The following is a 55,062-nucleotide window of genomic DNA, read 5'->3' on the forward strand; positions in this document are numbered from 1 at the left end:
AAGCGGATGTCTGTGATGCTGGGTGTCTTGGACGGAGTGAATGACTGCTCGAAGCTAAAGTCGGATTCATGAAAGACCGACCCGTTCTCGTCGTGGCCTTGATCGGGGGCTTCATCGGCGCAATGCTGTCGAGTCCGTTCGCCGTGTACTTCGGCTTCGGCACTCCTGCGCTCGCTACCGCCATTGTCGGGGTGGGAATCTTGCTGGCTGGAGGCATCATGTTCGGCGGCCTCTGCGCTGCACTGGCATGGGCCGTCAGGTCTGATCGGCGCAACGGTGGTTACCGCTGTCGCGGTGAGCGCCGGGCATAACTTTCGAAGCTACGGTGCGGCCAGCAGCCGTAGAGGACGCGGCAATCGGCAGTAGCGGACGTTCTGCACCACACCAGGTTCCGGCCGCCGGGCTCCGCGCTGACCGGCTCGGTCAGCGCGGTATGCGGCTGAATTGAATGCTCGATGTTTCGTTGTCGCGGTCGATGAGGAAGCGGTCGAGTAGCTCGAACAGGACCTCGAGGACGCACGTTTCTTGTTCGGGCGTCAGGTCGGTGAGGAAGTCACGGTCCGGGAGGGCGATCTGCTCGATTTGAGCCCACCACGCGAGGTTCGCCCCGACAGCGTGGTTGCTCATCAGCCATTCGCTGAAGCCGCTCAGGCCTGCTCCGCCGTATCTGCTGGCAGCGTAGTGATAGCCGTCGAGGAAGCTGGTTACGCCGCGCAGCGAAGTCTTGCCGATGTACATTGCGGGGCGCTGGGCGAACAGCCAAAGATATTGGCGCTCAGTGAGTTCGCCGGTGTCAGTGACAAGTTCCCCGTTCACGGTCAACTGAAGTTCGGCCGGGTAGTCGACGGGGCCGACGTTGTTCTTCGCCACGCGCTCAACTCCATCACAGCTAATTCACTTCTGCCGCCCCGGCCGCTGTTGCCACCGGGTTTGGGGTCTACGCGAGACGTAGGCATTTAGTTACTTTTCGAGCCCAATAAGACGGAAGGAGGCGTGGGCTGTGGGTCTCGTCGCGAGTTCATACACCCGGAGGTTCCCCATGCGTCGCACCGCCCGACTTGCAATGATCGGAGCGGTCGCCGCCGCGGCCCTCACCGCCGGCGCCACTCCCGCAACTGCCCAGACAGGTTTCGTCGGTTCCGGATCAGCGGAGTCGGGATCCGGCGGCGTGAATGCGGGAGGGGCGCTCCACGACCTACTGTCGTGGATCCTCTTGGTGACCGGCTCCCAGCAGGCGACGCCGTGCATGGGGCCGATCGGGATATGCGGTTGATGAACCGACGCCCACCGGCACCTATCCCTTACGACGGCGCAGGTGCGGGCGCTGGGGGCGGCAGTTCGGGGTTGGGCGCAGGCGGTGGGACAGGCGCGTGTCGCTCGACATCATCTGGCTCGCGGGCGATCTGGATGAACCTGGCCAGTTGCCATTCATAGCTTTGCGAAGAACCGCGGATGGCGAGGCCGCTGTCTTTGCGTACGACCTCGTAGTACTTGCGGCGGGCTTGGCTGGTCCGCTCGACGGCTTCTGGCCATAGCGGGACCTCATCGGCAGAAGCCGACGCTTCTGGCCCGCAGCCCGGCTCGCCGCCCACCGCGCCGCACTTTGGGGCACCCAGTGTGTTGATAGGCTGGGCGCGCCAAAAGCGTTCGGCCGGAGAGGTTGTTATGGGTGTCTGGGGTCCGGGTAACTTCGACAGCGACACCGCTGCGGACGGGCTCGGGGAACTGACCGACCACATCATCGGCAACATCGCCGAGCAATTCCAGGACACCTCGGACGACACGGCATTGGAACCCGATGAGTGGGGTGGGGACATGGTTCCCGCCTGGCTGGAGATTCTGATCCAGATTGTCGAACCCGCCCGAGTCGGTGCGAGCTTTCCCTCGGTGGCGGTGCTCGGCGAGTGGCGCGAACGGTATCTGCGGGTGTGGGACGAGAATATCGATGAACTCGGGCCCGACGACGAGTTCAAAACCCAGCGGCGTGCAACGCTCACCGAGACATTCGACCGAGCGATAGCGTTGGCCACGACTCGTGAGCAAGACCAACACATCTAGGGCAGGCTCGGGCAGCTGCCGACCGGAGAGCTCTGAATCCCACATGACTCCGAAAGAACTCTTCACGCAACTGGGGGCTGATCGCCGACGGCAGGTTCATCTGTCGCTGTGCGAGGATGCCCTGCCGACCTGGATCGGTTACGTCCGTGGGAAACCCGCCTCGCTTCGCTACCGGGACTCGGTTGTCGGGATGCGGCACCAGGTGGATATCGAGCTTCCGGGGGAAGCCCTGCGCTCCGCTCGGGCCGGTGCGGACCTCGCGGATGCCGGCGGGCGATACCTCGAACCCATTGCAGCGCTGCAAGACGACGATCTCGCCTTTCCCGACCCGGTCGAGTTCGCCTACTACGCGATCTACAACTGTTTTCGGAAGTACTCGCTCGGCGACGATATCCCGGATTGGCTGATCGTCAACCAGGCCTTGTCCGTTCACGACGACAGTGAAGCGGCGCAACGTCTGACGCGCGCGATCGACGCCCCGAATTAGGCGTTCCGAGGGTGGCGAAAGCCTCAGGGAGACTTCGCTCGCGCCGGGCTGCGGCCCTTGACGGCCGCGCCGAATAGGCTGCAGCTCACGCATTCTCGCGCTGCGCCTGCGCGAGAGCGGCTAGCTCCTTGAACTTCACGATGTTGCCGGCGGCTCCCCAGGTGCCTTCCGGCTGTTCGCGGATCAGGACCCACACTCGCCAGGAATCACCTTCGGCGAGACCGGCAGTCGCGAGTATTTGCTCGGTGACTTCGGCGACGAGGCCGGCCTTGCGGCGGTCCGACAGCCCGCCCTCGGGAACGGTCACATCCACCCGGAATCTCGGGAGGTCGTCTTCCAGCGCGGCGAATCCGCCGTCGGTGACCTCCTCGACGCGGCCCCACGCCTGCGCTCGGAAGAAGGCGGTGTCGGGTGCGCATTCCCACTTCAGCAGGGACTTCGGCAGCGACTTCAGCAGCTCGGCGCGGGCCTGTCCGGTCAGGACTCCGGCGGGCACGGTCAGGTGAATCATCGGCATCGGGATGCTCCTTCAGATCGCGGAAGACCGAGTTATAACGCTCGTTATAATCAACGGACGCTACTATATGACGACTGTTATAGACAAGGAGGTAATGGTGGCGGAATCGCAGGACTCGCGCCAGAAGCTGGTGAGCGGCGCGGCCGACATGATCCGGCGACGCGGCCTCAACGCCACCAGCGTTCGGGAGCTGGCCAAGCATGCTCACGCGCCATTGGGGTCGACGTACCACTACTTCCCCGGCGGTAAGACGCAGCTGGCGACCGAGGCCGTCACGTTCGCGGGTGACCTCACCGCGGCGGTGTTGGTTCGCGAACTCGAGAACGGCCCGATCGAGGCGTTGCACGCATTCCTCGGCATGTGGCGAAAGATAGTGGTGGACACCGACTTCCAGGCCGGGTGCCCGGTCCTGGCCGTCTCGGTCGAAGACCTTCCCGAGGCAGAGCGAGCACCCCACGCGGCAGCAGCCGCCGCCTTCACCCAATGGACCGACCTGCTGTCGGCGGCGCTGCGCGAGCATGGAGCCGATCCGGACGATGCCGAGCACACCGCCACGCTGATCATCGCCGCCATCGAAGGAAGCGTCGCCATGTGCCGCGCCGAGCGCAGCACGAGGGCGCTCGACCGCATCGGCGCCAAGCTCGAGATAATCGTCAATGCCGCGATCACGCCAACAGGCACCCAGGACTGAGCCGACGCGGCAACCGCATCTACCGGCTCCACAACCCTTCTAATACTGTTACTCTCAGTTACATACACCGAGCGGTATACACATATCGAAGGAGTGGCCATGTCCTGCAACGTCGCAGACCAATCGTGGCGTCGACCCACCCTGATCGCCACGCTCATCGCCGCGTTCATCACGCAGAACTCGATCGCCCTGCCCTACGTGCGGCGCAACGGACCGAAGTCGGCGCTCGACTTCTTCGTCGGCGACATCTACAAGACCGTCCCCGGCCGATTCGCGATGATCGACCTCATCTTCGTCGTCCTGGGCTTCCACCTCTGGGCCTTCGCCGAGGCTCGGCGACTCGGCATCACGCGGTGGTGGGCCGCCTCGTTCGTGCTGACCTTCACGGTCGGAATCGCCACAGCCATACCGTTTTTCCTGCTGGTACGTGACTTCACCGTGGAGAAGGCTGCGGCTGACACGTAGCGCAATCGGTCACGTATCGAGCTGTACTCCGGGCCTGATTCGTTCGCCTGGAACTGGCAAGCACTACCGGAGTGCTTTAGACCTGCGCCAAGGTGAAGCGCTCGTTCGCGTCGCGGCCGGCAGACGCTAGTTCGGTCGAAAGGCGAACTGCTTCACGTTTCGAGGCGGCGACGATACGCTTCTCGCCCTCGAGGCGAGCTCGGATTGCGGCAACCGAGTGGGGGTTCGAAAGGCGCCGGCGAGAGAGGCTACTGCCGATCGAGCGGGCGACGTAGCCGGTGAAGAAGATGAATACGACTGCGGTGGTCGCGATTTCGATGAGCACGGGTCCTCCCGAGTTCAGGACGGGTAGGTGCGGGGAGTTTCGCGGAGGGCGATTCGGAGGGCTCGGAGGACTGTGGCGAGGGGCTGGAGGGTCTCCCATTGGGGGTATCTGAACCAGGTCGATGAGGGGTGGCCGGGACCGCGTGGGGCGGGGAGGGTGAGGTGCCTGCCTGGCGGGAGGAATTCGCAGTGGGCGCGGGTGCGGAAATCGTTGGTGGGGAGGGTGATGTCGAGTTGGGTGGGGGCGGCCAGGAGGATCAGGGGGCCGGTGGCGGGGTGCTCGTCGAGGATGGGGGTGGTCTGTTTGGTCCAGAACAGTTCGTCGTCGATCGCGGCGGCTAGGGCGGGTGGGGCGCTGATCGCGGTGACGTCGGTGGTGGACAGGGTGATTCGGGAGCCGGAGATTCGGCAGGGGAGGCCGTAGAGTTCCCGGTACAGCCAGAGCTGACGGTCGAGTGGGGTCTCGCCTGTCACGTGCGCGGGCATTGGGCCTGGCCTCCTTCGAGATAGCTGCGGGCGCTTTCCGCGCGCGGGCATGGCGGGTCGCAGGTGGCGTGGATTGTCAGAATCCCTTCGGCGCGTTGGCGGGTGATCGGCCAGATGCGAGGGTCGGCGCAGCTGTCGTGGACCCAGAGTTCGGTGGGGTGGGTGGCCATCTGACGTCCTCTCGGCTGCTGGTCGTGGTCCACCCAGTTCACGCGCGTTCCGGTGGGGTGAAAACTGAAAACTGAAAAACCAGATCGAGTTTCCCGTTTCCCCAGCGCCGTTCCCGAAGTCGGTGGGACGATTTTCCCGATCCTGAAATCGAGGCCCGTGAACTCTGGAAACTGCGACGGCATCAGAACGGGAAAACCCATGGCCGAGAACACGAGTACCCTCACGCGCCGCCAGTTGGGGCGGTACCTGCGCGAAGCGCGGGACGCGGCGAAGCTGACGCTGAGTCAGGCTGCGAAGGTGATGGAGTGGGGCACCAGCACGCTCCAGCGGATCGAGGTCGGGGAGACAGCCAAGATCCGGATTCACGATCTGGACAAGCTGATCAGTCTGTACGAGGTCGATGACCAGTGGGCGATCACCCTGCGGGCCATGGCTCAGCAGGCGGCCGTCAAGAGCTGGTACCACGAGTTCGGTTCGGTTATCCCCGAAGACTTTCGGCTGTACGTCGACATGGAGTACAACGCCCGGATCCTGACGTCGTTCCAGCCGGATCTGGTACCGGGCCTGCTCCAGACGCGCCCCTACGCGCGGGTCCTGACCAGCGACGCCTACCCCGACGACGATGAGGACAAGCTCGCGGGCAGACTCGAGTTGAAGGCCCGGCGGCAACGCGCGATCACCCGCGACGTCAACCCGGTTCAGTTCACCGTCATCCTCGGCGAAACTGTGTTGCGCAGAGTCATCGGAGGGCCGAAAGTTATGGCCAACCAGCTCGAGTACCTCGCCACAGCCGGCACCCGGCCGAATGTTTCGCTCCGGGTCCTCCCGTTCTCAGCCGGAATGCCGACTGGGCGTCAGACCGGCCCATTCGTGATCCTCGAGGCGCAGCTCGACAACCGCGGCGACCCGGCCGAGCCGCCGACGGTGTACGGAGAGGGGTTCTCGACCGACATGTACACGGAGAAGTCGGACATCGTCGACAGCTACGCATTCGCCTTCAAGACTCTCCAGCGGGTAGCGCTGGACGAAACGAGCAGCAGGCAACTGGTGCGCGAAGCAGCAAGGGAGTTTCAGTGAACGACGAACTACGCGAAGCACTCTGGTTCAAGAGCAGCAAGAGTGGCGGCGGCAAGGAGTGCGTCGAGGCCGCGTTCCTGGCTGGCGGCCGGATCGGGGTTCGTGATTCCAAGGATCCTGGTGGGGCGGCGCATGTTTTCACTGCGGGGCAGTGGGATGCGTTTATCGGGGCCGTTGCGGCGGGGAGGTTCGATATTCACGGTTGCTCGTAGGGGAATCGGGGGGCGAAGGCGGGGGTGAGGTCGTCGAGCCAGCGGGCCGTGGCGCTGTGGTTCGCGAAGAACGGTGTGCCAACGAGCGATTCGTCGCGGGCTTGGAGGAGGCGTAGGGCGAAGACTTGGCGGTCGGCGATCGTGGTGATGCCGTCGATGACGACTTTGCCTGGGGTGGCCGACATGACTGGGCCGCGGACTGTGCGGGCCAGGCCGGGGACTGCGCGGTAGGCGGCGGTGAAGATGGCGGTTGCGGCGGACAGGGGGACCGCGAAGTGGTCGCGGGGGCCGGTGTCGCGTTCTACGAACATGTAGTACGGGATCATGCCCAGTCGGACCTCGTTGCGCCACAGGGTGATCCAGTCGTCGGCGGTGTCGTTGACGGTGCGGACGATCGGGGATTGGCAGCGGATCACGGCGCCGGTGGCCTGTAATCGGCGGATCGCGTGGCGGACCACGTCGGTGTCCAGTTCGCGGGAGTGCGAGACGTGGGCCATGATCGCCAGGTGGCGTCCGGACTCGGTGATTCGGGTCAGGAGCTTCAGGAGTTGATCGGCGTCGGGGTCGGTGACGAAGCGGTGTGGCCAGAAGGCCAGGGCTTTGGTGCCGATGCGGATCGAGGTGATCTGTTCCAGGCGCGGGTCCAGCAGCGGCTCGAGGTGCCGGGATAGTACGTCCGCGCTCATGATCATCGGGTCGCCGCCGGTGACCAGGACATCGCTGACCTCGGGATGGCGGTCCAGGTAGCGGATCAGCACCTCGGGACCCGCGGCGGCCATGCGCAGGTCCGGCTCGCCGACGAACTGCGCCCAGCGGAAGCAGTACGCGCAGTAGGCGTGACAGGTTTGACCGTTGCGCGGGAAGTACAGCACCGTGTTGCGGTATTTGTGCTGCAACCCATCGAAGGACTCCCCCTCTGCTGCGGGTCGATTGAGGGTGCGCTGGCCCTCCGGATGCGGGTTCATGGCCTTACGGATGCGGGCGGCGGTGTGGCGGAGGTCGGCGGCGGAGGCGTCGTGCGCGAGCAGGGTCGCGATCTCCGCTCGGTCGTCATCGGCGAGCATCCCCGGATGCGGCATGGTCAGCCGGAAGATCGGGTCGTCGGGCGCGCGTGTCCAGTCGATGAGTTCGTCCAGGACATAGCGGTTCGTCCGGAACGGCAGCACCTCGGCCACCGCGGCCAGCTCCCGCGCCTGCTCGGCGTCGAGCCCGGCGCGGGCCGCAATCATCGGCAACTCCCGAGCGCCGATCGCGCGAAACCCATACCCCGTGGTGCCCAGCGACATCCGATGCCTCCAGCACGGCCCGACGGACGTCGAGCGACCGAGCAACGATCCTAGCGATCCTCGGCCGCCTCGTCGGCGCGGGGAGGTTGCCCGGGCAATGCCGCCGGCCGCATACAGAGGAAATCGCCATCGGACGAGTCGCGGAAGATCCGGCCCGCCACCGCGGTGAGCCGAGCGATCAGCGCCGCGTCCACCACCCGGAACAGCTCATGATCGGTGCCGTCGTCGAGCCGCGCCCGGATCGGATCGGTCCCCACCCGGCTCAGGAAACTGTCCGTGCGAGCACCCTGCAGATACCGAATATCGTCCACCACAATCGATTTCACCAGCGACCTGCGCCGGTCACCGGTGCCGTCGGACAGGGTCACGTCGATCAGGTACTCCAGCGGAACGGACCGGCTCCAGACCGCGTGGAATCGATCGTTGACGAATTTGCCGAGCGGCGAATGCACCGACACCTCGAGCTGGCGCGAATCACCGGAGAGGCCGTCGATCGTATAGAACGAGATGAGGCACCTGTCGTCGGAGCGATACATGGTGACGTCGGGACCCGACGAGTAGAGCCGGACCTGGAAATCCGCGCCGGGACCGTGGCCCGGGTGCGCGCGTTCGAGCTCGCCGATATCGCGTTGCAGGGCCCGCAGGGAAATCAGATTCAGCGCCAGCTGCCGCTGCAGGTCCTCGGCCGCACCGAGTTCCCGGTCGCGCTGCTCGGCCGCGAGCGTGGATGGGTTGATCAGCAGCACCCGCACCGACACTCCCCGGGCCAACGCATCCCGGGTGATCTGCCCGAATCGATCGGAATGCGGCTCGACCAGCATGTTCGAGAAGGTGTCGACGATCCGGATGGCATTCACACTGCGGTGGGCGCGGTCCAGGAAGCGCCGATAGTCGAGCTCGCGATGCTCACGCACCCGGGATTCGCCGACCCGCTGAATGATCGGGGTGAGCAGGAAGATGGTGAACACCGCGCCGATCAGGTCGGCCGCGGTGTTCAACTCGAAATTGCGCCAGTAGTCCGGCATTCCGCGGGCCAGCACCGCCAGCAGCAGGACGGTCGCGACACCGACGCCCAACCCGGCGATCCAACGCGGTTCCGGCCTGCGCCACCGCCGATTCCAGCTCCGGCGCCATGAAACTCCCCCGCGTGCCACAGGATTCAGATTAGGGGCACCGCGGAGGAGCTTCAATATGGAGCGGACCGCTCAAAACTACTCGGGCTCAGCGCCATCCGTGGGCGGTTCGTCGCCGCCGCCTCGAATCGACCAGAGCAGGCCGTCGAGTTCGTCCGGCTTGATGAGGACGTCACGAGCCTTGGAGCCTTCCGACGGGCCGACCACTCCCCTGGTTTCCATCAGGTCCATGAGGCGGCCCGCCTTGGCGAAGCCGACGCGGAGCTTGCGCTGGAGCATGGAGGTCGAGCCGAACTGGGAGGTGACCACCAGTTCGATGGCTTGCAGGAGGAGGTCGAGGTCGTCGCCGATATCGGGGTCGACGTCCTTCTTCTCGCCCGCCTTGGCTGCGGTGACGCCCTCCTGGTAGTCGGGCTCTGCCTGGGTCTTGGCGAAATCGACGACGCCGGCGATCTCCTCGTCGGAGATGAAAGCGCCCTGGAGACGGGTCGGTTTGCTCGCGCCCATGGGCAGGAACAGGCCGTCACCCATACCGATCAGCTTCTCCGCGCCGGGCTGATCGAGGATGACCCGGGAGTCGGTCAGCGAGGACGTGGCGAAGGCAAGGCGGGAGGGGACGTTCGTCTTGATCAGACCGGTCACCACGTCCACCGACGGCCGCTGGGTCGCCAGCACCAGGTGAATGCCCGCGGCACGGGCCTTCTGGGTGATGCGGACGATGGCGTCCTCGACATCGCGGGGCGCGGTCATCATCAGGTCGGCGAGCTCGTCGACGATGGCCAGGATGTACGGGTAAGGGCGATACACCCTTTCGCTGCCCAGCGGAGTGGTGATCTGACCCGACTTCACCTTGCGGTTGAAGTCGTCGACGTGGCGGACCTTGCTGGCCTGCATGTCCTGATAACGCTGCTCCATCTCCTCCACCAGCCAGGCCAGCGCGGCGGCGGCCTTCTTGGGCTGGGTGATGATGGGGGTGATCAGGTGCGGAATGCCCTCGTAGGGCGTCAGTTCCACCATCTTCGGGTCGATGAGGATCATGCGCACCTCCTCGGGGGTGGCGCGGCACAGCAGCGAGACCAGCATCGAGTTGACGAAACTGGACTTACCGGAACCGGTGGAACCGGCTACCAGCAAGTGCGGCATCTTGGCCAGATTCGCGGTGACGAACTCGCCTTCGATGTTCTTGCCCAAGCCGATCACCAGCGGGTGATGGTCGTTGCGGGTGCTGGAAGCCTTCAATACATCGGCCAGGCGCACCAATTCGCGGTCGGCGTTGGGGACCTCGATACCGACGGCCGACTTGCCCGGGATCGGGGCCAGCAGGCGCACGTTCTCGGTGGCCACCGCGTAGGCCAGGTTGCGGGCCAGCGCGGTGATCTTCTCGACCTTCACGCCCGGGCCCAGCTCCACCTCGTAGCGGGTGACCGTCGGGCCGCGCACGAAACCGGTGACCGCGGCGTCGATCTTGAACTGGACCAGCACCTCGGTGATGGCCTCGATCATGGATTCGTTTGCCGCGCTGCGCTGCTTCGGCGGATCGCCGTCGGTCAGCAGGTTCAGCGACGGCAGCGTGTAATCGCCGTCCACCTCGCGGTCGGTGACGAACTCCAACTGCTCCGGCGGAGGCGGGGTCTGGTCGACCACCGCGGGAGCGGGTTTGGGGGGCTTGGCCTTCGCCGGGGCGGGCTTGGGCTTCTCCTCCGGCTGGACGATCTCCTTCGCGTCCTGCAACGGCGGCTCGCCGAGGATCTCGGTGACCGCGTCCGAACCGCCGAACTCGTCGGCCGGATAGTTCTCCGACGGGGTGCGGCCGCGACGCTTGCGCACCTCGGGAGCGTGCAGCGGGAAACCATCCGCGTCGTAGTTGGACGGATCGTAGGGGTCGTCGGAGTAGCGGTCGTATTCGTCGCCGCCCGCGCTGGTGCCGAAGATCTCCCGCAGGCGTTCGGGCACATCCCGGACCTGGGTGCCGGTCAACAGCAGCAGGCCGAAACCGATGGCCAACATGAGCAGCGGGACCGCCAGGAACGCGGACAGGCCCTCCGAGAGCGGGCCGCCCACCACGTAACCGACGAAACCGGCGGCGTGCGCGCGACCGTGCGCGTCCGACGGGGAACCCGCGGCCAGATGCCACAAGCCCAGGATCGGCAGACCCGCCATCAGGCCGCCCAGCACCAGCCGCGGCCGGATCTCCGGCTGCGGCTCGGTGCGCATCAGAATCACCGCGATCGCCACCAGCACGAACGGCAGTGCCGCAGAAGCCGATCCGGACACCGCCCGCACCGCGGCATCGACCCAGTGCCCGACCGGGCCGCCCGCCGACAACCACACCGCCGCCACGATCAGGAAGGCGAAAGCCACCAGGCCGAGTGCGATCCCGTCACGCCGGTGGCCGTGCTCGATCTCCCCCGCCCGGCTGACCGCCCGCGTCGTCGCGCCCAGGCCCCGCGCCATCATGTTCCAGCCGCTGGTCACACCACGCCGGACGACCGCGAGCGGGGCCGTATTGGACTGCGCCCGCCGAGGCGCCGGCCGCCGGGCCGGAGCCTTGCGCGCCGCCGTGCCGCGGCCCTTGGCCGGGGTGCGTTGGGTGCGCGCGCGGGACTGCGCGGGAGTCTGCCCCCGCGTGGCCCCCGCTCGCGTACGTGACGTTCCGGTGCGGGCCTTACCTGCCATGCGTCCCAGGCTAGCCGCAACAGCACCACCCGGACCATCCGCAACACCCGGCCCACCCGAATCAGAAACTGTGGCGATCACAACGAAAAACCGCCGTCGACGCCGCGATCAGGCCGGAAACGACCGGGTCAGCAGGGTTGCCGCGCACCCCTCCGGGCAGATCAGACGCTGCGATCGAGCGCGTGCACCAACTCGACATCCTCCGGCGCGCCGGTCGCCTCCAGACGGACCGCGTTGCGGCCGAAAGCGTGCAGCAGCAGCTCCGAGGGCGGACCGGCCAGCACGACCGTGCGATCCCCGGCCTGCCGCGCCACCGTGCGGCGGCCGTCCGGCGTGGCCAGCGCGATGGTGATCGGCGACTTGCGATAGGCCATGCGGGCCAAGCCCGTCAGCACCTTCCACAGCCGGTCCTCGTCGGCGGCGGACAGGGCGCGGGGCTCCCAGCCGGGGGCGGCGCGGCGGACATCCTCGTGGTGGACGAACATCTCGGTGGTGTTCATCAGGGCGTCGACCGGGCGCAGGTAGAACGGCGGGCCGGAGCGCACCTCGTCGAGCAGCTGCGCGAACGGGCGCTCCGTGACCTTGCGCTGCACGCTGTCCAGATACGGGGCGAACGGCTTGAGCAGGATGCCGGGGGCGGCGTCCGGGCGACGCTCGCGAACGACCAAGTGCGCGGCCAGATCCCGGGCCGTCCACTCCCCGCACAGGGTCGGCGCGTCGGGGCCGGCTTCGGCCATCGCCTGAACCAGGGCCTGGCGCTCACGTTGGGCCATATTCATAAGGGGGACCTTAGTCCGGGTTGTCCGGCTTCGCACCGGGGCGTTAAGGAAACCACACGGTCTCCCATAAGGACCGCCGCTGATCATGATCTGGCACCGGATGTCACAACACAGCCGGAGGCGGCCCGCAACGCACTGCCGCCGCACAAACCACAGATGCCGGTTGGCGTCAACACTTCCGGATCGGTAACTTGATCCCTCGGTCCATAGGGTCGTGGACCCGAAAGCACAAGAAGGGCAACACCTTGAAGAAGATCGTCAGCGGCGCAGCCGTGATGGTCGCGGCCGCCGGTTCCCTGCTCGCTGGGACGGCTGCTCCGGCCAATGCCTACCAGGACTACAACTACGGCGCCATCGCGCTGTCGGTGTCGACCGGTCGTATCGGCTACTCCTACGACTATTCCGACAGCCCTGCCGCGCAGAACGCCGCCATGAGCTCGTGCACCTACAACGACTGCAAGATCGTCGCGCGCTTCTCGAACGGCTGCGGTGCGGTCGCCTACTCCTCGCGCGACGGCTACTACACCTTCGGCGCCGCGTCCTCGCGGATCGCCGCCAAGAACCAGGCGCTCAACCGGAACTCCGCCGGCGCCACCATCATTCACTGGAACTGCACCACCGGTTACCAGCTCTGAAATCACGGGGAGAATTTCGTTGAAGCACACCGTTTTCCGCGCGACCGCCGCGCTGATGCTGGCCACCTCGGCCTTCGGCCTGGTGGCCTGCAGCAAGTCCGATGACACCACCAAGGCCGCCGCCACCACCTCGGCCGCCCCCGCCGGCAAGTTCGACGGCAGCACCGACGGCGGCGACGCCAAGGTCACCGGCGCGGCCCCGGCCCCCACCACGGTCGCCGACCTGCCCAAGCCCTCGGTCGCGGACCTGAACGACAAGGTCACCAAGGCGTTCGACCCGTCGATCGACTCCAAGACCAAGACCGACTGGATCGAGAACGCCGGGCTGGACCCGCAGCTCGCCCAGAAGCTGGTCGATGCCGCCAAGGCCAACAACGTCAAGATCAAGATCACCAACGTGGGCGACCCCGCCGAGGGTAAGCTCAAGGCCGACGCCGACGTGACCATCGACGGCAAGCCGGTCCAGAACGCGACCGTCTCCTTCGTCGCCGACGGCACCGACTGGAAGATCGACCACAACTACGCCTGCAGCATCGTCAAGGCCGCCAAGCTCGATTCCGCAGCCTGCCAGGACAAGTAGCGCGCACAGAACAGCGCCCCGCAGCCTCACGGCTCCGGGGCGCTGTCGCGTTGCGGCCCTTGCGGTTCCGGCCTAGACGCCGATGACCGTGGGGACGATCATGGGGCGGCGGCGGTACTTCTCGGCGACCCAGCGGCCGACGACGCGGCGGACGGACTGGGCGATGCGGTGGGTGTCGGTGACACCCTCGACGGCCAGGCGGTGCAGTTCGCTCTCGACGAGTTCCTGAGCGCCGGAGAGGGCCTCGGGGTCGTCGGAGAAGCCGCGGCCGCTGACCTCGGGGGTGCTGACGGCCTTGCCGGTGGCGGAGTCGACGGCGACATTGATGGAGATGAAGCCGCCCTCACCCAGGACCAGGCGGTCCGAGAGGGTGGACTCGCCGACATCGCCGACCGAGAGGCCGTCGACGTAGACCTGGCCGACCGGGACGCGACCGGAGATGGTGGCGATGCCGTCGACCAGGTCGACCACGACGCCGTTCTCGGCCAGGATGACCCGCTCCTCGGGGACGCCGGTCGCCACCGCGAGGGCGCCGTTGGCGCGCAGGTGCCGCCACTCGCCGTGCACGGGCATGGCGTTGGTCGGACGGACCGCGTTGTACAGGTACAGCAGCTCGCCCGCCGAAGCATGGCCGGAGACATGGACTTTCGCGTTCTGCTGGGTGACGACCGTCGCGCCCAGGCGGGCCAGGCCGTTCACCACCGTGAACACCGCGTTCTCGTTGCCCGGGATCAGCGAGGAGGCCAGCACCACCAGATCGTCGGGGCGGATGTTGATCTGACGGTGGTCGCCGCGCGCCATGCGCGACAGCGCCGACAGCGGCTCACCCTGCGAACCGGTCGAGATCAGCACCAGCTTGTGCACCGGCAGGTTGGCGGCCTGATCCAGATCCACCACCAGGTTGTCCGGGATCTCCAGGTAGCCCAGATCCTGCGCGATCTGCATATTGCGGACCATGGACCGGCCCACGAAGCAGACCCGGCGGTCGTAGCGCTGCGCCACGTCCACCACCTGCTGGATGCGGTGCACGTGAGAAGCGAAGGAGGCCACGATGACCCGGCCCTTGGCCTTGCCGATCACGCTGTCGAGCACCGGGCCGATCTCGCGCTCGGGCGTCACGAAGCCCGGCACCTCGGCATTGGTGGAGTCGACCAGGAACAGGTCCACGCCCTCGTCGCCCAGACGGGAGAAACCAGCCAGGTCGGTGAGGCGGCCGTCGAGCGGCAGCTGATCCAGCTTGATGTCGCCGGTGTGCAGCGCGATGCCCGCGGGGGTGCGGATCGCGACCGCGATGGCGTCCGGGATCGAGTGGTTGACCGCGAAGTACTCGCAGTCGAACGCGTCGTGCTGGGTGCGCTCGCCCTCGGTGACCTCGATCAGGTTGGGCTGCAAGCGATGTTCGCGGCACTTGGCCGCCACCAGCGCGAGGGTGAACTTCGCGCCGATCACCGGGATATCGCGGCGCAAGCGCAGCAGGAACGGCACCGCGCCGATGTGGTCCTCGTGACCGTGGGTCAGGATCACCGCGGCGATGTCGTCCATGCGGTCCTCGATGGGACCGAAGTCGGGCAGGATCAGGTCGACGCCGGGCTGCTGGTCCTCGGGGAACAACACACCGCAGTCGACGATCAGCAGCTTGCCGTCGTACTCGAAAACGGTCATGTTGCGGCCGATCTCGCCGATGCCGCCGAGCGCGAACACCCGCAGGCCGCCCTTGGGGGCCTTCGGCGGGGTGCCCATGGCGTGCGGATCGCGCGGGGCCGGAGCCTGATCGCGGCCACCCTGCCGGGAACGGCCACCGCCGCCGCGGCGGTTGCGGTCGCCACGGTTGCGGGAATCGTCCTGACGGGAACGGGGGGCCTCATCGGCCGGTCTGGACTGGGCGGCCTTGGCGCGGTCCGAGGAACGGCCGCGGGCCGGGCGCTCGCGGGCGGGCTCGGCTGCCGCGCGAGCCGGGGCGGCCTGCGCCGGTTCCGGCTGCGCGGCAGCCGAACTCACGGTTTCGGGCGCGGCAGCGGGCTTCTCTACGGCAGCGGGCTTCTCAGCGGCGGCCGGCTTCTCAGCGGGAGCGGGGGCCGGGGCGCCGGCGGCGCGGCTGGCACTACGACGGGGGCGGCGAGCGGGGCTGGTCACGCAATCACCCCCGCGGCACGAAGGTCCACGGCGAGCTCGTCGAGCTGATCGCCGTTCGGCATGAGTTGTGGCAAGCGTGGTTCTCCGGTCTCGATTCCGAGCAGGCGCAGCGCGCCCTTCGTCATGGCGACACCGCCGAGGCGCGACATGGCGCGGTTCAGCGGGGCCATGCTGACATTGATCTCGCGGGCCCGGACGATGTCCCCGGCCTGGTAGGCGTCGATCAGGGCGCGCAGGCGGTCCGGCACGAGATGACCGATGACACTGATGAATCCGGTCGCGCCGATCGAGAGCCACGGCAGGTTGAGCACGTCGTCGCCGGAGTAGAAGGCCAGCCCGGTCTCGGCGATCAGCTCCGCGCCCGCGCCCAGGTCGCCCTTGGCGTCCTTGACGGCGACGATGTTCGGGTGCTCGGCGAGACGGCGAATGGTGTCGGTCGCGATGGGGACCACCGAGCGCGGCGGAATGTCGTAGAGCGTGACCGGCAGATCGGTCGCGTCCGCGACGGCGGAGAAGTGCGCGAACAGCCCGTCCTGGCTGGGACGCGAGTAGTACGGGGTGACGACCAGCAAACCGTGAGCGCCCGCACGCTGAGCGTTGCGGGCGAGCTCGATGCTGTGCGCGGTGTCGTAGGTGCCGGCGCCCGCGATGACGGTGGCGCGATCACCGACGGCGTCCACGACGGCGCGCAGCAGATCGAACTTCTCGGACTCGGTGGTGGTGGGCGACTCGCCGGTGGTTCCGGAGATCGCGAGCAGATCGACGCCGCCGTCGATCAGACGGGCGGCCAGCGCGACACCGGCATCGACGTCGAGCTTGCCTTCGGCGGTAAAGGGGGTCACCATCGCGACACCTACTGTGCCGGACGCGCGCAGCTCGGTTCGCGTCGATTCACCGTTCGTCATAGTCAGAAGGCTACAGCGTCGCTGGAACGGGTTTTGCATCGTTATACCCGAACCGCGCCCGGCAGGTTGGCGATTCGACTCGAGCGCCCGTTTCTGGCGTCAGAAGTTTCCTTGAATGACACCATCCATGACGTCACACTGGTGTCATGGATCTGAACAAGTACACCGCCCAACTCCGCGAGAATCTCGTCGCCGCCGCGGCCCTCGGCGACGAGAAAACCCAGGCCACCGCAGCCGCCCTGGCCGCCGCCACCGAGAACTCCGCCCGCCTGATCCTGCTGTCCGCTCTCTCGGAGCTGGCCGCCGAGGTGAGCGCCACCCTCCCCGATCGGACCGTCCACGTCTCCGTCGACGGTACCGACGCCCACGTCGATGTGCGCAAGACCGCAGCCACCGACGAGCACCCCACCTTCGAGGAGGTCACCGGCGACATCAGCCGCGTCACCCTCCGCCTGGTCGAACAGATCAAATCCCGGGCCGAGGAAGCCGCCGCCCAGAGCGGCGTATCCCTCAACTCCTGGCTGTCCTCCACCGTCCAATCCGCCCTCCGCGATCAGATGAGGAAGGGCGGCCGCTGGGACGAGTCCTGATCCGATCAGGGCAACTGGCTCGCCAGCGCCGTGCCGAACGTGCGCGCGTCGGCGCACGAGTCGAAGCCGTCCTGCTGCACCCGCAGGGTCTTGGCGACGAAGGCGACGCTGCCGTCGCCGGTGAAGGTGGTGACATAACAGCCCAGATGGTGGGTGTCCTGGGCCGCGCGGTACTCGACGGCCTGTCTGCCGCCCAGCGTCACCGGGGTGAACTGCACGTATTTGCCGCCGGCCTGGAGGGTCGCCAGCGTGTCGGGGCTCGACACGATGGTCAGCTCCACCGTTCGCGGGGACATTCAGGAAACCCTTTCCGATTCAGTTGCTGTCATGAGTGCGGCGGCGATCACCGCGATCACCACCGCGATTCCGGCGGCTACGACGAACACCCGGTCGTACGCCGCGGCTGAGCCCACGATCGTCGCGAAGGCCGCCAAACCGACCGACCCGCCGACCTGATTGGCGGTGCCCGCCAGCCCGCCGACGATCCCCGCATCACCGTCCGGCGCGTCCGAGGTGGCCACGGCCATCAGAGTCGGGAACGTCAGGCCGATGCCGACGGCGATGAGCAACGTCGGGCCGAGGACGCCGAGGAGATAGCCGCTGTCGACACCGACGCGGGTCAGCCAGGCGAATCCGGCGAGGAGGCAGGCGCTTCCGGCCAGGATCTGCGGGCGGGCGCCGGTTCGCGGGAGCAGGGTGGCGGACACGCGCGCGAACACCAGGAACGTCACCGCGGCGGGAGTCTGCCCGAGCCCGGTCCGTAATGCACTGTAGCCCAGCACATTCTGGAGGAGCAGCGAGGTGAAGTACCACATGGCGATGCTGATCGCGCCGAACAACAGCAGCAAGGTGTTGCCGACGGCCACCGGCCGAAGCCGGAACAGCCGCAGCGGCACCAGCGGCCGGGCGGCGAACCGCGCCTCCACCGCGACGAAGACGACCAGCAACAGCACACCCAGGCCGATCGGCCCGGCGACCACACCCGACAGCCAGCCGTGATCGGCGCTGCTCATGACACCGAAGATCAGGGCGGCGAGGCCGGTGGTGCCGGTGACCGCGCCGACGAGGTCCAGTGATTCACGGTGCGCGCCACGCCTACCGGTCAGCGACAGCAGGGCAAGGCCGATCAAAGCGGCACCGATCGGCACATTGATGAGGAAGACCCACCGCCACGACAGACCGGTGGTGATGGCTCCGCCCGCCAGCGCACCGGCCATTCCACCGATCCCACCCGCCGCCGACCACGCCCCGAATGCCCGTGCCCGCGTGCGGGTCTCGCTGAATTCGGTATTGATCACCGCCAGCGTCGCGGGCGCCAGCAGCGCGGCCCCGACCCCCTGCGCGAACCGAGCCGCCACCAGCAGCTCCGCAGTGGCCGCGAGACCGCCGATCAGACTCGCCGCGGAGAACACCGTCAGCCCGATGATCAGCATCCGCCGCTGCCCGAACAAATCCGCCGCACGACCGCCCAGCAGCATGAACCCGGCGAAGGCGAGCAGATAGCCATTGACCACCCACGCCACGCCCGTGGCACTGAAGCCCAGGTCCCGCTGCACCGACGGCAGCGCGACATTCACGATGGACGAGTCCAGGATGACCATGAACTGACACGCGCAGACCAGCGCCAGGATCAGCCGCGTCCGCCCGGAATGCGTTCCATCCCTATCAGTCTCGGCACTCGTGCCGGCGAGGGCGTTCATTCCCGGCCCACCAGGAACGCCAGATCCTCGAGCGAGGCCTCCGGGACCGTTCGCGTCGCATCGGCGTGCTTGCGCCACAGCGGGTTCTGATCGATCGCGCGGTCGGGGGCGAGTTCGGCGACGCGGCGCAGTCGCACCTCGGCTCCGCTCGCCGCGGCTCCCGCGGCGACGGCTTGCGCGAGAGCGTGCACGGTTCCTGTCGCGCTGTAGTAGATGACGGCGACCTTCACGAGCATGGCGACTCCAGGATTGTTAGAATTAGTTATTCGCATAATGTTATGTGGATAACTATCCTGTCAAGGAGACCCGTGGACTTCGAGCAAGCCGATGCCATCAACCAGGCCATTCGCCTGCTGACCCTGCGCCACCGGGCAAGGGCCGCAACGCTGTTGGCTCCGCTGGGGCTGCATACCGGGCAGGAGGCGTTGCTGCTGGAGCTCGCTCGGAGTGGGCCGATGATTCAGGCGCAGTTGAGCGGAGCGCTCGGGTGCGAGCCGCCCAGTGTCACGTTGATGACGAAGAAGCTCGAAGCGTCCGGACATGTTCGGCGGGCGCCGGCGCCGAATGACAAGCGGGCCAGTGTTGTCGAGCTCACCGAGAGTGGGCGGGAGCTGGCTCAGGAGGTGAAGCGGGTGTGGCGGGATCTGGCCGAGGAGACGGTAGCCGGGTTGCCGGAGCGGACCGTGGCGGAGCTGCCGGGGCTGCTGGCGACCTTGACCGGGAATGTCGACAGTCGGCGGCGCGGCCCGGACTAGTCGGTCATGGTGGTGACTCGGCCGTCCTGGTCGATTTCGGTGCGGCGGTCCTGGGTGGGGGCGGTGGCGAGGACCGTGGCCAGGACCGGGCGGCCCAAGGGGAGGACTCGGATGGTGACTCGGCCGGCGTTGGTCGCGTCCAATTCCTTGGTGGCGGCGTCGATGACGCGGCGGCGGACCCATTCGGGGACTCCGGCGAAGCCGCCGTCGTCGAGGAGGATCACTTCGACGCCGCGGCCGCGGGCACCGCGGGCGGCGCCGCTGAGTTCATCGGTGACCAGTTGCGGGGCGCGGAGACCGTCACGAAGTTCGGCTTCGAGCAGGCGGCATTCCTCGCGTTCGGCGGCCGTGAGTTGGGCGCCGTCGGCGATGCGCTCGAGGATCGGGCGGGCCACGCGGTCCAGACGGGCCAGCTGGCGGGTGCGTTCGCTGTCGGCGGCGGCCATGGTGGCCTCGGCGGTGGCGCGCATGAGGGCGTCCTCGCGCAGGATGCGCAGGGAGCGCTGCATCGGGCGCATGACGGCGGTGAAGACCGAGATCGCGGTGATGGTGCCGACCGGGACCATCGAACCGATCAGGGTGCCGGGGTCCAGGTGCGAACCGCCCAGGCCGAGGGTGACCAGGACCGCGGCCACGGCGATGACACCCGCCCACGCGGTGCGAATCCGGCCGCGCAGCACCAGGACTCCGAGCACATAGGACGAGGCGAACGCCGACCACACCGACTCGTGCGGCAGATCCCGCACCGGGGTCATGACGGTCAGCGCGGTCGCGATCGGCGGCGCCGCGGCCCCGTACAGGGCGACCGGAATCGGCAGCGGGTCGACCGGGATCGCGGTGACCAGCGCGCCCGCACTGAGCATCAGGACCAGCGCGGCCAGCGCCGCCCACAGCGGGGCCTGCCCGAAATTGCGGGCCATGTACAGCGTGATGACGGCTTCCAGGATGAGCAGGAACCACCACGCGGTACTACCCCGCAGCCCGAGCAGATCGCGCAGCCCGAAGCGGGGATCCAGATCGATGCCGTCAGCGGGAGCCATCGCCACCCCACACCAATGTCACGGTGGTGCCCTCACCGGGCTGGGATTCCACGAACGCCGAGCCGCCCGCCAGCTGGCGCATGCGGCCCAGGATGCTCATGGAGATGCCGAGCCGATCGGCGGAGACCGCGGCCAGATCGAATCCGGCCCCATTGTCGCCGAACACGATCCGGATGCTGCCCGCGCTGACGGTGGCGGTCACCGTGCGCCGCACCTCGCGACCAGGGACGGCGGCATGGCGCAGGCTGTTCTTGACGGCCTCGGTGAGCGCGGCGGCGATAGTGCTGGCCGAGTGCACCGGCATGCGCAGGTCGTCGAAGCCGGGCCAGGTGCGGGTGGCGAAACGGATGCTCGGATTGATCTCCTGCACTGCGGCGCGCAGGAACAGCAGCGCGGAACGGGCGTCGAGGAGGTCCGGATCGCGTTCCGCGCCACGGTATTCGTCGAGCTGTTCGAGGGTGCGTTCGGCCTGTCGCCGCACCACAGCGGATTCGGCGCCGGCCCGCGAGGCCTCCAGCAGCGTCGAGAGCACGGCGTCGTGGATGAGCGCGGCGAAGCGCGAGCGTTCCCGGTCGCGCGCCTGCGCGGCGGCCTGGGCGGCGGCGCGGCGGCTGGCGATGGCGGATTCACGGTCGACGCGGGCGGCGGCCCCGACGGCGGCGGTGCCGCACCACAGGAACAGCGCGGCCAATCCCGCTGAGCGCAGGAAGTTCTCGATGATGTGCTGCGGCGTCACCTCGCCGACCGTGTACACGGTGGCCAGCGCCGCCGACGCGGACGCGGCCAGCAGATAGATCAGTGTCGTTCGGCCCGACCAGGCCAGCACGCCCGCGCTCACCGCCAGCGCGGTCACCCGGTACGGCCAGATATTGGTGGCGTCCACGGTGTGCGGGTCGAAACCCAACGGGATGGTGGCGAGCGCGCCGAGGAAACTGACCGCGGCGCAACCACACACGAACCTGATGGCCTTGGTCCCCGCCACCGCGGACACCACGCCGATGATCGGATACCAGCCGAAGACGAGCGTCATCGCCGCCACCGACCACCACACCGAGGCGTAGCGGCCCTGTTCGGCGACCTCCGGCAGTTCGCCGCCGCCGATGATGGCGCCGGCGATGCCGATGGAGATGCCGAGCCGCCGCATGATGCGGTCGTAGGCGGCGGTGGCCGGATCCTCGGTCGCCTTCAGGCGGGCACGCACCCGCCGGGTGAGCGCCGCGAGCGAGGGCATGGACCGGGGAGCGGCCGTCGAGTCGAGGGCGCTCGTGGCGGTCATGCCCGCGGACTCCGCTCCGGCACGGGCAGCCACCCGTCCTCGACGGCTCGTTTGTAGAGGTCGGTCTTGGTCGGGGCCGGGCGTCCGGCGTCGGCGTACTTCTGCCGGATGCGGCCCAGATAGTCGTTGACGGTCTGCTCGGACAGCCCGGTCATGCGGGCCACCCGCGACGCCTTCTCCCCCGAGGCGTACAGCTGCAGCACCTGCTGCTGCCGCGGGCTCAACCCGACGTCCTGCAATTGCGGGTCGCCGTCGATGGCGGCGGCCCAGTCGGTGGTGACCACCTGCTCACCGTGCGCGGCCCGGCGTACCGCGGCGACCACGGTCGCCGCGTCCTCGGACTTGCGCACCACACCCAGCACGCCCGCCCGCGCGGCCGATCGCACCAGGAACGGATTGTCCGCCCCGGTGAACACCAGCACCTCGATCCCCCGCTCGCGCAGCGCGCGCACATTGTCATCGGGCGAGGAGCCGTCGGCGAGCCGCAGATCCAGCACCACCAGATCCAGTTCCGGCCCGGCGGCCAGCAGTTCCGCGACGGTTCCCGCGGTGATCACCAATTCCAGATCGGCTTCCGGGGCCAGCATGGCCGACAACCCCAGCACCACCGATTCATGATCCTCGACCAGCCCGATACGGCGTGTTCCCGACTCTTGCGCCTCCACGGCGGCCGTCACCTCTTCCCACACTCCCAGTGGGCGTTCCCGGAGAACGCCCCCTCGAGTATGACGGGCCCGCCCCCGAATGTGTCAGACACCAGAATTCGGGGGCACCCGGGACTCACTCCATCAATCGGGCCGCGACGGTCGCGCCCAGCTCCCAGCAGCGTTCGATATCGGCCTTCTCCGGCTTGCCCGAAATGATCACCGGCGCGGCCGCTTTCTCCCACCCCAGCCCGGTGGTCGCGCTCTCGACACTGCGTTCCGCGCCCTCGGTGCCCTGATTGCCGTGGATGTAGAGCCCGTACGGCCGACCCGTGGTCGAATCCAGGCACGGGTAGTAGAAGGTGTCGAAGGCGTGCTTGAGGGCACCGCTCATGTAGCCGAGATTGGCCGGAGTACCGAGCAGGTAGCCGTCGGCGGCGAGCACATCGCTGGCGGTGACGCCCAGGGCCGGGCGGCGGATCACCTCGACGCCTTCGATTTCCGGGTCGGTCGCGCCCGCCAGCACCGCCTCGAACATCTCCTGCATGAACGGCGACGGGGTGTGGTGGATGATCAGCAGTGTCGGCACGGTGCGAGCCTACGATCCCTGGCCACGATAGGGGTCTACCACGACGTGGACCAGGCGCAGGGCGGTGGCGACGGCGTGGTCGGCGTCGCCCTCGGCGAGGCCGAGCAGCGGGTCGAGACCCTGGACGTGCGGGGCCAGGGCCAGTTGCGGCAACAGCAGCAGGAGCAGGGCGAGCAGGGCCTGGGTGTCGGTGTCCGGGCGCAGGGCTCCGGTGGCGACGCCGGCCTCGAAGAGGGGACGCAGGACCGCGAGGTAGTGGACGTTGACCGATTCGCGGACGGCGGTGCGGGCCACCGGATCGGGCTCGAGGTTGGCGGCGGCGGTCATGGCGCGTTCTAACGGGTGGTCGTAGAAGTAGCGGACCCAGGCCTCGAGCAGGGCTTCGAAGGAGCCGAAGAAGTCGGTGTCCCAGCGCAATTCGCGGGCGGTGGCCTCCATGCTCGCGCGGATTCGCTCACTCGACAGTTCGGCCAGGTAGACGTACATGTCGGCCTTGTCGGTGAAGTACTGGAACAGGCTGCCCTTGGAGACGCCGGCCTCCTTGCAGATGGTGTTCAGGCTGCCGCCGCTGAATCCGCGCGCGGCGAACTCGGCCTCGGCCGCGGCCACCACGGCGGCGCGGCGCGGCGCGGGCAGTCGATCCCATGTCCCTGTCGGCATCACCGATCTCCTCCGACCACCTGCGGCCTATTGACGTCGTGACCGTTTCGATCCTACAGTGACCAGTGGTCATATGACCACTGGTCATAAAGGAGTCTCAGCGATGTCCCTCAATTCGAGTCCGAAGGTCTGCGTCATCGGCGCGGGGTCGGCCGGTATCGCGGCGGTGAAGGTGCTCGCCGAACGCGGTCTCGACGTGCACGGCTACGAGCTGTCCGACCGGGTCGGCGGCAACTGGGTGTTCGGCAATACCAACGGGGTGTCGGCGGCGTACAGGTCGCTGCACATCAACACCTCGCGCCAGCGCATGGAGTTCAGCGACTTCCCCATGCCCGCGCATCTGCCCGACTTCGCGCGCCACGATCAGATCGCCGACTACTTCGACTCGTACGTGCGGCATTTCGACTTCGCCGACCGCATCCGCTTCCGCACCGGCGTGCTGCACGTCGCGCCGCGCACGGACCGCGGGTTCGACGTGACGATCTCGACCGGCGAGACCCTGCGCTACGACGCGGTGCTGGTCGCCAACGGCCACCACTGGGATCCCCGCCTGCCCGAGCCGATGTTCCCCGGCGCGAGCGAGTTCCGCGGGCAGTTGATGCACTCGCACGCCTACACCGAGGAAGCGCAGCTGACCGGGAAGCGGGTGGTGGTGCTCGGGATGGGCAACTCCGCCATGGACATCGCGGTGGACGCCTCGTATCACGCGGAGGAGACCTATCTTTCGGCCCGCAGCGGTGTGCACGTGATCCCGAAGTACGTCTGGGGCCGCCCCTACGACCGGCTCGGGGCCGCCGAGTGGTTCCCGTCGTTCCTGCGCTGGCCGTTCGCGCGCAAGCTGATGGCCGCGGCCACCGGGCCGATGTCCCGTTACGGGCTGCCCGAGCCCGATCACAAGTTCGCCCAGGCGCATCCGACCATGTCCAGCCGCATCCTCGACCGGCTGGCGCACGGGGCGATCACTCCGGTCCCGAACATCGATCACTTCGACGGCGACGAGGTGGTGTTCACCGACGGCCGCCGGGTGGCCGCCGACCTGGTGGTGTTCTGCACCGGCTACAAGATCAGCTTCCCGTTCTTCGACCACGACTTCCTCGACCCGTCGGGCGACAATCGAATCCGCCTGTACCGGCGCGTGTTCCACCCCGAGGTGCCCGGCCTGTACTTCGTGGGTCTGGTACAGCCGCTGGGCGCGATCATGCCGATCGCCGAACGACAGGCCCAGCTGATCGCCGACCACCTCCAGGGCCGGTACCACCTGCCGAGCTCCGCCGACATGGACAGCGAGATCGCCGCGCACCGGCGCGGCATCCAGCGCCGCTATGTCGCCTCCAAACGACACACCATCCAGGTCGACTTCGACGACTACATGCGCGATCTGCGCCTGGAGCGCGAACGCGGCGCACGCCGTCCCGCCGGGCTGTCGGCCGTCGACCGCACCGCGCGCAGCGCCGCCGAGGTGGTCGCGTGATGAGCGGAAACCCCACGGGCGCAACCACACACGAGGTGCGCTTCCCTTCCGGCAACGGCGACCACTGCGCCGCCACCCTCTACCTGCCCGAGCCGCGCCCGAGGGTCCGACCGCCGGTGGTGGTGATGGCACACGGGCTCGGCGCGATCCGCGCCATGGGTCTGGCCGCCTACGCCGAGCGGTTCACCGCCGCCGGATACGCCTGCCTGGTGTTCGACTATCGCCACTTCGGCGACAGCGACGGCGCGCCCCGCTATCTGCTCTCGACCCGTGAGCAGCGCGCGGACTGGATCGCCGCACTGGCGTTCGCCCGGCACCTCCCCCAGGTCGACAATGCCCGGATCATCGCCTGGGGCACGTCCTTCGGCGGCGGGCACGTCATTCACACCGCCGCGAAACGCCCGGCCGGACTGGTCGCGGCGATCGCGCAGTGCCCGTTCACCGACGGCGTCGCGTCCACCATGGCGATCTCCCCGATCAACTCGATCAAAGCCACCGCCGCGGGCGTGCGCGATGTGGCGGCCATGCTGCTCGGCCGGGAACCGCACATGATCACCACCGCCGGGCCCGCGAACGGCACCGCGCTGATGACCGCGCCCGACGCCGAATCCGGTTATCTGGCACTGGTTCCGCCCGGCGCCGACTTCCGCAACCAGGCCACGGCCCGGGTCGTGTTCGACATCCTGACCGATCGGCCCGGCCGCCAGACGGGGCGCATCCAGGTGCCGATCCTGTTCTCGGTGTGCGAAACCGATTCCGTCGCACCGGCGAAACCCACCCTGCGCTACGCGGCGCGGGCACCGCGCGGCGAGGTCCGCACCTACGCGGACGGGCATTTCGACATCTATCGCGGTGCGGCCTTCGAGCGGGTGATCGCCGATCAGCTCGCGTTCCTGCGCCGCCATGTCCCGATCACACCGGAAGGAGACACCCCATGACCGGACGCATCGTGCTGCTGGGCGCGACGGGCTACACCGGCGACCTGGTGCTGCATTCGCTGCTGCGCCGTGGCATCAAACCCGTTCTGGCCGGGCGCAATCGCGCGACCGTGCAGTCGCTGGCCGACCAGGCGGGCGGCCTGGAATTCGCGGTCGCCGACGCCTCCGACGCGGCGAGCCTCGCCGCGCTGGTGGGCCCCGGCGATGTGCTCATCACGACCGTCGGCCCCTTCGAACGCTTCGGTTACCCGGTCGCCGAGGCCGCCGCGACCGCCGGAGCCCACTACATCGATTCCACCGGCGAGGTGGGCTTCGTTCGCGAGTTGCAGGGCCGATTGCACCGCATCGCGCGGGCCAACGGCTCGGTCATGTTGCCCGCCTTCGGCTACGACTACGTGCCGGGTGTGCTCGCCGGGACGCTGGCCGTGCTCGAGGGCGGGCCCGCCGTGCGGTCGATCGATATCGGCTACTTCGCGACCGGCCCGCTGTGGCGGGGCCTGAGCCAGGGCACCCGAACCACCATGCGCGACGGCGTGACGCTGCCCTCGGCGCGACGACTGGGAGGGCGACTGGTGGAGGAGCGCACGGCATCCCGGGTGCACGCCTTCCCGGTGCACGGTCGTCGCAAGAACGCTTTCCTGGTGTCGGGCACCGAGGTACTGCACCTGTCGGCGACCTTCCCGACCGTCGAGAACATCAGTGTCTACAACGGCTGGTTCCCGGCGCTGAGCCGCGCGACCGCCCTGCTGTCCGGGTTCACCGCCATCGCCACTCGAATCCCGCTGGGCCGCAAGCTGATCGACGCGTGCACCCGGCCGGTGATCGGCGCACCCGGCGGGCCCGACGCCGCCGAACGTGAGCGCACCCGCTCCCATGTGGTCGCGGTTGCCACGGGCCCGAGCGGCCCGCTCGCCGAGGTCCACCTCGAAGGCCCCAGCATCTACAACCTCACCGGTGAGCTGATCGCCTGGGGCGCGGAGCAACTCGCGGCCGGCGCGGGGCGCACCGCGGGTGTCGTCGGCCCGATCGAGGCGTTCGGTTTCGACGGACTGCGCGACGGCTGCGCCGACATCGGCCTCACCCCGGTGTGACCGATGAGCCCGGACGTGCCGCTCGAATCACCGACTCTCGTTGCCTCGCAACGCGATCTCGCGTTCCTTGGCTTCCGCGGTCGCGCGCGGATTGTTGATGGTGACGGGGTCGTCGCCGAGTTCGGTGTGGGATGCCATGGAGTAGAAGCGGACTTCGTGACCGTCGGGGTCGCGGAGTTCGGGCAGGATCCAGCCGAGGCTGGCGCGGTGCACCCCGGCGTGGGATTCACCGAGGCCGCTCAGGTGCTGTGCCAGCACCTCGAGGGCCGCTTGATCCGGGACGCCGATCGAGAAGAAGTCGAATCCGGCGGAGGCGGCGGCCATTTCCGGATGTAGGCGCAGGCCGAGCATCGGGCCGCCGGCGGCGTGGTGCAGGACGACACCCCTCAGGACGCCCTGCTCCTGGAATTCGAGGCCGACGGTGTAGCCGAGACGGCTGCGGTACCAATCGATGGACCGTGCCAGATCGGACACGGGAACTTTGAGGTGATGCACCCCGGCGAGTGTGGGGATCATCGCTGCTATCCTTTGCAGTATCGATGTATTTATGCAGTATCACTGTAGTGATGCAGTTAGGATGCAGCAGTTGAGTCCGGGTGTCAAGAAGTCGTCCCCGCTGTGGGACGCCCGCAAGGCCGAGACCGAGCGCAAGATCCTCGACGCGGCCCGGCGGCTGTTCATCGCCGACGGCTACGCGACGACCTCGCTGGCCGCGGTCGCCGACGCCGCCGAGGTGGGTTCGCGCACGGTCTACCTGCGCTTCGGCTCCAAGGCCGAACTGCTCAAACGCACCATCGACGTGGCGATCGTCGGCGACACCGAGGACGTCGACCTGGCCCACCGCGACTGGCACATCCGGGCCGGGACCGCGCCCACCCTGCACGAACGCGTCACCGCCTACGCCCAGGGGGCGCGACAGCTCATGGAACGCGCGGCGCCGCTCATCGCGGCCGCCGTCGCCGCCGAGGCCAGCGAACCGGTCATCGCCGAGGCCGCCCGGGCCGGACGCGCCGCCACCCAGCAGCACGTCGCCGAGCTGTGGCAGCGCATGCGCGCCGACGGACTGCTGCATCCCGAGGCCGATGTCGACTGGATCATCGGAATCGTCGGCCCGCTCGCCCAGGCCGACACCTATAACCTCATGGTCAGCACCCTCGGCCTGGATCCGGACGGTTACGAGCAGTGGCTCCACGGCACCTGGATGCGCCTGGCCACGACACCCTCGACGCTTGCGGAGTCCTGATGAAGATCGCCCACACCATCGGGATCGCGGTGGGGCTGGCACTGTTGCTCGCCGGGGTGATCCGGCTGTTCCTGCCCGTGGAATGCGACGGTCACACCATGGAGCGCGGCCAGGTGTGCCACGACACCGACAAGGGCCGCGCGGTGGTGCGGACATTCGACGAGCAACGCTCCCTGCGCGATTCGACCACCGGATTCCTGATCGTCGGCGGCGTGATCGTGGCGGGCGGATCGGCGGTTCTGCTGCGGCGGACGCTGCGGGCGGTGTGAGCGCGGGCGCGCCGAGTACACACCGGGCGGTCGTGCGGCGGGCACACTGATAGGTATGGATCCTGTCGTCGCGCTCCGCATGATCGCGTTCTTCAAGGACCGGGCCCGCGAGGATTCGCGGCGGGTGATGGCCTACCGCAAGGCCGCCGACATCGTCGAGGCCCTCGCCGACGAGCAGCGGGAGCGGCTGGGCCGCACCGGGGACTGGCAGTCACTGGCCGGGGTCGGGCCGAAGACGGCGGCGGTGATCGCGCAGGCATGGGCCGGTCGCGAGCCCGACACCCTGGTCCAATTGCGCACCGCGGCCAAGGATCTCGGCGGCGGCGAGCTCCGGGCCGCGCTCAAGGGCGACCTGCACGTGCACTCGAACTGGTCCGACGGGTCGGCGTCGATCGTGGAGATGATGGCCACCGCGCAGGCCCTGGGCCACGAATACTGCGCGCTGACCGATCATTCCCCGCGGCTGACGGTCGCCAACGGCCTCTCCCCGGACCGGTTGCGGCAGCAGCTCGACGTGATCGACGAACTGCGGGACCGCTTCTCCCCCATGGTCATCCTGACCGGCATCGAGGTCGACATCCTCGACGACGGCAGCCTCGATCAGGAGCCCGAACTGCTCGACCGCCTCGACATCGTGGTCGCCAGCGTCCATTCCAAGCTGAAGATGGACGCCGCCGCCATGACCCGCCGCATGGTGCGCGCGGTGTCCGGCGGCCGCGCCACCGTGCTCGGCCACTGCACCGGCCGCCTGGTCGAGGGCAATCGCGGCACCCGCCCCGAGTCGAGTTTCGATGCCGCACAGGTCTTCTCGGCCTGCCGCGACCACGGGGTCGCGGTCGAGATCAACTCCCGCCCCGAACGCCGCGACCCGCCGACGCGGCTACTGAAACAGGCCCTCGAGCTGGGCTGCCACTTCGCCATCGACACCGACGCCCACGCCCCGGGCCAGCTCGACTTCCTCGGCTACGGCGCGCAACGGGCCCTCGGCAACGGCGTGCCCGCCGACCGGATCATCAACACCTGGCCGGCGGACAAACTCCTCACCTGGGCGGCGGCGTGACCGCGCTCAGCTGACGCGTCTAGGCGGTCACCCGCTGCTGACGGCGCAGGACCGTCGAGGCCACCGCCGCCACCACCGAGAGGGCGGCCAGCGCGGCGAAGGCGAGGTGGTAGCCGGACACCGGCGCCCATCCGGAAGCCGTTGCGCGGGACAGGATCACGGCCACCATGGCGACCGCGACCGCGCCGCCGACCCGCTGCATGATGTTCACCAGCGCCGTGGCGTCGGGCAACTGCTCGCGCCGGACCGCGGCGTAGGCCGCCGACACCAGCGGCATCGCGCCCACCGCGGTCGCCAATCCCGCCGCGAACAGCAGTGATTGGACGAGGAATCCATTGGCGTCGACCGGCAGGAAGGCCAGCGGCAGCACGGTAGCGGCCACGGCGAGGTTACCGATCACCGCGACGCTGCCGCCGCCGAAGCGGTCGGTCAGCCTGCCACCCAGCGGCAGCATGACGACACCGCCCAGTCCGAAGCCGAGCAGGTTCACGCCGGTGCGGACCAGCCCCGCGCCGTGCAGCTCCTGGAAGTACAACGGCAGCAACACCATCACGCCGAACATGGCTCCTCCGGCGAAGAAGCCGGCCGAGGTGGCCACCCGGAAGCCGGGGATGGCGAACAACCGGATGTCCAGCAGCGGCAGCGTGTTCCGCAGCGCGCGCACCAGGAATCCGGCCAGCCCGGCCAGGCCGAGCAGCACCGGCAGCCACACCGACAGCGAGGTCACCGACCCCGTCACGCCGACCTCGGACAGTCCGTAGACCACCGCCGACACGCCGCCGCCCGCGAGCACCAGCCCGAGCACGTCCAGCGGCTGGGTGGCCGTCGGGCTACTGCGCGGCAGATAGCGCAGGCCCAGCGCCAGGCCGGCCAGGCCGAACGGAATATTGATGAGGAACAACCACTCCCAGCTCCAGTGCGCCAGCATGAGCCCGCCGATGGTCGGCCCGACGGCGGGCGCGCCCACGACGGCGATGCCGACCACGCCCATGACCCGGCCCATGCGCTGCGGCCCGGCGGCCTGACCCAGGATGGTCTGCCCGGCGGGGATCATCAGCCCGGCGGCGAGGCCCTGCAGGATGCGCAGCCCGATCAGCCAGCCCGCGTCCGGCGCGAAGGCGCACGCGGTCGAGGTGAGGGTGAAGGCGATCAATGCCCAGAGCCAGAGCCGGGTGACGCCGACGCGCCGGGCGAGCCAGCCGCAGACGGTGAGTGAAACCCCCAGGGCCAGCAGGTATCCGCTGGCGACCCATTGGATCGTGGCCAGCGACGCGCCGAGGTCCGCGCCGATGGTGCGCAACCCGATATTGACCAGCGAGGTGTCGAGCATCCCCATGATCGCGCCGAACACCACCACGCCGGCGGTGCGCCAGACGTGCGCGGGGATCTTGTCGGAGTCGGCGGGGGTGGCGGCGATGGATGTCCTGGTGTCCGAACGCGTTTGCGTCATCGGACCCCTCCTTCAATTGTTGATGAGCAACTCAATTGCAGACAGTATCAATCATTGAGTTACTCAACAATAGATAGAATCAGCGGGTGACCGACGAACCCTCCGCCACCCCCGGCGACATCCACCCCGCCGGACTGCTGCGCCACCCGACCTACGCCCTGGGCAAGCTGCACAAAGCGATGCACGCCGAACTCGGGACGCCGCTGCGCGAGCACTGGGTGCTCACCTACCTCGCCGAGCACGCCGAACCGTCCCAGCAGGAGATGGCCAATGTGCTCGAGATCGACCGCAGCGAGGTGGTGCGGCTGATCGACAGCCTCGAGAAGGCCGGACTGGTCACCCGCAATCGCGATCCCGAGGACCGCCGGAAATACCGTTTGGCTATCACCGCCGCCGGGAATCGGGTGCGCGCCGAGACCGACGCGCGGATCGCCGCGGCGACCGATGTGCTGCTCGCCCGCCTGTCCCCGGCGGAACGGGCAACGCTGCACCGGCTTTCACTCAAGGCGCTGGGCTACGACGCCGACGAGATCTGACCCACACCGGGGGGCTTGCGGTGACGGTCTAGGGTTGGGGCGTGCCTTCTCGCCCCCGCCTACCCCGTTTGCCCCAGCTCAACCCGCCGCTGGACGTCCGTCGCGGCTACTCCCAGCAGGAGATCCTCGGCGAGATGCGCCGCCTGATCCTGGAGGGCAACCTGCCTCCGGGCACCGGCCTGCCGCTGGGCGAGCTGGCCCGTTCCTTCGAGGTGAGCGCGATCCCGGTACGCGAGTCGCTGCAGACGCTGATCGGCGAGGGCCTGGTCGAGCATCGGCCCAACTTCGGGTACCAGGTGACCCTGCTGACCTCCGACGAGCTGCGCGAGCTGTACGTGGTGCGCGAACGGCTGGAGTCGGCGGCGCTGGCCGCGGCGGTGCACAACGCGACCGGGGCCGACCACCAGCTGGCCCGCGAGATCCACGCGCGGCTCGAGCAGGCGGTGCTCACCGAGAACGCGGTGGCCTATCACCGCGAGACCCGCAATTTCCATCTGGCCCTGGTGCGTCCCTCGGGTATGCCGCGGTTGGTGCACATGCTGGAATACGCCTGGAACATCACCGAGCCCGTGCAGCCCATGGTGCACGTGACGACGATGGACCGCGTGGTGCTGCACGCCGATCACTCCAAGCAGTTACAGGCCTTCCTGGCAAGAGATGCTGAAGCATTGCTGGCGGCGACCGAGGGGCATCATGCACGATTGAACGGTGTGCTCGCGCATCTCCCGAAGGACACCGGACTTTTCGCCGAACCAGCAGGTGAAGAAGATATATAGGCCCTGAACCAGGGGTTACGGAACATATATCGTTCAGGCAATAATCGGGCAATGCCTGTTGGATAGCCTTCGCACACTCGTCTCAATCAACGGGACACCACGACACGATGGGATGTGCGAAATGCCCGATACCGTTGCGCCGGCGGCCGGGAGTTCGCTCGCCCCGATACCGCCGCCCGCGCCGGAGTACGACCCCCGTCTGGTCAACGAGGACCTGGCGCCGCTGCAGAAGCAGACCTGGGGCACGTACAACATCTTCGCGTTCTGGATGTCGGACGTGCACAGCGTCGGCGGGTACGTCACCGCGGGCTCGCTGTTCGCGCTCGGGCTGCACAGCTGGCAGGTCCTCGTCGCCCTGGTCGTCGGCATCACCATCGTGTACGGGCTCTGCAACCTCGTCGCCAAGCCCAGCCAGGCCACCGGCGTCCCGTATCCGGTCATCTGTCGCAGCGCCTTCGGCGTGCTCGGCGCGAACGTCCCGGCCATCATCCGCGGCCTGATCGCGGTGGCCTGGTACGGCATTCAGACCTTCCTGGCCTCGGCGGCCCTGGATGTGGTGCTGATCAAGCTGTTTCCGAGTCTGGCCCCCTACGCGGTCGAGGCCGACCACGGCTTCCTGGGCCTGTCCGCGCTGGGCTGGGCCTCCTACCTGATCCTGTGGGTGCTGCAGGCCGCGGTGTTCTGGCGCGGCATGGAGTCCATCCGCAAGTTCATCGACTTCTGCGGTCCCGCGGTCTACGTGGTCATGTTCGTGCTGTGCGGCTACCTGATCTACAAGGCGGGCTGGCACGGCATCGACCTGAACATGGGCAAGGCGGCCACCCACACCGGCTGGTCGGCGGTGCCGGTCATGCTGGGCGCGATCGCGCTGGTGGTGTCGTACTTCTCGGGCCCGATGCTGAACTTCGGTGACTTCTCCCGCTACGGACGCAGTTTCGCGGCGGTGAAGAAGGGCAACTTCCTGGGCTTGCCGGTCAACTTCCTGGTGTTCTCGCTGCTGGTCGTGGTGACCGCCTCGCTGACCATTCCGGTGTACGGCGAGCTCATCACCGATCCGGTCGCCACGGTGGCGCGCATCGACAACACCTTCGCGATCGTGCTGGGCGCGCTGACCTTCACCGTCGCGACCATCGGCATCAATATCGTCGCGAACTTCATCTCCCCCGCCTTCGACTTCTCGAACGTGAACCCGCAGAAGATCAGCTGGCGCACCGGCGGCATGATCGCCGCGGTCGGGTCGGTGCTGATCACCCCCTGGAACCTGTACAACAACCCCGACGTCATCCACTACACCCTCGAGGTGCTGGGAGCGTTCATCGGACCGCTGTTCGGCGTGCTCATCGCCGACTACTACCTGGTGCGCCGCCAGCGGGTGTTCGTCGACGAGCTGTTCACCATGTCCGAGCAGGGCACCTACTGGTACCGCAAGGGCTACAACCCGGCCGCCATCGCGGCCACCGCGCTCGGCGCGATCGCCGCGGTGATCCCGGTGCTGACCGCCGGCGATGTGCCCGGCATGTACACCGCCGCCCAGTACAGCTGGTTCATCGGCTGCGCCCTGGCCCTGGTCGCCTACCGCGTGCTGGCGTTGCGCGGACCTTTGAAGATCGACGCCTCCCGCCACGTCCCGTCCTTCGAGAACCGGTGAGATCCATGCGCATTCGAGTCATCAACCCCAACACCACCGCGGCCATGACCAGCCTGATCGAGGCCAGCGCCAAGCTGGTGGCCGCGCCCGGCACCATCGTCGAGGGCGTGAACCCGACCATGGGCCCGGCCTCCATCGAGAGCCACTACGACGAGGCGCTGGCCGTGCCGGGCCTACTGGCCGAGATCGCGCGCGGCGAGGCCGAGGGCGTGGACGGCTACATCATCGCCTGCTTCGGCGATCCGGGCCTGGACGCCGCCCGCGAGCTCGCGCGCGGCCCGGTGATCGGCATCGCCGAGGCGGCCATGCAGTACGCCAGCCATCTCGGGCGCAAGTTCAGCGTGGTCACCACGCTGGGCCGCACCGCGGGCCGGGCCTGGGATCTGGCCGAACGCTATGGGATGGAACGGTTCTGCGCGAACGTGCACGCCTGTGAGATCCCGGTGCTCGAACTCGAGGACCCGAAGGCGCGCAAGGTCGTCGCCGACGCCTGCCGTGACGCCGTGGCCGCCGACGACTCCGACGCGGTCGTGCTCGGCTGCGCGGGCATGGCGGACCTGTGCGAGTACCTGACCGACGAGGTCGGCGTGCCCGTCATCGACGGCGTCGCCGCCGCCACCCTGACCGTGCAGTCGCTGGTCACCATGAAGCTGCGTAAGTCCGGCCGCGGGGAATTCGCGGCCCCACTGCCGAAGCGGTATGTGGGATTGCTCGCCGATTTCGGCATCGAGGAGAAGGAGGCCCGTGCGTGAGGGTGCCACCGGAGACATTGAACGGGATCGAATCCCGTTTGCGGGACGTGGATTCGGAGCTGCTGCGGCGCTATCCGGGTGATCGCCCGGGACAGCCGGTGCACACCGCGTACGCCTCCGGCGCGGACGCCTCGATCGATCTGCCCGCCCAGTGGGGCGCCGCCGCCATCGAACTCGCCGAGGCCCAGCGCGACCTGCTGATCGAGCTGGCCGGCGCGGACGTCACCGAGCGGGTCTTCACGGTTCTTCGCGAGCGGCCCATCCAGGACCTGCGCTTCGACTTCGAGGACGGCTACGGCACCCGCGGCGACGACGTCGAGGACCGCGACGCCCTGCACGCCGGTGCGGTACTGAAAGCCCTTGCCCCCGAGATCACCTCGCGCGGCATCCGCATGAAGGGCTTGACCTCCCTGGAGTGGGCGCGCGCCGTGCGCACCCTGGAGAAGGTCCTCGAGGGCGCGGGCGGGGTGCCCGAGGGCTTCGTGTTCACCGTCCCCAAGATCCGCCACGTCGAGCAGGCCGACATCACCGTGGACCTGTGCGAGGCCGTCGAATCCGCGCACGGCCTGGCTGCCGGATCGCTGAAGTTCGAGCTGCAGATCGAGAGCCCGCATGCCATCATCGCCGCCGACGGCACCTCCCCGGTCGCCCAGCTGATCCAGCGCTCGGCCGGACGCTGCACCGGATTGCACTACGGCACTTACGATTACAGCGCCGCCTGCGGAATCGCACCCAAGTTCCAGTCGCTGGAGCACCCGGTCGCCGACCACGCCAAGGCGGTCATGCAGGCCGCCGCGGCCACCACCGGCGTGTGGGTGTGCGACGGCTCCACCCAGGTGCTGCCCATCGGCACCGACGCCGAGGTGCGCGCGGCCGTGTCGCGGCACTTCCGCCTGGTCGGCCGCTCGCTCGAGCGCGGCTACTACCAGGGTTGGGACATGGGCGCGGGCCACCTGGTCACCCGCTGGCTGGCCACCTTCGCGTTCTTCCGCGAGGGCCTGGGCATCGCCGCCCCGCGCATCGGCCGCTACCTGGACCGCCAGGGCGGCGCGGTGATGGACGAACCGGCCACCGCGCAGGCACTGGCGACAGTGGTGCTGCGCGGACTGGAGTGCGGCGCTTTCGATCCCGCCGACGTGATCGCGATCGCCCCGAAAGCCTCTGTCGAGGTTTTGCATCAATTGCGAGAAAGGAAGATCCCGGCGCTATGAGCGACGCTGATTTCACGCTGCTTCCCGACCTGGCCGTGCGCACCCTGGGCGGTGCCGTGCTGTGGGCCGACGACGAGTCCTTCGCCGAGCGGGAGAACCTGATCCGGCCCGAGGCGGCCACCTACTCCCCCGCCACCTTCGGCCACAAGGGCCAGGTCTACGACGGCTGGGAGACGCTGCGCCAGCGCGGCGCGGACGGCGGCCACCCGCCCATCGACGCCTGCCACACCGCGATCATCCGCCTGGGCGTGCCCGGCGTGATCCAGGGCGTCGTGGTGGACACCGCGTGGTTCAAGGGCAACTATCCGCCCGAGGTGTCGGTGGAAGCCATCGCGGTGCCGGGCCATCCGTCGGTCGACGAGCTGGTCGCCGCCGAAGGCTGGACCACCCTGGTGGACCGCGCCAAGGTCGACGGTGATTCGGAGAACCCGTTCGCCGTGGATTCCGCGCAGCGCTTCACCCATGTGCGCCTGCGCATGTTCCCCGACGGCGGCATCGCCCGGCTGCGCGTGCACGGCGTCGCCAAGCCGGATCCGGCCTGGCTCGAGGCGGGCCCGTTCGATCTGGCCGCGATCGAGAACGGCGGCCTGGTCGCCGACTGCTCGAACCGCTTCTACTCGCACCCGCAGAACGTGCTCATGCCCGGTCGCGCCCGCAGCATGGGTGACGGCTGGGAGACCGCGCGCCGCCGCGACAAGAACACCAACGACTGGGTGCTGGTGCAGCTGGCCGAGGAAGGCGTGATCACCGCCGCCGAGATCGACACCTCGTACTTCCTGTTCAACAGCCCGGGCGCGGGCTCGCTGACCGGCATCCGCGCCGACGGCACCGAGGTCGAACTGCTGCCGCGCACCCGCCTGCAGCCCGACACCCGCCACCGCTTCCTGATCGACGCCGCCGACCCGGTGGTGTCGGTCCGCCTGGACGCCTACCCCGACGGTGGCCTGGCCCGGCTGCGGCTCTACGGCACGCTCACCGACGAAGCTCGCGCACGATTGCGTGCCGGGCTGGACAATGAACGCGCATGAGCGATTTCGACCTGAACTACCCGCGGGACATGGTCGGTTACGGCCCCCACCCGCCGCATCCGCAGTGGCCGGGGGATGCGAACATCGCCGTCAACTTCGTCCTCAACTACGAGGAGGGCGGCGAGAACAATGTGCTCGACGGCGACGAGGGCTCGGAGACGTTCCTGTCGGATATCGTTCCGGCGGCGTCGTTCCCGGACCGGCACATGTCGATGGAGACGATTTACGAGTACGGCTCGCGGGCCGGACTGTGGCGGGTGCTGCGGCTGTTCGAGAGCCGCGGCGTGCCGCTGACCATCTTCGGGGTGGCGCGGGCGCTGGAACGCAACCCGGAGGCGGTCGCGGCGTTCAAGCGGCTCGGCTACGACATCTGCTCGCACGGCCTGCGCTGGCTCTCCTACCAGAGCGTGGACGCCGAGACCGAGCGCGCGCACCTGGACGAGGCGGTGCGGATCATCACCAAGCTCTTCGGTGAGGCGCCCAAGGGCTGGTACACCGGCCGCGACTCGCCGCGGACCCGCGAACTGGTGGTGGAGCACGGTGGATTCGTCTACGACTCCGACTCCTACGCCGACGATCTGCCCTACTGGGTGAAGGTCGGCGACCGGGACCACCTGGTGCTGCCGTACACCCTCGAAACCAACGACATGCGGTTCTCCTCCCCCGCCGGATTCGCCAACGGCGAGGAGTTCTTCACCTACCTGAAGGACGCCTTCGACGTGCTCTACGCCGAGGGCGAGGCGGGCGCGCCGAAGATGCTCTCGATCGGCCTGCACTGCCGCATCGCGGGCAAGCCCGCGCGGGCGAAGGCGTTGGAGCGCTTCGTGGATTACGTGCGGTCGCACGACAAGGTGTGGCTGGCCCGGCGCATCGACATCGCCGAGCACTGGCAGCGGGTGCACCCCGCCTCCTGAGCGCGAGACAGGAATGCGGCCCGGAACCATCAGGTTCCGGGCCGCATTCGGTTCGTCACGCGAAAACCACTCAGAGCGTGCCGTTCTCGATATCGGCCTTCACCGCTTCCTGGGAGGCGAGGTGCGCGGCCACGCCGTTGTCCGCGGTGAAATCGATGAGCGGCTGATCGGCGACGAAGGTCAGGTGCTCGTTGACCGTGGTGGTGCCGTCCCCGTTGTCGGTGAAGGTGACCACCTGGTGGGTGGTGACATTGGGGATGTCCCAGGTGTCGGAGGTGTAGTAGTTCTGGTCCGCGTACAGGCGCTGCTCGGCCTGGGTGTGGCCGGGGAAGGTGATCGGCCCCATCGGAATGTCTTCCAGCGCGGTGAAATCGGTGACGCGCACGCCGTCCTCGTCGCAGGTGCGGTGGACGATGATGTCCTTGAGGAAGGAGTGGCGGCCCAGGCCGTTGCGGAAGTCGGTGTACACCGACCACACCTTGTCCAGCGGGGCGTCGATGGTGATCGGCAGATCCACCTCGCGCACCGCCCGCGCGTCGGCCGGATTCTGCTGCTCGGCTTCATAGACCGACCAGCTGAGCTGCCATTCGAGTTTGTAGTCGTTCTCCGACTCGATACAGGACGGCGCGGTGTCCGCGCGCGCCACCGCCGATACCGCCGCAGGTGACCCCATCGTCGCGCAGGCGATGGCCAGCGCATAACCCACCGTGAACCTCACCCGGCGGACTTTACTCCGGTCGCAACCTACCGGCAGGTTTCCTGCGAAACACTGGCTATCGGGAGCCGGTGCGCTCGGCTCGCTCCAAATCGACTGCGCGCTTCATCATTTCGCGCGCCCGGGTGCGGTCCCCGGCATAGTCGTAGGCGCGGGCCGCGCGGTAGCTGGTGCGCCAGTTCTGCGGGTCCGCTTCGAATTCGGCCTTCACCTGCTCGAAAAGCTCATCGGCGGCGGCCTTCTCGATGCGGCCGGAGGGGCGGCGCGGCAGGTCAGAGACGTCGAGCTCGCCGCCCTCCTCGTGCATGCGCCGGGCCAGATGCTGGTGGGCGAACGCGGCGCGGACGCTGGTGCCCACGATCCACACCCCCAGCAGCGGCAGGATGAGCACACCCAGGCCGAGGCCGATGGCGGCGGGCTTGCCGGAGCCGATGAGGCTGAACGCGATCCGGCCCAGCAACACGAAGTAGAACCCGAGGACCAGCACCAGGGCCGCGATGAAGCCGACCCGCTTGAAGACCTCGCGGCCGTTGTTCGCCTCCGGCGCGCTCACAGGTCGAGCAGCGGGTCGATGCCCACGGTCAGGCCGGGACGCAGCGGGGTCTTGCGCACGCCCAGCAGCACGCCCGGCACGAAGGAGGTGCGGTCGAGCGAGTCGTGGCGGATGGTGAGGGTCTCGCCCTGGGTGCCGAACAGCACCTCCTGGTGGGCGACCAGTCCGGCCAGCCGCACCGAGTGCACGCGCACGCCGTCCACGTCCGCGCCGCGCGCGCCCTCCAGCTCCTGGCTGGTGGCGTCGGGGCTGCGGCCGACACCGGCCTTCTCCCGGGCGGCGGCGATGAGCGCGGCGGTCCGGAACGCGGTGCCCGACGGCGCGTCGGCCTTGTTCGGGTGGTGCAGCTCGATGACCTCGACCGAGTCGAAGAAGCGGGCGGCCTGCTCGGCGAACCGCATGCTCAGCACCGCGCCGATGGCGAAGTTGGGGGCGATCAGCACGCCGACCTCGGGCTTGGCGGCGAGCCAGCCCTTGACCTGCCCGAGCCGGCCGGCGTCGAAGCCGGTGGTGCCGACGACGGCGTGAATGCCGTTCTCCACCAGCCACTTCAGATTCGGCATCACCACGTCGGGGTGGGTGAAGTCGACCACGACCTCGGTCCCGGCGGCGGTGAACGCCTCCAGCGAGTCGTCCTTGTCGACCTGCGCCACCAGCTCCAGATCCGCGGCCGCCTCGACGCCCGCGCAGATGGACTGCCCGACCTTGCCGCGCGCCCCGAGCACACCCACCCGGATCCGGTTCGTGGCCACCTGGTCTCCTTCGCTATGACCGATCTGGAACCCGTCGAGCCTATCGGGTCGGCGAATCACCGGGACCACAGGCCGGTGACCACGGGCCGGTCGAATTGACCGGGTGGTAATTTTCGAGGGTGCGATCCACAGCCGGAACCAAGGGCGTCCCGCGCGCCGAACGCGAGGCGCAGATTCTCGACGTGGCCGCCGCGGAGATCGCCCGGGTCGGCTACGCGGGCCTGTCCCCCGCGTCGGTGGCGGCGGCGGCCGGGGTGTCGAAACCCTTGGTGTACGGCTACTTCGGCTCCAAGGACGGGCTGTACGTGGCGTGCGTGCAGCGGGCCTCGGCGGTGCTCGGGGACGCCATCGACGCGGCCTTCACCGGCCCGGCCTCACTCGATATGGCCGAACGCACGCTCGCTGCGATCTTCACGGTCCTGGAACCGCGCCCGCACGACTGGAAGGTCGTGCAGGACCAGTCGCATCCGGACGAGGGCCCCGCGGCCGAGGCGGCACTGGCCGCGCGCGCCCGCATCTCGGCGCAGGCCGATCGGGGCGTGTCGGCGTTCGTGTCGCTGCACGGCCTGACCGATCCGCAGGATCTGTCGGCGCTGCGCGCGGTCTGGACCGGCGTGGTCGCCGCGCTCGTGGACTGGTGGTTGAGCCACCCCGGCGAGACGGCCGAGGCCATGGTCGCCCGCAGCAGCCGGCTGTTCTCCGCCCTCACCTGACCCAGCCAACCCAGGATGTCCGAATCGGCCTCTTGTCCTCGAATTGACCAATTGGTAACTTACGAATTGGGCAATTCGAGGAGGTTCGATGTTTTCGCAGGTCTGGCATGAGATCAACACACCGCTGCTGTACGCGGTCCCCGTCTTTCTACTGTCCATCGGCGCCGAGGCGCTGGCCCTGCGCGACGATCACGACGCCACCGGATACCTGGCCCGCGACACCCGGACCAGCCTGAGCATGGGCGTGGGTTCGCTGGTGTCGAGCGCACTCTTCAAGGCGGGCACGCTGGTGCTGTTCGTCTTCCTGTGGACCTATGTCGCGCCCTGGCACCTCCCCACCGATGTCTGGTGGAGCTGGGCGCTGCTGCTGCTCGTCCTCGACTTCGCGTTCTACTGGAACCACCGCTTCGTGCACCGGGTGCGGATCGGCTGGGCGGCGCATCAGGCGCACCACTCCAGCGAGTACTTCAACTTCGGAACCGCCCTGCGGCAGAAGTGGAATCCGTGGACCGAGGCCATCTTCTGGGCGCCGCTGCCGCTGCTGGGCTTCACGCCCTGGACGATCTACATCGCCTTCACGATCAACCTGATCTACCAGTTCTTCACCCACACCGAGTCCGTCGGAAAGCTCTGGGGCCCGGTCGAACTCGTCTTCAACACCCCGTCCCACCACCGCGTGCACCACGGCAGCGACGCACAGTACCTGGACAAGAACTACGCCGGGATGCTCATCATCTGGGACCGCATGTTCGGCACCTTCGAACCCGAGATCCAGCGTCCCACCTACGGTCTCACCAAGCCGGTGGGCACCTACAATCTGCTGACACTGCAGTACGGCGAATACGCCAAGATCGTGCGCGACGTGCGGAGCACCTCGAACTGGCGCGACAAGCTCGGCTACATCTTCGCCCCGCCGGGCTGGGAGCCCGAGCAGACCCGATCCTGACGCGCGGCCGGTTCACGAGCTCGGCGGAAGGTGTTCAGGTGACGGCCAACCCGGCGACGGATCGGACCTATAGGCATCTCTCGTGAGAATTCGTCCCGTTGCCCGCCGGGCTGCCGTCGCCGCCGTCGTCGGCGCGGCCGCCGTCACCGCCGCCTGCTCCTCCGGATCCGACTCCGCCGACTTCACCGCCACGGCCGGCCAGCCGCTGGTGATCTCGCTGGACCAGCTGCTGGACAAGACCGGGGGCCACGCCGCCGTCGCGGTCGCCGACCCGCAGCACGGCACCCTGAGCCGGCGCCTGGACGGCGCGCTGGTGTACACCCCCGCGGCCGGGTACACCGGTTCGGACTCCATCACCGTCACCACTACCGACGCGGTCCGCCTGTTCACCACCGACATCCCGCCGATCGGCGAGTTCGGCGGAGTTCCGGTGCAGGCCAGCGCCTACGGCTCCGCCTTCACCCCGGTCCCGGGCTCCACCGACGAGTTCTACGGGCTCACCGACCGCGGCCCGAACGTGGACGGCAAGGGCAAGAACGAGAAGATCGCACCGGTCCCGGATTTCACCCCGCAGATCGCCAAATTCAAGCTGGTCGGCAATAAGGCGGTGGTGGAATCCACCATCCTGCTGAAGAACCCGGCCGGACAGCCCTTCAACGGCCTGGTCGACACCTCCGCCACCACCGGCGAGACCATGAAGGACCTGACCGGCAAGGTGCTGCCGCCCACCGATCACGGCATCGACAGCGAGGGCCTGGTCGCGCTCGCCGACGGCACCTTCTGGATCTCCGACGAATACGGCCCGTTCATGGTGCATTTCGACGCCAAGGGCGCGGAGCTGGAGCGGCTCGCGCCGGGCCGCGGACTGCCCAAGGAACTCGCGTTCCGCACCCCGAACCAGGGCATGGAGGGCCTGACCGTCACCCCCGACGGCAGCACCCTGGTCGGCGTCATCCAGAGCGCGCTCAACGAGCCGGGCGTCACCAATGCCCGGGAGACCCCGATGACCCGCATCGTCACCGTGGACCTGAAGACCAAGGCGGTCAAGGAGTTCGCGCTGCCGCTCGAGTCGCCCAAGGAGAAGCTGGCGATCTCCGAGATCACCGCGCTGTCCAACACCACCTTCCTGGTCGACGAGCGCGACGGCAACAAGGCCCCCAAGGCCAACAAGAAGCTGTGGACCGTCGACATCGCCGGCGCCACCGACATCGGCCCGGACGCCAAAGTCCCCGGCGCGCAGTACGACCCGGAGAAGGGCCTGCTGATCGACGGCAAGCCGCTCGAGGTCTACGTCGGCACCGTCACCACCGCCGACGGCATCGCCGCGCTGAAGAAGGCGGGCATCACGCCGGTCGCCAAGACCGCCAACCTCGACCTGGGCGGACTGCTGGACGGCCTCAACGCCGACGGCAAGTTCTTCGGCCACGACAAGATCGAGGGCGTGGCCACCAACGACCACGGCAAGACCCTCTACATCTCCAACGACAGCGACTTCGGCATCGAGGGGCTCACCGGAGACCAGCCGCCGTTCGGGCTCAAGGCCAAGATCCTGCCCAACGGGGTTCAGGACAGCGGCGAGATCCTGGCGGTCGACACCACCAAGCTGCCCGCCAAGACCGAGACCAAGAAGGTCACGCTGACGGTCAAGTAGGTCACCGGGATTCGGCCGGTTCACCGGATTCGACGCGGTCCACGGCGCTCACAGCGCGCCGTAGGCCGCGTCGATCAGGTTGTAGGCGCGGCGGTCTCCGGAAAGCCAGTCGCGGCGCAGGTTCGGGGTGAAGGCGATCGCGAGCCGATTCGCGGTGTCGCCCAGGCCGATCGCGCCGCCCGCGCCGGGATGACCGAAGGCCGTGGGGCGGGCGGTCTCGGGCAGGATCATGTTCTCCGAGGGCAGCATGTAGCCCAGGCCGAAGGCGCTCTCCAGGGTCAGCACGGCGTCGCGGCCGCGCACACGCTCACGGACGGCGTCGGCGAGGACATCCGCGGGCAGGAGGTCACCGGCCGCCAGGTCGGCGTAGAAGCGGGCCAGGGCGCGGGCGGTGGTGACCAGTCCGGTCGAGGGCCAGCCGCCGGCCAGCACCTCCGGATTGTTGTAGGAGCCCAGGGGGTTGGTGGAGGCGCGCAGCGCGAGCGATTGCGGGTCCCGGAAGGCGCGCGCCATCTCGGCCACCGTCGCGGCGCTGATCGGGGCGGGGTCGGTCCACGCCTGGTCGGCGGCGGGCGGAGCGCCCACGCGGGCGGCCTGTTCCGCGATCTCGGGCGGCGCGCCGATCCACAGCTGGTCGCCGAAGTTCCGGCGCACGTACTCGCCGACCGTGAATCCCGTGTGGCGGCGGACGAATTCGCCGAGCAGCCAGCCGAAGGTCAGGGCGTGGTAGCCGTGTTCGGTGCCGGGCTTCCACACCGGGTGTTGTTCGGCCAGCCGGGCCGCCATCGCCCGCTGGTCCGCCGCGTCAGCGGTGGAGACGGGACGCTCGAAGACGGGCAGACCCGCTCGATGGGTGAGCAGATCGGCCAGGGTCGTCGAATCCTTGCCCCCGACACCGTATTCCGGCCACCAGTCGGTGACCGGATCGTCCAGGCCGACGCCGCGCTCGTGCGCCACCAGGAGCGCGGCGGTGGCGGTGACGCCCTTCGTGCACGAGTAGGTGACCACCGGGGTGTCGCGCAGCCAGGGCCGCTTGGCGCGCGTGTCGGCGAGGCCGCCCCACAGGTCGACGACCGGGCGGCCGTCGACGAACACGGCCACGGCCGCGCCCGCGTTCCACCCGTCCGCGAAGCTCGCTTCGAACACCTCCCGCACCGCCCGGAATGCCGGGTCGACCTGGCCTTCCACGAATCCGCTCATGGCCAAATTAGAACACGTTCTAGTTCAGGACGGAACCGGTATCAGGAATTGCGAGACAAGCTGATCCCCCAGGTCACCGCCTGCTGGTGGTAGACCGACGCGCCGAAGGCCGGCAAGAACGTCTACTACGGCAACGCGGTCGACCAGTCCGGGCAACCGTCGGTCTGCTGGTACGGCGGCACCTCACAGAGCGGCAGCAAGATCACGGTCACCCCGACCTTCGGGTGACCTGATCGGCCCGCCGGGGACCACCGGCCCGCGGCGGGTTGCCCTGTGGGAGCGGAAGACCCCCGCGTCAGTCGAAGACGATGACCTGGCGGAGGGCGTGGCCGGCGGCCAATTCGTCCATGGCGTGGTTGATTTCGTCGAGGCGGATGCGGGAGGAGACGAGGCGCTCGACCGGGAGGGTGCCCTCGCGCCACATGCGGACGAATTCGGGGATGTCGCGGGACGGGACGGCGGAACCGAGGTAGCTGCCGACGATGGTGCGGCCCTGGGCCACCAGGGCCAGCGGGGAGATACTGGCGCGGGCGTCGGGGGCGGGCAGGCCCACGGTGACCGTGGTGCCGCCGGGAGCCGTTGCGGCCACGGCGGTTTCGAAGGCGCGGATGTTGCCGGCGGCCTCGATGACGACTGCGGCCTGGATATTGTCGGCGGCGATCTGCTGTGGGGTGTAGGCGGCGGTCGCGCCGAGTTCCAGTGCGGTCTTCAGCTTCTCGGGGACGGTGTCGACCGCGATGACCTCCTGACCGGTGCTCGCGCGCAGGGCGGCGCCCACCAGCACCGCGGCCATGCCGACGCCGCCGAGACCGACCACCATGATGCGGTCCTCCGGGCCGGGCTTGGCCGAATTCAGCAGTGCGCCACCGCCGGTGAGGACGGCGCAGCCGAGGACGGCGGCCACCTCCGCGGGCACGTCGTCGTCGACGGGCACCACCGAATGGCGGTCGACGACGGCGTGGGTGGCGAACCCGGACACGCCCAGGTGGTGATGGACCTCCACGCCGTCGCGGAGCAAACGCCGCCCGCCCGCGAGGAGTTCGCCCGCATTGTTGGCGAGACTGCCGGGCTCGCACGGGGTGCGGCCGTCGGTGGCGCAGCCCGCGCAGGAGCCGCAGCGGGGCAGGAAGGTCATGATGACGCGCTGGCCGACAGCCAGGTCGGAGTCGCCGGGGCCGAGCGCCTCGATGCGGCCCGCGGCCTCGTGGCCCAGCAGCATGGGGACGGGGCGGACGCGATTGCCGTCCACCACGGACAGGTCGGAATGGCACAGGCCCGCCGCCTCGATCCGGATCAGCAGCTCGCCCGGGCCGGGTTCGCCCAGGTCCAGCTCGCTGATGGTGATCGGCTTCGAGTCGGCGAAGGGCGTCGACGCCCCGATCTGTTCCAGGACGGCACCACGAATCCTCATGCGCCCGACGCTACTCCATCGCACCTTCCCAGACAGTCCGGAATCTGTTTCCATGGAGCCGGACAGGAGCACACATGACCACTTCGCTGACCACCGGCAATCGCGCCTTCAACCATGTGGTGACGCGGTTCTGGGGCAATGTCGCCCGCGCCTACGACACCGCCGCCCTGCAACACCTCGTCTACCGACCGCCGCAGGATCAGATGATCGCCGAGCTGCGCGCCGCCGGATCCCGCCGGATCGCCGACATCGGCTGCGGCACCGGCATTCTCACCACCCGCATCCACCGCGAACTGCGGCCCGACGCGGTCTACGGCGTGGACGCCTCGGCGGGCATGCTGGAGCAGGCCCGCGCCCGCTCGGCCCAAGTCCAGTGGCGGCATTCCGCGGCCGAGCATCTTCCCTTCGACGACGGCGCACTGGACGCGGTCGTCACCACCAGCGCGTTCCACTTCTTCGACCATCCGGCCGCGCTGCGCGAATTCCATCGGGTGCTGGCGCCCGGCGGCATGGTGGCCATCGCGACCATGCACCCCTCCGGTGCGGCATCGCGCCCGATCCAGCAGTTGACCCGCAGCCCGCGCTTCCCCGCGCACGCGCCGTCGCCGCGCGAGACCCGCAAGCTGCTGACCGACGCCGGTTTCGAGGTCGTCGATCAGCGCAAGGTCGCGCGGCCGCTGCCGTCGTGGCTGATCCCCGACGTCATCACCGTCGGCGCCCGGCGCTGACGCGTCAGTTCCCCGGGTTGTCACCGCCGCGGAAACACACGGTGAGTTCGAGCTTGCGCCAGATCACCCAGACCGCGCCGCGGCCGTCCCGGGGACAGGACGTGCCCGAGGTGGCATTGGCCAGCACCGCGGTGGCCTGGACGATGTGCTCGCCGGATGTCGCGCAGTCGACCTTCGACGGGGTCTCCATGGCGGTGGTGTCGTAGCAGACGCCGGTGCGCCAGTCGAAGGTCAGGCACAGGTGGTAGCGCGGCTTGCCGGTCTTGTCCTTGGGGGCGGAATCGAGCGTGTAGAGCGGGTCGGTGCAGGGGTCGGGCCCGTTCTGCAGCACCCGGTAGTTGGCGTCCACCGAATTGCAGTCCGACGGTTCGGGTGTGCCCGCTTTCCAGGTCGGGGCGCCCGACGCGTCCTTGGCTCGCTCGATGGGGACCTCGACGCAGTCCCCCGGCTTCAGGGACGCCATCGGATCGGGGGCGGTGGGTTTGGCCGAGGTGGTCGGCTGCCCGGCCTGCACGAGTTCGGGCGGCACGCCGATCGGGTTGCCCGCGACGGCTTCCCGGGTCATGGGTGAGAGGGTGGCCATCACCGCGGCGAACACGAGAATCCAGCCGGTCGCCGCGAGCGCCAGGGCGCTCACCCGCCGCTTCGGTGCCGCATCAGCCCGGCTCGCGAGGGCCGCGGCCAGGCAGAACAGCAGAACCGCTACCGCGACAACCCAACCGACGCCGTGGCTCCCCACCACCCAACCCCTTCAACTCCGCTCGTCTGCAAGCTATCCCACGGCCGAGTTCCGGGCAAAACGGGCGACGGGCCCGCGGTTGGTTCAGGAGGCGAGTTCGGAGGCGGATTCGGCCAGCACCGGCGGCCACGGCGTCGGGGAGATATGCGACGGCTTGGTGGCGGGGCTCTCGTCCCAGTCGAAGTGGACGCCGACCCACGCCTTCGGGCGGTCGAAACTGACCTCGCGGGCATCGAAGGCGGCACGGCGGAAGGAGATGTCGCCGAAGAAGTCACCCCCGGCGAAGACCACCTTGCGGCCCCCGAAGACGGTGTCGGCGAAGGAGACCGTGCCGTGGTACTCGGTGCGCGCGAACGACACTTCCTGGGTGCGGCCGGTACGCCAGCGGATCTGCGTGCCCAGGTGGGCGCAGTCGAAGGAGCTGGACTCGGTGTAGAAGCGGGAATCGGCGAAGGTGACTCGCGCGCCGGTGAATTCCGCGCCGGTGAAGGTGATGCGGTCACCGTCGAACACCGCACGCTCGAAGGTGGTCTGATCGGCGGCGAAGACGGCATTGGCGAAGCTGGTCCGCTCCCCCGCGAACGTGGTGCGGTCGAACGCCGTTCGCGTGCCCCGGAATTCGGCGCCCTCGAAGCTGCCGCCGCTGCCGAAGGTGGCCTCGGCGAACGTCGCGGCGGTGTCGTCACGGTCGGCGCGGTGCACGGCGGTGTGGGTGAAGATCGCCTTGTCGAAGACGGCGGCGCTGCGGAAGATGGCCCCGCGGAAGGTGACCCGCTTGCCGAGGAACCGCGCCTGCTCGAAGGTGACCGTGCGGCCACTCAGGAACATGGCGTTGGTGAAGCGGGTATTGCGGCCCGCGAAGACCGCGTAGCGGAAGTCGGCGTTCTCGAAGACGGCGTCGGTGAAGTCGAAATCGCAGGAACTCCAGCGGGTCTCGGCCGAGGGGCGCAGGTGTTCGGCGATCACCCGGACGATGGTGTCGCGGACCTGCCGGTCGTTCTGGCGGTAGGTGTACACGCGCTCGACGGCGGTGCCGTGGTCCTCGATGCGCTGGGACTTGGAGACCAGGTGACTGGCGCCCTCCTCCGGCTGATACGGCAGCCGCAGGTAGCCGCACAGCACATCCACGCACTGCTGGCGCCGCCAGCGCGCGGAGAACTCGTCGGCGACCCCGGCCATGGCGTAGACCCCGGCGATGCGGACCGCCACATCCGGGTCGCCGAGCTGACCGGCGGCGGCCCCGAAGACCTCGGCGAAGCGGCCGCGCTCGGCGTCGCGCTGCTTGCGGTAGGCCACCACCAGCGCGACCGCGCCGCCGATGCCCGCCGCCACCGCGAGCGAAATCCGGCTCAGGTCCAGCTGATTCGGCGTCTCGGCCTTGGCGCCGAGGAACCGCCACAGCCCCCACCAGGTGAGGCCCGCGATGGCGAGCCCGCCCGCCACCGCGGCCAGCACCGACACCAACAGACCCGACCGGTGTACCGTCCGGCTCACCACCCCACCGAACCTCCACCGCCGCATAGCCGAAGAATAGCGATCCGGGACGCGTCACGCATCGGATGCGGCAATTCCACCCCGACTTCGCGCACCCGAAAAACCGGGCACACCAAATCGTTTCGCCCGGAATGCCGCGTCCGCCCGGCGACCAGGGGGTCACCGGGCGGACGCGGATCCGACCATTCAGGAAGCGGGCGACCGTTCAGGCCGCTGCCGCGGTGGCCGCTTCCACATTGCGGCGCAGGCCGATTCCGGCCGCCCCGAGGCAGGCCAGCGCGACCACCGCGACGAACCACGGGAACACGGTGCTCAGGCCCCAGGTGGTGGCCGCCCAGCCCGCGACCACGGTCGGCACCGCCATGGCCGAGTAGGCCAGCAGGTAGTAGGCCGACATGGTCTCGCCGCGCTTGTGCTGCGGCACCACATTGGACAGGTGCCGCAGCGACCCGCCGAAGCCGAGACCGAAGGTGCCGCCCAGGGCAAAACCCGCCAGCAGCACCAGGACCCAGTTGTGGGTGTTCAGCGCCGGAATGGTGAGCAGCAGCGCGATCGCCATGCCGATGTCACCGGCGATGGCCGCGCGCCGCGCCGGAATCCCGCCCGCCACGGCCTGGGCCAGCGCGCCCGCGGTCGCCGTGGAGGCCACCACCGCGCCGCCGAAGACCAGGTTGTGGATGCCGGTCTCGGCCGAGGCCAGCGAGGGGTACAGCGACAGCAGCACGCCCAGCACCGACCAGGCCGCCATCACGCCGAGCGCGGAGAACCAGAAGTCGCCGCGGATCTCCTGCGGCACGGCCGGTTTGGCGATGGTGATGCGCTGCTGGGCACGCGCCCCGTGCGGCTCGCGCAAGGCGAGCACACCGGCCGCGATGAGCACACACACCAGCGTGATCACCACGTACGGGGTCCGCAGCGGATAGGGCGCGTACTGGGCCAGCACCGCCGAGCCCAGAATCGCCACGGCCATACCGACATTGAAGGCCACCCCGGACAGCTGGCCCGAGCGCGCGCCCGCCTGCGGCCGCAGATCCAGCAGCGCCGCCGCGCCCGCCACCACGATCGCGCCGACCGCGGCCCCGTGCAGGGCCCGCGCCAGCAGCAGCATGGCCACATTGTCGGCGAGCAGGAACACCACCAGGCCGACGATCATGGTCGCGAACGCGCCGAGCAGGACCGGCTTGCGACCCACCACGTCCGAGATCCGGCCCGACACCAGAACCGCGCCGAGCGCGGCCACCGCGTAGACGGCGAAGACGAAGGTCGTGGTGAGCGGGGAGAAATGCCAGCTGCGTTGATAGAGCCCGTACAGCGGGGCCGGTGCCCCCGAGACGCCGAGTGCGACGCCGCTGGCCGCGAGCACGAGCGCGTACGCCCAGCTCTGAGTGCCCTGCTCCGCGTCGGTCTCCACCGCCGTTGCCGATGCCATGCCGGCCTCCATCAGGTAAGTTTGAATCTTATCGAACTCACCGTATCCAAGGTTCGACAGTTATCAAACTAGTTTTCCCGTGAGGTAGGTCATGACCGACACCGACGCGCTGCCCGCCGTGGCCCCGCTCCCCGCGGTGCTCGGAGCCCTCCAGGACCCCGTCCGCCTGGAAATCGTCCGCCGCCTGGCCGACGCCGGCACCCCCCTGCGCTGCGGCCTCACCTACGACGGCGTCAGCAAGTCCACCGCCGCCCACCACTTCAAGATCCTCCGCGAAGCCGGCGTCACCGAACGCGTCACCATCGACGGCAACACCCACCTACGCCTCCGCGCCGACGACCTCGACGCCGCCCTCCCGGGCCTGCTCCCCGCCGTCCTCGCCGCCGCGAACCGCGAACACGCGCCGGAGTAGCGCGCCCCGCCGCGCCAGGCGATCGACCGCGCGCTGACTACTGCTCGGCGAAGGACAGCCGCCAACTTCCCGGACGGTGTCGACGGGGCGCGGGAAACTGGCCGCGCCCGTGAAGGTTTCGACCACGCGCCACTTCGGTGGCGCTGGCCCCTCGCCCGCGACGGGTCAGGACTGGGTGAGCGGCAAAGACTTCCACCAGTCGATGACGCCGGTCGGGGTGGTGGGGATGCCGCGGGTGTACATGAGGAATTTGTCGCGCTTGGGGTCGTCGAAGAACGAGGTGGCGAAGACCGTGGACGGGACGTCGGGGGTGGCGTCGAAGCGGTGGTTGACGTACTGCTTCGCGCCGCAGAACTCCTTGAAGGTCAGATCCTCCAAAGCGCTTCCGGCCGGGCGGATCCGGCGGGCCGCCGAACGCGCCACCGCGGCGGAATCGTAGGCGAAGACGATGTACTCGCGGACTTCGTGGTCGGCGGAGTACTGGCAGTCCCAGGCCGCGGCCCAGCCTTCGAAGGCGAAGGGCGGCAGGAAGTCCTTGGTGTCGTGGTCGACCACGCGGCAGCTGGCCGAGTTGAATCCCGAGCCCAGTTCCGGAGAGCGCGGCACCAGTCCCGGGAAAGCCGCACTGATCTGGGCGATCTCGGCGGCGGCCGCCTTCGGCTTGGCGCCGCGGCCGGACGGGCTCATCACGAACACCACCACACCGAGCGCGACCGCCAGGCCCACGCTCATCACCACCAGCATGCGCAGGCCGCCCAGCCACCGGCCAGTACCCGGAGCGGTCATGCGCGGTGGCGGCGACTGATGCCGGTCCGTGCGCGGCCCGGACAGGGCGGGAATGTCGGTCAGCCGGCCCGAACGCACCGCCGCCGATTGCGGAATCCGCCGCGCCCCGGTCGTTTCCGACGGCGACGTCCGCCGCGCCCCGGTGGCGTCCGGCTGGTGCGCTCGCCGGGCTCCGGTGATCTCCGAGGGATGGACTCGCCGCGCCCCCGTGGTCTCCGAGGGATGGACACGTCGCGCGCCGGTGGTCTCCGACGGGTGCACGCGCCGTGCGCCGGTGGTCTCCGACGGATGTCTTCGGCGCGCGGAGGAATCCGGTTGCGATCCGCGTCGCGCCCCCGACGCCTCGGACTGCTGGCCCGGCCAGACCGCGGGTGTGTCCGGCTGCTGCACCCGACGCATCCCCGACGTGTCGGACTGCTGCCCGGGCCGGGGTGGCGCCGTGTTCGACTGCTGGCCCCGCCGCGTCCCCGAGGAGTCGGACTGCTGCCCGGGCCAGGGTGGCGGCGTAGTGGACTGTTGCCCCCGCCGCACCGCGCTGGGGTCCGATTGCTGCCATCGACCCGCCGGTGAATCCGTTTGTGCCGCTCGCGAACCCGGCGTGTTCCGGGTCCCCCGGCGGCCGGTGGCCGGCCCGGCGGGCCGCCGCGCGGACGGATCCGCGTCTCTGCGGCGCGGTGCGTGTGAGCTCTCGACCTCGGTCCCCTCGGCCAGCGCGCGTTGCGCGGCCGCCGCGAAGTCCGAACAGGTCGGGTATCGGTCGTCCGGGTTCTTGGCCAGGGCGCGGGCCAGGACCGGATCCAGGGTCGCGGGGAGGTCGGGTCGCAGGCTGGCGATCGGGGGCGGGTTGTCGTACAGGTGGGCTTTGACGATCGCGCCGAGGTCGTTCGCACGGAAGAGCGGCACCCCGGTCAGCAGGCGGAACAGGGTGCAGGCCAAGGAGTATTGGTCGGCGCGGTGGTCGACCGGCTGGTTCTGCAACTGTTCCGGGGAGGCGTAGGCCAGGGTCGCCATGACCGAGCCGGACCCGGTGAGGCGGCCGGTGTCCTCCTGTAGTCGGGCGATGCCGAAGTCGGTGAGCAGCACGCCCGCCTGCTGTTCGCGGGTCTCGCGGGCCAGCATGATGTTGGCGGGCTTGACATCTCGGTGCAGCACGCCGACCCGGTGCGCGTAGTCGAGGGCGTCGGCGGTGGCGGCGACGATCTCGACGGCGCGCTCGGCGGTCATGTCGGTGACCGATTCGGCTTCGATGCCGTCGACGTACTGCATGGCGATCCACAGTCGCCCGTCCTCGACGCCGCGGTCGTAGACGGTGACCACACCGGGGTGATTCAGCCGGGCCGCGAGGTCGGCCTCGCGTTCGAATCGAGCGTGAGTCTCGCTGTCGCCGTGGTACTCCGCGTTCAACAGCTTCAGTGCGATCCAACGCGGCAGGCGTGGATGGCGTGCCAGATACACGGCACCCATCCCGCCGCGTCCGAGCTCACGTTCGATGACATACCCGGCGAAGTTCTCACCTGGTTCGACCACGACCCCTCCCATTCCGGCGAGGTGATCATAGCCACAAACGGGCATACCTCACCGGCGGCTGGAGATTACCGCCGAGTAAGTATTTCAGCCGACCAGATTCCGCACGGATGCGGGCAGGTCGCGGGTGCGCCGGTACGGTCCGGCCACCGCCGCCCCGAACGGTCGCGCCAGCAGGCTCGTCGCGATCGAGGACACCTCCTCGGTGGTGACTTCGTCGATGCGAGCGAGGGTTTCGGACACACTGCGGTGATTGCCGTAGCTGAGCTCCGACCGCCCGATGCGGTTCATCCGCGATCCGGAGTCCTCGAGCCCCAGCACCAGTCCCCCGCGCAGCGAACCCTTGGCGCGAGCGCATTCGGCGTCGGTGATGCCATCGGCCGCCACCTCCTCGAGCACGCCGTGCGCCAGAGCGGCTACGCGACCGAGGTTTTCGGGCTGGCAGCCCAGGTACACCGAGAACGCGCCGGTGTCGGCGAAGGTGTCGACACTGGAGTACACCGAGTACGCCAGCCCACGCTCCTCCCGAATGCGCTGGAACAGCCGCGAACTCAGGCCGCCGCCGAGCACGGTGTTGAGCACCGACAACGGCCAGCGCTTCTCACCCTCGTGCCGGCCGAAGGCCCGGGTGCCGAACACCAGGTGCGCCTGCTCGCTGTCCCGGTTGATGCGCAGCAGTTCCGGATTGCCGCGCGGCCGGAACCTGCCCTCGCGGCGCGGCGCCGGCTCCAGTCCGGACTCGAGCCGATTCTCGAAGGCGCGGAACACCAATTCGACGACGTGCTCGTGCTCGATATTGCCCGCGACCGCGACCACCATCCGGTCGGGCCGGTAGCGGCGCAGGTGGAACGAGCGCAGCTGGTGCGCGCCCATGGCCTCGATGGTCTCGACACTGCCGATCACCGGACGTCCGATGGGGTGATCGCCGAACAGCGCGGTCAGGAAGGCATCGCCGACCAGGTCCTCGGGATCGTCGTCGCGCATGGAGATCTCCTCCAGCACGACCTGCCGTTCCACGTTCACGTCGTCGCTGCGGCACAGCCCGTTGAGCACCACGTCGCTGACCAGGTCCACCGCCAGCGGCAGGTCCTCGTCGAGCACGTGGGCGTAGTAGCAGGTCTGTTCCTTCGCGGTGAAGGCGTTGAGCTCGCCGCCGACCGCGTCCATGGCCTCGGCGATGTCCAGGGCCGAGCGCGAGGGCGTGGCCTTGAACAGCAGATGCTCGAGGAAATGCGCGGCGCCGGCCACGGTCGGGCCCTCGTCGCGCGAACCGACACCGACCCATACCCCGATCGAGGCCGAGCGCACGCCCGGCACGTGCTCGGTCACGACCCGCAGGCCGCCGGGCAGGACGGTCCGGCGCACTCCGATATCCATTGCGGGAGACTCGTTCCGGTCGATCGCCAGCGCAGAACCCCCCTGCTCCAGGTTGCGGAGCAAGGGGGCGTTGTTCTGCGAGGAGTCCTTCGCGGTGCGCGCGGAACCCGCGCGCACCGCGGACTGCTTCTTCGTCACAGAGAAATGATTACTCTGCGTTCGCGTCGACCGCAGCAGAGGTCGCGGAGTTGTCCGAATCCTCGTCGATCGGAACCAGCGAGATCTTGCCGCGGTTGTCGATGTCGGCGATCTCGACGCGGATCTTGTCACCCACGTTGACCACGTCCTCGACCTTGGCGACGCGCTTGCCGTTGCCCAGCTTCGAGATGTGGACCAGACCGTCGCGGCCCGGGAGCAGCGACACGAACGCGCCGAA

The 55,062-nt window shown here is 68.8% G+C and carries 61 protein-coding genes (1 of these 61 only partly in view); 29 read left to right on the forward strand and 32 right to left on the reverse strand.

Going from position 1 to position 55,062, the window contains the following annotated elements; all coding sequences use genetic code 11:
* The first annotated feature begins 68 nt into the window (after positions 1-68).
* Positions 69-311, forward strand: a complete 243-nt coding sequence (locus ACWEOI_RS33450; protein WP_379277485.1) for a hypothetical protein — start codon at positions 69-71, stop codon at positions 309-311.
* A gap of 112 nt (positions 312-423) precedes the next feature.
* Here ACWEOI_RS33450 and ACWEOI_RS33455 read toward each other — a convergent pair whose 3' ends face one another.
* Complete coding sequence (locus tag ACWEOI_RS33455) at positions 424-870, reverse strand: hypothetical protein (protein WP_452362169.1); 447 nt, start codon at positions 868-870, stop codon at positions 424-426.
* Positions 871-1,617: 747 nt separating this feature from the next.
* On the opposite strand from ACWEOI_RS33455, the gene ACWEOI_RS33460 reads away from it, so the two are divergent.
* Complete coding sequence (locus tag ACWEOI_RS33460) at positions 1,618-2,058, forward strand: DUF4259 domain-containing protein (RefSeq protein WP_452362170.1); 441 nt, start codon at positions 1,618-1,620, stop codon at positions 2,056-2,058.
* A 43-nt stretch (positions 2,059-2,101) separates the two neighbouring features.
* On the forward strand, positions 2,102-2,545 hold the full coding sequence (locus ACWEOI_RS33465; RefSeq protein ID WP_452362171.1) for a hypothetical protein: 444 nt from the start codon (positions 2,102-2,104) through the stop codon (positions 2,543-2,545).
* Between the two features lie 85 nt (positions 2,546-2,630).
* Here ACWEOI_RS33465 and ACWEOI_RS33470 read toward each other — a convergent pair whose 3' ends face one another.
* The gene (locus tag ACWEOI_RS33470) at positions 2,631-3,062 is read right to left on the reverse strand and encodes a tautomerase family protein (protein ID WP_452362172.1); all 432 of its coding nucleotides are present in this window, start codon (positions 3,060-3,062) and stop codon (positions 2,631-2,633) included.
* A 94-nt stretch (positions 3,063-3,156) separates the two neighbouring features.
* Here ACWEOI_RS33470 and ACWEOI_RS33475 point away from each other — a divergent pair, with 94 nt between their 5' ends.
* Together ACWEOI_RS33475 and ACWEOI_RS33480 are read left to right on the forward strand one after the other, a co-directional pair.
* Complete coding sequence (locus ACWEOI_RS33475; RefSeq protein WP_452362173.1) at positions 3,157-3,753, forward strand: TetR/AcrR family transcriptional regulator; 597 nt, start codon at positions 3,157-3,159, stop codon at positions 3,751-3,753.
* 99 nt (positions 3,754-3,852) lie between these two features.
* Positions 3,853-4,218 (forward strand): DUF2834 domain-containing protein, encoded by a 366-nt coding sequence (locus ACWEOI_RS33480; protein WP_433672273.1) that lies wholly within the window; start codon positions 3,853-3,855, stop codon positions 4,216-4,218.
* Positions 4,219-4,294: 76 nt separating this feature from the next.
* On the opposite strand, the gene ACWEOI_RS33485 is transcribed toward ACWEOI_RS33480, so the two are convergent.
* From ACWEOI_RS33485 to ACWEOI_RS33495, 3 genes are read right to left on the reverse strand one after another with little or no spacing between them, the layout of a single operon-like run.
* Positions 4,295-4,543, reverse strand: a complete 249-nt coding sequence (locus tag ACWEOI_RS33485; protein WP_452362174.1) for a hypothetical protein — start codon at positions 4,541-4,543, stop codon at positions 4,295-4,297.
* Positions 4,544-4,557: 14 nt separating this feature from the next.
* Positions 4,558-5,028, reverse strand: a complete 471-nt coding sequence (locus tag ACWEOI_RS33490; RefSeq protein WP_452362175.1) for a hypothetical protein — start codon at positions 5,026-5,028, stop codon at positions 4,558-4,560.
* Positions 5,013-5,411, reverse strand: a complete 399-nt coding sequence (locus tag ACWEOI_RS33495; protein WP_452362176.1) for a hypothetical protein — start codon at positions 5,409-5,411, stop codon at positions 5,013-5,015. Before ACWEOI_RS33495 ends, ACWEOI_RS33490 begins: the two co-directional genes overlap by 16 nt.
* Here ACWEOI_RS33495 and ACWEOI_RS33500 point away from each other — a divergent pair.
* Entirely contained in the window at positions 5,398-6,276 is an 879-nt protein-coding gene (locus ACWEOI_RS33500; protein WP_452362177.1) for a helix-turn-helix domain-containing protein, read from the forward strand. The two genes, ACWEOI_RS33495 and ACWEOI_RS33500, sit on opposite strands and share 14 nt — an antisense overlap.
* Positions 6,273-6,488 (forward strand): DUF397 domain-containing protein, encoded by a 216-nt coding sequence (locus ACWEOI_RS33505; RefSeq protein WP_452362178.1) that lies wholly within the window; start codon positions 6,273-6,275, stop codon positions 6,486-6,488. The genes ACWEOI_RS33500 and ACWEOI_RS33505 overlap by 4 nt, the downstream gene beginning before the upstream one ends.
* Here the strand turns inward: ACWEOI_RS33505 and ACWEOI_RS33510 are convergent.
* The 4 genes from ACWEOI_RS33510 to ACWEOI_RS33525 all read right to left on the reverse strand — a co-directional run bounded on the left by ACWEOI_RS33510 (position 6,473) and on the right by ACWEOI_RS33525 (position 12,362).
* Positions 6,473-7,717 (reverse strand): KamA family radical SAM protein, encoded by a 1,245-nt coding sequence (locus ACWEOI_RS33510; protein WP_452362179.1) that lies wholly within the window; start codon positions 7,715-7,717, stop codon positions 6,473-6,475. The two genes, ACWEOI_RS33505 and ACWEOI_RS33510, sit on opposite strands and share 16 nt — an antisense overlap.
* A 107-nt stretch (positions 7,718-7,824) precedes the next feature.
* Positions 7,825-8,928, reverse strand: a complete 1,104-nt coding sequence (locus tag ACWEOI_RS33515) for a DUF5919 domain-containing protein (RefSeq protein ID WP_452362180.1) — start codon at positions 8,926-8,928, stop codon at positions 7,825-7,827.
* Between the two features lie 57 nt (positions 8,929-8,985).
* Complete coding sequence (locus tag ACWEOI_RS33520; protein WP_452362181.1) at positions 8,986-11,583, reverse strand: DNA translocase FtsK 4TM domain-containing protein; 2,598 nt, start codon at positions 11,581-11,583, stop codon at positions 8,986-8,988.
* Positions 11,584-11,744: 161 nt separating this feature from the next.
* Positions 11,745-12,362: a TIGR03085 family metal-binding protein gene (locus tag ACWEOI_RS33525; protein WP_452362182.1), complete on the reverse strand. Its 618-nt coding sequence runs from the start codon at positions 12,360-12,362 to the stop codon at positions 11,745-11,747.
* 245 nt (positions 12,363-12,607) lie between these two features.
* Between ACWEOI_RS33525 and ACWEOI_RS33530 the strand changes: the two genes are divergently transcribed.
* Both ACWEOI_RS33530 and ACWEOI_RS33535 read left to right on the forward strand, forming a co-directional pair.
* Positions 12,608-12,997, forward strand: a complete 390-nt coding sequence (locus tag ACWEOI_RS33530) for a DUF4189 domain-containing protein (protein WP_357097259.1) — start codon at positions 12,608-12,610, stop codon at positions 12,995-12,997.
* Between the two features lie 19 nt (positions 12,998-13,016).
* Positions 13,017-13,577 carry a hypothetical protein gene (locus ACWEOI_RS33535; protein WP_357097261.1) on the forward strand — a complete coding sequence of 187 codons (561 nt, stop codon included), beginning with the start codon at positions 13,017-13,019 and terminating at the stop codon, positions 13,575-13,577.
* A 72-nt stretch (positions 13,578-13,649) separates the two neighbouring features.
* Here ACWEOI_RS33535 and ACWEOI_RS33540 read toward each other — a convergent pair whose 3' ends face one another.
* Together ACWEOI_RS33540 and dapA are read right to left on the reverse strand one after the other, a co-directional pair.
* Positions 13,650-15,710, reverse strand: coding sequence for a ribonuclease J (locus tag ACWEOI_RS33540; RefSeq protein WP_452362183.1), 2,061 nt, complete (start codon positions 15,708-15,710; stop codon positions 13,650-13,652).
* Positions 15,707-16,615 (reverse strand): 4-hydroxy-tetrahydrodipicolinate synthase, encoded by a 909-nt coding sequence (dapA, locus tag ACWEOI_RS33545; protein ID WP_433672262.1) that lies wholly within the window; start codon positions 16,613-16,615, stop codon positions 15,707-15,709. The genes ACWEOI_RS33540 and dapA overlap by 4 nt, the downstream gene beginning before the upstream one ends.
* Positions 16,616-16,761: 146 nt before the next feature.
* On the opposite strand from dapA, the gene ACWEOI_RS33550 reads away from it, so the two are divergent.
* Positions 16,762-17,205, forward strand: a complete 444-nt coding sequence (locus ACWEOI_RS33550) for a hypothetical protein (RefSeq protein ID WP_433672261.1) — start codon at positions 16,762-16,764, stop codon at positions 17,203-17,205.
* Positions 17,206-17,210: 5 nt separating this feature from the next.
* Here the strand turns inward: ACWEOI_RS33550 and ACWEOI_RS33555 are convergent, their stop codons facing one another.
* From ACWEOI_RS33555 to ACWEOI_RS33565, 3 genes are read right to left on the reverse strand one after another with little or no spacing between them, the layout of a single operon-like run.
* Entirely contained in the window at positions 17,211-17,501 is a 291-nt protein-coding gene (locus ACWEOI_RS33555) for a hypothetical protein (protein ID WP_452362184.1), read from the reverse strand.
* Positions 17,502-18,905: an MFS transporter gene (locus tag ACWEOI_RS33560; protein ID WP_452362185.1), complete on the reverse strand. Its 1,404-nt coding sequence runs from the start codon at positions 18,903-18,905 to the stop codon at positions 17,502-17,504.
* Positions 18,902-19,141, reverse strand: a complete 240-nt coding sequence (locus ACWEOI_RS33565; RefSeq protein ID WP_433672258.1) for a flavodoxin domain-containing protein — start codon at positions 19,139-19,141, stop codon at positions 18,902-18,904. The genes ACWEOI_RS33560 and ACWEOI_RS33565 overlap by 4 nt, the downstream gene beginning before the upstream one ends.
* A gap of 72 nt (positions 19,142-19,213) precedes the next feature.
* On the opposite strand from ACWEOI_RS33565, the gene ACWEOI_RS33570 reads away from it, so the two are divergent.
* Positions 19,214-19,660 (forward strand): MarR family winged helix-turn-helix transcriptional regulator, encoded by a 447-nt coding sequence (locus tag ACWEOI_RS33570; protein ID WP_452362186.1) that lies wholly within the window; start codon positions 19,214-19,216, stop codon positions 19,658-19,660.
* On the opposite strand, the gene ACWEOI_RS33575 is transcribed toward ACWEOI_RS33570, so the two are convergent.
* The 5 genes from ACWEOI_RS33575 to ACWEOI_RS33595 form a co-directional block, all read right to left on the reverse strand.
* Positions 19,657-20,700: a hypothetical protein gene (locus tag ACWEOI_RS33575; protein ID WP_433672256.1), complete on the reverse strand. Its 1,044-nt coding sequence runs from the start codon at positions 20,698-20,700 to the stop codon at positions 19,657-19,659. The genes ACWEOI_RS33570 and ACWEOI_RS33575 overlap by 4 nt on opposite strands.
* Entirely contained in the window at positions 20,687-21,976 is a 1,290-nt protein-coding gene (locus ACWEOI_RS33580; RefSeq protein WP_452362187.1) for a sensor histidine kinase, read from the reverse strand. Before ACWEOI_RS33580 ends, ACWEOI_RS33575 begins: the two co-directional genes overlap by 14 nt.
* A complete protein-coding gene (locus tag ACWEOI_RS33585) occupies positions 21,973-22,653 on the reverse strand; it encodes a response regulator transcription factor (protein ID WP_357099984.1) in 681 nt (226 codons plus the stop codon). Before ACWEOI_RS33585 ends, ACWEOI_RS33580 begins: the two co-directional genes overlap by 4 nt.
* A gap of 103 nt (positions 22,654-22,756) precedes the next feature.
* Entirely contained in the window at positions 22,757-23,209 is a 453-nt protein-coding gene (locus ACWEOI_RS33590; protein ID WP_404204896.1) for a flavodoxin family protein, read from the reverse strand.
* A gap of 9 nt (positions 23,210-23,218) precedes the next feature.
* Positions 23,219-23,869 (reverse strand): TetR/AcrR family transcriptional regulator, encoded by a 651-nt coding sequence (locus tag ACWEOI_RS33595; RefSeq protein ID WP_452362188.1) that lies wholly within the window; start codon positions 23,867-23,869, stop codon positions 23,219-23,221.
* A 103-nt stretch (positions 23,870-23,972) separates the two neighbouring features.
* Here ACWEOI_RS33595 and ACWEOI_RS33600 point away from each other — a divergent pair, with 103 nt between their 5' ends.
* The 3 genes from ACWEOI_RS33600 to ACWEOI_RS33610 are packed head-to-tail and all read left to right on the forward strand — an operon-like array spanning position 23,973 to position 27,369.
* Entirely contained in the window at positions 23,973-25,340 is a 1,368-nt protein-coding gene (locus ACWEOI_RS33600; RefSeq protein ID WP_452362189.1) for a flavin-containing monooxygenase, read from the forward strand.
* Positions 25,340-26,278, forward strand: coding sequence for an alpha/beta fold hydrolase (locus ACWEOI_RS33605; protein WP_433672251.1), 939 nt, complete (start codon positions 25,340-25,342; stop codon positions 26,276-26,278). Before ACWEOI_RS33600 ends, ACWEOI_RS33605 begins: the two co-directional genes overlap by 1 nt.
* The gene (locus ACWEOI_RS33610) at positions 26,275-27,369 is read left to right on the forward strand and encodes a saccharopine dehydrogenase family protein (protein ID WP_452362190.1); all 1,095 of its coding nucleotides are present in this window, start codon (positions 26,275-26,277) and stop codon (positions 27,367-27,369) included. Before ACWEOI_RS33605 ends, ACWEOI_RS33610 begins: the two co-directional genes overlap by 4 nt.
* A 27-nt stretch (positions 27,370-27,396) precedes the next feature.
* Here ACWEOI_RS33610 and ACWEOI_RS33615 read toward each other — a convergent pair whose 3' ends face one another.
* Positions 27,397-27,885 carry a VOC family protein gene (locus tag ACWEOI_RS33615; protein ID WP_452362191.1) on the reverse strand — a complete coding sequence of 163 codons (489 nt, stop codon included), beginning with the start codon at positions 27,883-27,885 and terminating at the stop codon, positions 27,397-27,399.
* Between the two features lie 70 nt (positions 27,886-27,955).
* Between ACWEOI_RS33615 and ACWEOI_RS33620 the strand changes: the two genes are divergently transcribed.
* Genes ACWEOI_RS33620 through ACWEOI_RS33630 form a run of 3 tightly spaced genes read left to right on the forward strand, consistent with a single transcriptional unit; the run spans position 27,956 to position 29,941 of the window.
* Positions 27,956-28,612 (forward strand): TetR family transcriptional regulator, encoded by a 657-nt coding sequence (locus ACWEOI_RS33620; RefSeq protein ID WP_433672248.1) that lies wholly within the window; start codon positions 27,956-27,958, stop codon positions 28,610-28,612.
* Positions 28,612-28,881, forward strand: a complete 270-nt coding sequence (locus ACWEOI_RS33625) for a hypothetical protein (RefSeq protein ID WP_452362192.1) — start codon at positions 28,612-28,614, stop codon at positions 28,879-28,881. The genes ACWEOI_RS33620 and ACWEOI_RS33625 overlap by 1 nt, the downstream gene beginning before the upstream one ends.
* 55 nt (positions 28,882-28,936) lie before the next feature.
* Positions 28,937-29,941 (forward strand): PHP domain-containing protein, encoded by a 1,005-nt coding sequence (locus tag ACWEOI_RS33630; protein ID WP_452362193.1) that lies wholly within the window; start codon positions 28,937-28,939, stop codon positions 29,939-29,941.
* A 19-nt stretch (positions 29,942-29,960) separates the two neighbouring features.
* Here the strand turns inward: ACWEOI_RS33630 and ACWEOI_RS33635 are convergent, their stop codons facing one another.
* Positions 29,961-31,391, reverse strand: coding sequence for a DHA2 family efflux MFS transporter permease subunit (locus ACWEOI_RS33635; RefSeq protein WP_452362194.1), 1,431 nt, complete (start codon positions 31,389-31,391; stop codon positions 29,961-29,963).
* Positions 31,392-31,477: 86 nt separating this feature from the next.
* Between ACWEOI_RS33635 and ACWEOI_RS33640 the strand changes: the two genes are divergently transcribed.
* From ACWEOI_RS33640 to puuE, 7 genes are all read left to right on the forward strand, one after another.
* Positions 31,478-31,927, forward strand: a complete 450-nt coding sequence (locus tag ACWEOI_RS33640) for a MarR family transcriptional regulator (RefSeq protein ID WP_433672244.1) — start codon at positions 31,478-31,480, stop codon at positions 31,925-31,927.
* Positions 31,928-31,968: 41 nt separating this feature from the next.
* A complete protein-coding gene (locus ACWEOI_RS33645; protein WP_433672243.1) occupies positions 31,969-32,703 on the forward strand; it encodes an FCD domain-containing protein in 735 nt (244 codons plus the stop codon).
* A gap of 121 nt (positions 32,704-32,824) precedes the next feature.
* Positions 32,825-34,351 (forward strand): NCS1 family nucleobase:cation symporter-1, encoded by a 1,527-nt coding sequence (locus tag ACWEOI_RS33650; protein WP_452362195.1) that lies wholly within the window; start codon positions 32,825-32,827, stop codon positions 34,349-34,351.
* 5 nt (positions 34,352-34,356) lie between these two features.
* Positions 34,357-35,103: an aspartate/glutamate racemase family protein gene (locus tag ACWEOI_RS33655; protein WP_433672241.1), complete on the forward strand. Its 747-nt coding sequence runs from the start codon at positions 34,357-34,359 to the stop codon at positions 35,101-35,103.
* A complete protein-coding gene (locus tag ACWEOI_RS33660; RefSeq protein ID WP_452362196.1) occupies positions 35,100-36,314 on the forward strand; it encodes a DUF6986 family protein in 1,215 nt (404 codons plus the stop codon). The genes ACWEOI_RS33655 and ACWEOI_RS33660 overlap by 4 nt, the downstream gene beginning before the upstream one ends.
* The gene (gene alc / locus ACWEOI_RS33665) at positions 36,311-37,342 is read left to right on the forward strand and encodes an allantoicase (protein WP_452362197.1); all 1,032 of its coding nucleotides are present in this window, start codon (positions 36,311-36,313) and stop codon (positions 37,340-37,342) included. The genes ACWEOI_RS33660 and alc overlap by 4 nt, the downstream gene beginning before the upstream one ends.
* The gene (gene puuE / locus ACWEOI_RS33670; RefSeq protein ID WP_433672238.1) at positions 37,339-38,256 is read left to right on the forward strand and encodes an allantoinase PuuE; all 918 of its coding nucleotides are present in this window, start codon (positions 37,339-37,341) and stop codon (positions 38,254-38,256) included. The genes alc and puuE overlap by 4 nt, the downstream gene beginning before the upstream one ends.
* 70 nt (positions 38,257-38,326) lie before the next feature.
* Here the strand turns inward: puuE and ACWEOI_RS33675 are convergent, their stop codons facing one another.
* From ACWEOI_RS33675 to dapB, 3 genes are read right to left on the reverse strand one after another with little or no spacing between them, the layout of a single operon-like run.
* On the reverse strand, positions 38,327-38,974 hold the full coding sequence (locus ACWEOI_RS33675; protein ID WP_433672237.1) for a hypothetical protein: 648 nt from the start codon (positions 38,972-38,974) through the stop codon (positions 38,327-38,329).
* Between the two features lie 55 nt (positions 38,975-39,029).
* Positions 39,030-39,524 (reverse strand): hypothetical protein, encoded by a 495-nt coding sequence (locus ACWEOI_RS33680; RefSeq protein WP_404204252.1) that lies wholly within the window; start codon positions 39,522-39,524, stop codon positions 39,030-39,032.
* On the reverse strand, positions 39,521-40,276 hold the full coding sequence (gene dapB, locus ACWEOI_RS33685) for a 4-hydroxy-tetrahydrodipicolinate reductase (RefSeq protein ID WP_452362198.1): 756 nt from the start codon (positions 40,274-40,276) through the stop codon (positions 39,521-39,523). The genes ACWEOI_RS33680 and dapB overlap by 4 nt, the downstream gene beginning before the upstream one ends.
* 119 nt (positions 40,277-40,395) lie before the next feature.
* Here dapB and ACWEOI_RS33690 point away from each other — a divergent pair, with 119 nt between their 5' ends.
* The 3 genes from ACWEOI_RS33690 (at position 40,396) to ACWEOI_RS33700 (ending at position 43,586) form a co-directional block, all read left to right on the forward strand.
* Positions 40,396-40,989, forward strand: coding sequence for a TetR/AcrR family transcriptional regulator (locus tag ACWEOI_RS33690; protein ID WP_379278778.1), 594 nt, complete (start codon positions 40,396-40,398; stop codon positions 40,987-40,989).
* Between the two features lie 88 nt (positions 40,990-41,077).
* Positions 41,078-41,935: a sterol desaturase family protein gene (locus tag ACWEOI_RS33695; RefSeq protein ID WP_452362199.1), complete on the forward strand. Its 858-nt coding sequence runs from the start codon at positions 41,078-41,080 to the stop codon at positions 41,933-41,935.
* Between the two features lie 82 nt (positions 41,936-42,017).
* Positions 42,018-43,586: an esterase-like activity of phytase family protein gene (locus ACWEOI_RS33700; protein WP_452362200.1), complete on the forward strand. Its 1,569-nt coding sequence runs from the start codon at positions 42,018-42,020 to the stop codon at positions 43,584-43,586.
* 48 nt (positions 43,587-43,634) lie between these two features.
* Here ACWEOI_RS33700 and ACWEOI_RS33705 read toward each other — a convergent pair whose 3' ends face one another.
* Both ACWEOI_RS33705 and ACWEOI_RS33710 read right to left on the reverse strand, forming a co-directional pair.
* Complete coding sequence (locus ACWEOI_RS33705) at positions 43,635-44,786, reverse strand: serine hydrolase domain-containing protein (RefSeq protein WP_452362201.1); 1,152 nt, start codon at positions 44,784-44,786, stop codon at positions 43,635-43,637.
* 295 nt (positions 44,787-45,081) lie between these two features.
* On the reverse strand, positions 45,082-46,197 hold the full coding sequence (locus tag ACWEOI_RS33710) for an alcohol dehydrogenase catalytic domain-containing protein (protein ID WP_452362202.1): 1,116 nt from the start codon (positions 46,195-46,197) through the stop codon (positions 45,082-45,084).
* A 74-nt stretch (positions 46,198-46,271) separates the two neighbouring features.
* On the opposite strand from ACWEOI_RS33710, the gene ACWEOI_RS33715 reads away from it, so the two are divergent.
* Complete coding sequence (locus tag ACWEOI_RS33715) at positions 46,272-46,925, forward strand: class I SAM-dependent methyltransferase (protein ID WP_452362203.1); 654 nt, start codon at positions 46,272-46,274, stop codon at positions 46,923-46,925.
* Between the two features lie 4 nt (positions 46,926-46,929).
* On the opposite strand, the gene ACWEOI_RS33720 is transcribed toward ACWEOI_RS33715, so the two are convergent.
* The 3 genes from ACWEOI_RS33720 to ACWEOI_RS33730 all read right to left on the reverse strand — a co-directional run bounded on the left by ACWEOI_RS33720 (position 46,930) and on the right by ACWEOI_RS33730 (position 50,587).
* Positions 46,930-47,664, reverse strand: a complete 735-nt coding sequence (locus ACWEOI_RS33720; RefSeq protein ID WP_452362204.1) for an LppU/SCO3897 family protein — start codon at positions 47,662-47,664, stop codon at positions 46,930-46,932.
* An 84-nt stretch (positions 47,665-47,748) separates the two neighbouring features.
* Entirely contained in the window at positions 47,749-49,158 is a 1,410-nt protein-coding gene (locus tag ACWEOI_RS33725) for a pentapeptide repeat-containing protein (RefSeq protein ID WP_433672229.1), read from the reverse strand.
* Between the two features lie 205 nt (positions 49,159-49,363).
* Positions 49,364-50,587, reverse strand: a complete 1,224-nt coding sequence (locus tag ACWEOI_RS33730) for an MFS transporter (RefSeq protein ID WP_452362205.1) — start codon at positions 50,585-50,587, stop codon at positions 49,364-49,366.
* A 91-nt stretch (positions 50,588-50,678) separates the two neighbouring features.
* Between ACWEOI_RS33730 and ACWEOI_RS33735 the strand changes: the two genes are divergently transcribed.
* Positions 50,679-50,999, forward strand: a complete 321-nt coding sequence (locus tag ACWEOI_RS33735; protein WP_379278789.1) for an ArsR/SmtB family transcription factor — start codon at positions 50,679-50,681, stop codon at positions 50,997-50,999.
* Between the two features lie 165 nt (positions 51,000-51,164).
* Here ACWEOI_RS33735 and ACWEOI_RS33740 read toward each other — a convergent pair whose 3' ends face one another.
* From ACWEOI_RS33740 to ACWEOI_RS33750, 3 genes are all read right to left on the reverse strand, one after another.
* Positions 51,165-53,312 (reverse strand): protein kinase domain-containing protein, encoded by a 2,148-nt coding sequence (locus ACWEOI_RS33740; protein ID WP_452362206.1) that lies wholly within the window; start codon positions 53,310-53,312, stop codon positions 51,165-51,167.
* Between the two features lie 84 nt (positions 53,313-53,396).
* Entirely contained in the window at positions 53,397-54,686 is a 1,290-nt protein-coding gene (locus ACWEOI_RS33745) for a M16 family metallopeptidase (protein ID WP_452362241.1), read from the reverse strand.
* A 148-nt stretch (positions 54,687-54,834) separates the two neighbouring features.
* On the reverse strand, positions 54,835-55,062 hold the end of the coding sequence (locus tag ACWEOI_RS33750) for a polyribonucleotide nucleotidyltransferase (protein WP_452362207.1). Its footprint extends 2,034 nt past the window's final position; only the last 228 of its 2,262 coding nucleotides appear in the window; its start codon lies off the right edge, out of view; it ends in the stop codon at positions 54,835-54,837.

The organism is Nocardia sp. NPDC004340 (assembly GCF_053602575.1).

Excerpts from the sequence above, each read along its gene's own strand:
- ACWEOI_RS33450 (WP_379277485.1), top strand. The coding sequence starts at position 69 with ATGAAAGACCGACCCGTTCTCGTCGTGGCCTTGATCGGGGGCTTCATC.
- ACWEOI_RS33465 (WP_452362171.1), top strand. The coding sequence starts at position 2,102 with ATGACTCCGAAAGAACTCTTCACGCAACTGGGGGCTGATCGCCGACGG.
- ACWEOI_RS33470 (WP_452362172.1), bottom strand. The coding sequence starts at position 3,062 with ATGCCGATGATTCACCTGACCGTGCCCGCCGGAGTCCTGACCGGACAG.
- ACWEOI_RS33475 (WP_452362173.1), top strand. The coding sequence starts at position 3,157 with ATGGTGGCGGAATCGCAGGACTCGCGCCAGAAGCTGGTGAGCGGCGCG.
- ACWEOI_RS33480 (WP_433672273.1), top strand. The coding sequence starts at position 3,853 with ATGTCCTGCAACGTCGCAGACCAATCGTGGCGTCGACCCACCCTGATC.
- ACWEOI_RS33490 (WP_452362175.1), bottom strand. The coding sequence starts at position 5,028 with ATGCCCGCGCACGTGACAGGCGAGACCCCACTCGACCGTCAGCTCTGG.
- ACWEOI_RS33500 (WP_452362177.1), top strand. The coding sequence starts at position 5,398 with ATGGCCGAGAACACGAGTACCCTCACGCGCCGCCAGTTGGGGCGGTAC.
- ACWEOI_RS33510 (WP_452362179.1), bottom strand. The coding sequence starts at position 7,717 with ATGATTGCGGCCCGCGCCGGGCTCGACGCCGAGCAGGCGCGGGAGCTG.
- ACWEOI_RS33520 (WP_452362181.1), bottom strand. The coding sequence starts at position 11,583 with ATGGCAGGTAAGGCCCGCACCGGAACGTCACGTACGCGAGCGGGGGCC.
- ACWEOI_RS33525 (WP_452362182.1), bottom strand. The coding sequence starts at position 12,362 with ATGAATATGGCCCAACGTGAGCGCCAGGCCCTGGTTCAGGCGATGGCC.
- dapA (WP_433672262.1), bottom strand. The coding sequence starts at position 16,615 with ATGACGAACGGTGAATCGACGCGAACCGAGCTGCGCGCGTCCGGCACA.
- ACWEOI_RS33550 (WP_433672261.1), top strand. The coding sequence starts at position 16,762 with ATGGATCTGAACAAGTACACCGCCCAACTCCGCGAGAATCTCGTCGCC.
- ACWEOI_RS33555 (WP_452362184.1), bottom strand. The coding sequence starts at position 17,501 with ATGTCCCCGCGAACGGTGGAGCTGACCATCGTGTCGAGCCCCGACACG.
- ACWEOI_RS33560 (WP_452362185.1), bottom strand. The coding sequence starts at position 18,905 with ATGAACGCCCTCGCCGGCACGAGTGCCGAGACTGATAGGGATGGAACG.
- ACWEOI_RS33565 (WP_433672258.1), bottom strand. The coding sequence starts at position 19,141 with ATGCTCGTGAAGGTCGCCGTCATCTACTACAGCGCGACAGGAACCGTG.
- ACWEOI_RS33575 (WP_433672256.1), bottom strand. The coding sequence starts at position 20,700 with ATGGCTCCCGCTGACGGCATCGATCTGGATCCCCGCTTCGGGCTGCGC.
- ACWEOI_RS33580 (WP_452362187.1), bottom strand. The coding sequence starts at position 21,976 with ATGACCGCCACGAGCGCCCTCGACTCGACGGCCGCTCCCCGGTCCATG.
- ACWEOI_RS33595 (WP_452362188.1), bottom strand. The coding sequence starts at position 23,869 with ATGCCGACAGGGACATGGGATCGACTGCCCGCGCCGCGCCGCGCCGCC.
- ACWEOI_RS33600 (WP_452362189.1), top strand. The coding sequence starts at position 23,973 with ATGTCCCTCAATTCGAGTCCGAAGGTCTGCGTCATCGGCGCGGGGTCG.
- ACWEOI_RS33605 (WP_433672251.1), top strand. The coding sequence starts at position 25,340 with ATGAGCGGAAACCCCACGGGCGCAACCACACACGAGGTGCGCTTCCCT.
- ACWEOI_RS33610 (WP_452362190.1), top strand. The coding sequence starts at position 26,275 with ATGACCGGACGCATCGTGCTGCTGGGCGCGACGGGCTACACCGGCGAC.
- ACWEOI_RS33615 (WP_452362191.1), bottom strand. The coding sequence starts at position 27,885 with ATGATCCCCACACTCGCCGGGGTGCATCACCTCAAAGTTCCCGTGTCC.
- ACWEOI_RS33625 (WP_452362192.1), top strand. The coding sequence starts at position 28,612 with ATGAAGATCGCCCACACCATCGGGATCGCGGTGGGGCTGGCACTGTTG.
- ACWEOI_RS33630 (WP_452362193.1), top strand. The coding sequence starts at position 28,937 with ATGGATCCTGTCGTCGCGCTCCGCATGATCGCGTTCTTCAAGGACCGG.
- ACWEOI_RS33635 (WP_452362194.1), bottom strand. The coding sequence starts at position 31,391 with ATGACGCAAACGCGTTCGGACACCAGGACATCCATCGCCGCCACCCCC.
- ACWEOI_RS33650 (WP_452362195.1), top strand. The coding sequence starts at position 32,825 with ATGCCCGATACCGTTGCGCCGGCGGCCGGGAGTTCGCTCGCCCCGATA.
- ACWEOI_RS33655 (WP_433672241.1), top strand. The coding sequence starts at position 34,357 with ATGCGCATTCGAGTCATCAACCCCAACACCACCGCGGCCATGACCAGC.
- alc (WP_452362197.1), top strand. The coding sequence starts at position 36,311 with ATGAGCGACGCTGATTTCACGCTGCTTCCCGACCTGGCCGTGCGCACC.
- puuE (WP_433672238.1), top strand. The coding sequence starts at position 37,339 with ATGAGCGATTTCGACCTGAACTACCCGCGGGACATGGTCGGTTACGGC.
- ACWEOI_RS33695 (WP_452362199.1), top strand. The coding sequence starts at position 41,078 with ATGTTTTCGCAGGTCTGGCATGAGATCAACACACCGCTGCTGTACGCG.
- ACWEOI_RS33705 (WP_452362201.1), bottom strand. The coding sequence starts at position 44,786 with ATGAGCGGATTCGTGGAAGGCCAGGTCGACCCGGCATTCCGGGCGGTG.
- ACWEOI_RS33710 (WP_452362202.1), bottom strand. The coding sequence starts at position 46,197 with ATGAGGATTCGTGGTGCCGTCCTGGAACAGATCGGGGCGTCGACGCCC.
- ACWEOI_RS33715 (WP_452362203.1), top strand. The coding sequence starts at position 46,272 with ATGACCACTTCGCTGACCACCGGCAATCGCGCCTTCAACCATGTGGTG.
- ACWEOI_RS33730 (WP_452362205.1), bottom strand. The coding sequence starts at position 50,587 with ATGGCATCGGCAACGGCGGTGGAGACCGACGCGGAGCAGGGCACTCAG.
- ACWEOI_RS33735 (WP_379278789.1), top strand. The coding sequence starts at position 50,679 with ATGACCGACACCGACGCGCTGCCCGCCGTGGCCCCGCTCCCCGCGGTG.
- ACWEOI_RS33745 (WP_452362241.1), bottom strand. The coding sequence starts at position 54,686 with ATGGATATCGGAGTGCGCCGGACCGTCCTGCCCGGCGGCCTGCGGGTC.